Annotated in this window: 60 protein-coding genes, 1 tRNA gene and 1 pseudogene (1 of these 62 running past the window's edge); 22 read left to right on the forward strand and 40 right to left on the reverse strand. The window is 67.4% G+C overall.

Annotated elements, in window-relative coordinates:
• From ACFXN1_RS10345 to ACFXN1_RS10380, 8 genes are all read right to left on the reverse strand, one after another.
• On the reverse strand, positions 1–503 hold a 503-nt coding region (locus tag ACFXN1_RS10345; RefSeq protein ID WP_379463547.1), incomplete at its 3' end, for a hypothetical protein.
• The gene (locus ACFXN1_RS10350; protein ID WP_379463553.1) at positions 500–1,876 is read right to left on the reverse strand and encodes an ArsA family ATPase; all 1,377 of its coding nucleotides are present in this window, start codon (positions 1,874–1,876) and stop codon (positions 500–502) included. The genes ACFXN1_RS10345 and ACFXN1_RS10350, both read right to left, overlap by 4 nt.
• A complete protein-coding gene (locus tag ACFXN1_RS10355) occupies positions 1,873–2,310 on the reverse strand; it encodes an SRPBCC family protein (RefSeq protein WP_379401633.1) in 438 nt (145 codons plus the stop codon). The genes ACFXN1_RS10350 and ACFXN1_RS10355 overlap by 4 nt, the downstream gene beginning before the upstream one ends.
• A gap of 19 nt (positions 2,311–2,329) precedes the next feature.
• Positions 2,330–2,722 (reverse strand): polyketide cyclase / dehydrase and lipid transport, encoded by a 393-nt coding sequence (locus ACFXN1_RS10360; protein ID WP_364616259.1) that lies wholly within the window; start codon positions 2,720–2,722, stop codon positions 2,330–2,332.
• Between the two features lie 129 nt (positions 2,723–2,851).
• Positions 2,852–4,006: a glycosyltransferase family 4 protein gene (locus ACFXN1_RS10365; protein WP_379437036.1), complete on the reverse strand. Its 1,155-nt coding sequence runs from the start codon at positions 4,004–4,006 to the stop codon at positions 2,852–2,854.
• A gap of 74 nt (positions 4,007–4,080) precedes the next feature.
• On the reverse strand, positions 4,081–5,091 hold the full coding sequence (locus tag ACFXN1_RS10370) for a peptidase MA family metallohydrolase (RefSeq protein WP_379437034.1): 1,011 nt from the start codon (positions 5,089–5,091) through the stop codon (positions 4,081–4,083).
• A 111-nt stretch (positions 5,092–5,202) separates the two neighbouring features.
• Positions 5,203–6,237 (reverse strand): NlpC/P60 family protein, encoded by a 1,035-nt coding sequence (locus ACFXN1_RS10375; RefSeq protein ID WP_379437033.1) that lies wholly within the window; start codon positions 6,235–6,237, stop codon positions 5,203–5,205.
• A 227-nt stretch (positions 6,238–6,464) separates the two neighbouring features.
• A complete protein-coding gene (locus ACFXN1_RS10380; RefSeq protein WP_379437031.1) occupies positions 6,465–7,079 on the reverse strand; it encodes a C40 family peptidase in 615 nt (204 codons plus the stop codon).
• Between the two features lie 671 nt (positions 7,080–7,750).
• Here ACFXN1_RS10380 and ACFXN1_RS10385 point away from each other — a divergent pair.
• The gene (locus ACFXN1_RS10385) at positions 7,751–9,490 is read left to right on the forward strand and encodes a DEDD exonuclease domain-containing protein (protein WP_379437030.1); all 1,740 of its coding nucleotides are present in this window, start codon (positions 7,751–7,753) and stop codon (positions 9,488–9,490) included.
• Positions 9,491–9,598: 108 nt separating this feature from the next.
• A complete protein-coding gene (locus tag ACFXN1_RS10390) occupies positions 9,599–10,219 on the forward strand; it encodes a class I SAM-dependent methyltransferase (protein ID WP_379437028.1) in 621 nt (206 codons plus the stop codon).
• Between the two features lie 79 nt (positions 10,220–10,298).
• On the opposite strand, the gene ACFXN1_RS10395 is transcribed toward ACFXN1_RS10390, so the two are convergent.
• The 5 genes from ACFXN1_RS10395 to ACFXN1_RS10415 form a co-directional block, all read right to left on the reverse strand.
• Positions 10,299–11,258: an AraC family transcriptional regulator ligand-binding domain-containing protein gene (locus ACFXN1_RS10395; RefSeq protein WP_379437027.1), complete on the reverse strand. Its 960-nt coding sequence runs from the start codon at positions 11,256–11,258 to the stop codon at positions 10,299–10,301.
• A gap of 113 nt (positions 11,259–11,371) precedes the next feature.
• Positions 11,372–12,991, reverse strand: a complete 1,620-nt coding sequence (locus ACFXN1_RS10400) for a cytochrome bc complex cytochrome b subunit (protein ID WP_379437025.1) — start codon at positions 12,989–12,991, stop codon at positions 11,372–11,374.
• On the reverse strand, positions 12,988–14,136 hold the full coding sequence (locus ACFXN1_RS10405; protein ID WP_364616283.1) for a ubiquinol-cytochrome c reductase iron-sulfur subunit: 1,149 nt from the start codon (positions 14,134–14,136) through the stop codon (positions 12,988–12,990). The genes ACFXN1_RS10400 and ACFXN1_RS10405 overlap by 4 nt, the downstream gene beginning before the upstream one ends.
• Positions 14,133–14,993, reverse strand: coding sequence for a c-type cytochrome (locus tag ACFXN1_RS10410; RefSeq protein WP_379437023.1), 861 nt, complete (start codon positions 14,991–14,993; stop codon positions 14,133–14,135). Before ACFXN1_RS10410 ends, ACFXN1_RS10405 begins: the two co-directional genes overlap by 4 nt.
• 82 nt (positions 14,994–15,075) lie before the next feature.
• Entirely contained in the window at positions 15,076–15,687 is a 612-nt protein-coding gene (locus ACFXN1_RS10415) for a heme-copper oxidase subunit III (RefSeq protein ID WP_083868641.1), read from the reverse strand.
• Positions 15,688–15,856: 169 nt separating this feature from the next.
• Here ACFXN1_RS10415 and ACFXN1_RS10420 point away from each other — a divergent pair, with 169 nt between their 5' ends.
• A complete protein-coding gene (locus ACFXN1_RS10420; RefSeq protein ID WP_379437022.1) occupies positions 15,857–16,279 on the forward strand; it encodes a hypothetical protein in 423 nt (140 codons plus the stop codon).
• Positions 16,280–16,347: 68 nt separating this feature from the next.
• Positions 16,348–17,403: an anthranilate phosphoribosyltransferase gene (trpD, locus tag ACFXN1_RS10425; protein ID WP_379437020.1), complete on the forward strand. Its 1,056-nt coding sequence runs from the start codon at positions 16,348–16,350 to the stop codon at positions 17,401–17,403.
• Positions 17,404–17,415: 12 nt separating this feature from the next.
• On the opposite strand, the gene ACFXN1_RS10430 is transcribed toward trpD, so the two are convergent.
• The gene (locus ACFXN1_RS10430) at positions 17,416–17,970 is read right to left on the reverse strand and encodes a hypothetical protein (protein ID WP_379437019.1); all 555 of its coding nucleotides are present in this window, start codon (positions 17,968–17,970) and stop codon (positions 17,416–17,418) included.
• Between the two features lie 105 nt (positions 17,971–18,075).
• On the opposite strand from ACFXN1_RS10430, the gene ACFXN1_RS10435 reads away from it, so the two are divergent.
• A complete protein-coding gene (locus ACFXN1_RS10435; RefSeq protein WP_379437017.1) occupies positions 18,076–18,384 on the forward strand; it encodes a hypothetical protein in 309 nt (102 codons plus the stop codon).
• 9 nt (positions 18,385–18,393) lie between these two features.
• Here ACFXN1_RS10435 and ACFXN1_RS10440 read toward each other — a convergent pair whose 3' ends face one another.
• Positions 18,394–18,669 carry an Lrp/AsnC family transcriptional regulator gene (locus ACFXN1_RS10440; RefSeq protein ID WP_379437016.1) on the reverse strand — a complete coding sequence of 92 codons (276 nt, stop codon included), beginning with the start codon at positions 18,667–18,669 and terminating at the stop codon, positions 18,394–18,396.
• A 66-nt stretch (positions 18,670–18,735) separates the two neighbouring features.
• The gene (locus tag ACFXN1_RS10445) at positions 18,736–19,206 is read right to left on the reverse strand and encodes a MarR family winged helix-turn-helix transcriptional regulator (RefSeq protein ID WP_379437014.1); all 471 of its coding nucleotides are present in this window, start codon (positions 19,204–19,206) and stop codon (positions 18,736–18,738) included.
• A gap of 86 nt (positions 19,207–19,292) precedes the next feature.
• Between ACFXN1_RS10445 and ACFXN1_RS10450 the strand changes: the two genes are divergently transcribed.
• Positions 19,293–20,144: an NAD(P)H-binding protein gene (locus ACFXN1_RS10450; RefSeq protein ID WP_379437012.1), complete on the forward strand. Its 852-nt coding sequence runs from the start codon at positions 19,293–19,295 to the stop codon at positions 20,142–20,144.
• Positions 20,145–20,190: 46 nt separating this feature from the next.
• On the opposite strand, the gene ACFXN1_RS10455 is transcribed toward ACFXN1_RS10450, so the two are convergent.
• Positions 20,191–20,265, reverse strand: a tRNA-Asp gene (locus ACFXN1_RS10455).
• Between the two features lie 94 nt (positions 20,266–20,359).
• Positions 20,360–23,590 carry a BTAD domain-containing putative transcriptional regulator gene (locus ACFXN1_RS10460; RefSeq protein WP_379437011.1) on the reverse strand — a complete coding sequence of 1,077 codons (3,231 nt, stop codon included), beginning with the start codon at positions 23,588–23,590 and terminating at the stop codon, positions 20,360–20,362.
• Between the two features lie 49 nt (positions 23,591–23,639).
• Between ACFXN1_RS10460 and ACFXN1_RS10465 the strand changes: the two genes are divergently transcribed.
• Positions 23,640–24,182, forward strand: coding sequence for a carboxymuconolactone decarboxylase family protein (locus ACFXN1_RS10465; RefSeq protein ID WP_379437009.1), 543 nt, complete (start codon positions 23,640–23,642; stop codon positions 24,180–24,182).
• 336 nt (positions 24,183–24,518) lie between these two features.
• On the opposite strand, the gene ACFXN1_RS10470 is transcribed toward ACFXN1_RS10465, so the two are convergent.
• Positions 24,519–24,983, reverse strand: coding sequence for a carboxymuconolactone decarboxylase family protein (locus tag ACFXN1_RS10470; RefSeq protein ID WP_379437007.1), 465 nt, complete (start codon positions 24,981–24,983; stop codon positions 24,519–24,521).
• Between the two features lie 299 nt (positions 24,984–25,282).
• Between ACFXN1_RS10470 and ACFXN1_RS10475 the strand changes: the two genes are divergently transcribed.
• Positions 25,283–26,047 (forward strand): YdcF family protein, encoded by a 765-nt coding sequence (locus ACFXN1_RS10475; RefSeq protein WP_379437006.1) that lies wholly within the window; start codon positions 25,283–25,285, stop codon positions 26,045–26,047.
• Between the two features lie 76 nt (positions 26,048–26,123).
• Here the strand turns inward: ACFXN1_RS10475 and ACFXN1_RS10480 are convergent, their stop codons facing one another.
• From ACFXN1_RS10480 to ACFXN1_RS10500, 5 genes are read right to left on the reverse strand one after another with little or no spacing between them, the layout of a single operon-like run.
• Complete coding sequence (locus ACFXN1_RS10480) at positions 26,124–26,264, reverse strand: hypothetical protein (protein ID WP_379437004.1); 141 nt, start codon at positions 26,262–26,264, stop codon at positions 26,124–26,126.
• 15 nt (positions 26,265–26,279) lie between these two features.
• Positions 26,280–27,764, reverse strand: a complete 1,485-nt coding sequence (locus tag ACFXN1_RS10485; protein WP_379437003.1) for a long-chain fatty acid--CoA ligase — start codon at positions 27,762–27,764, stop codon at positions 26,280–26,282.
• 43 nt (positions 27,765–27,807) lie between these two features.
• Positions 27,808–28,965 (reverse strand): acyl-CoA dehydrogenase family protein, encoded by a 1,158-nt coding sequence (locus ACFXN1_RS10490; protein ID WP_379437001.1) that lies wholly within the window; start codon positions 28,963–28,965, stop codon positions 27,808–27,810.
• Positions 28,966–28,985: 20 nt separating this feature from the next.
• The gene (fabG, locus tag ACFXN1_RS10495) at positions 28,986–29,735 is read right to left on the reverse strand and encodes a 3-oxoacyl-ACP reductase FabG (protein WP_379437000.1); all 750 of its coding nucleotides are present in this window, start codon (positions 29,733–29,735) and stop codon (positions 28,986–28,988) included.
• Between the two features lie 29 nt (positions 29,736–29,764).
• Positions 29,765–30,916 (reverse strand): acyl-CoA dehydrogenase family protein, encoded by a 1,152-nt coding sequence (locus tag ACFXN1_RS10500; RefSeq protein ID WP_379436999.1) that lies wholly within the window; start codon positions 30,914–30,916, stop codon positions 29,765–29,767.
• A gap of 142 nt (positions 30,917–31,058) precedes the next feature.
• Here ACFXN1_RS10500 and ACFXN1_RS10505 point away from each other — a divergent pair, with 142 nt between their 5' ends.
• The 3 genes from ACFXN1_RS10505 (at position 31,059) to ACFXN1_RS10515 (ending at position 33,181) form a co-directional block, all read left to right on the forward strand.
• Positions 31,059–31,730 carry a TetR/AcrR family transcriptional regulator gene (locus ACFXN1_RS10505; RefSeq protein ID WP_379436997.1) on the forward strand — a complete coding sequence of 224 codons (672 nt, stop codon included), beginning with the start codon at positions 31,059–31,061 and terminating at the stop codon, positions 31,728–31,730.
• A gap of 95 nt (positions 31,731–31,825) precedes the next feature.
• The gene (locus tag ACFXN1_RS10510; RefSeq protein WP_379402540.1) at positions 31,826–32,905 is read left to right on the forward strand and encodes an alkaline phosphatase family protein; all 1,080 of its coding nucleotides are present in this window, start codon (positions 31,826–31,828) and stop codon (positions 32,903–32,905) included.
• A gap of 120 nt (positions 32,906–33,025) precedes the next feature.
• Positions 33,026–33,181: a hypothetical protein gene (locus ACFXN1_RS10515; RefSeq protein ID WP_379402541.1), complete on the forward strand. Its 156-nt coding sequence runs from the start codon at positions 33,026–33,028 to the stop codon at positions 33,179–33,181.
• Between the two features lie 16 nt (positions 33,182–33,197).
• Here ACFXN1_RS10515 and ACFXN1_RS10520 read toward each other — a convergent pair whose 3' ends face one another.
• A complete protein-coding gene (locus ACFXN1_RS10520) occupies positions 33,198–33,611 on the reverse strand; it encodes a VOC family protein (RefSeq protein ID WP_379436996.1) in 414 nt (137 codons plus the stop codon).
• Positions 33,612–33,667: 56 nt separating this feature from the next.
• On the reverse strand, positions 33,668–34,270 hold the full coding sequence (locus tag ACFXN1_RS10525) for a dihydrofolate reductase family protein (protein ID WP_379402543.1): 603 nt from the start codon (positions 34,268–34,270) through the stop codon (positions 33,668–33,670).
• A gap of 245 nt (positions 34,271–34,515) precedes the next feature.
• Between ACFXN1_RS10525 and ACFXN1_RS10530 the strand changes: the two genes are divergently transcribed.
• Positions 34,516–34,659, forward strand: a complete 144-nt coding sequence (locus tag ACFXN1_RS10530) for a hypothetical protein (protein ID WP_379436995.1) — start codon at positions 34,516–34,518, stop codon at positions 34,657–34,659.
• 11 nt (positions 34,660–34,670) lie between these two features.
• Here ACFXN1_RS10530 and ACFXN1_RS10535 read toward each other — a convergent pair whose 3' ends face one another.
• Positions 34,671–35,423 carry a helix-turn-helix transcriptional regulator gene (locus ACFXN1_RS10535; RefSeq protein ID WP_379436994.1) on the reverse strand — a complete coding sequence of 251 codons (753 nt, stop codon included), beginning with the start codon at positions 35,421–35,423 and terminating at the stop codon, positions 34,671–34,673.
• Between the two features lie 129 nt (positions 35,424–35,552).
• On the opposite strand from ACFXN1_RS10535, the gene ACFXN1_RS10540 reads away from it, so the two are divergent.
• Together ACFXN1_RS10540 and ACFXN1_RS10545 are read left to right on the forward strand one after the other, a co-directional pair.
• Entirely contained in the window at positions 35,553–36,083 is a 531-nt protein-coding gene (locus tag ACFXN1_RS10540) for a DUF2231 domain-containing protein (RefSeq protein WP_379436992.1), read from the forward strand.
• A 33-nt stretch (positions 36,084–36,116) separates the two neighbouring features.
• Positions 36,117–36,536: a hypothetical protein gene (locus ACFXN1_RS10545; protein WP_379436991.1), complete on the forward strand. Its 420-nt coding sequence runs from the start codon at positions 36,117–36,119 to the stop codon at positions 36,534–36,536.
• 75 nt (positions 36,537–36,611) lie between these two features.
• Here the strand turns inward: ACFXN1_RS10545 and ACFXN1_RS10550 are convergent, their stop codons facing one another.
• The 4 genes from ACFXN1_RS10550 to ACFXN1_RS10565 all read right to left on the reverse strand — a co-directional run bounded on the left by ACFXN1_RS10550 (position 36,612) and on the right by ACFXN1_RS10565 (position 40,251).
• Entirely contained in the window at positions 36,612–37,967 is a 1,356-nt protein-coding gene (locus ACFXN1_RS10550) for a TIGR03118 family protein (RefSeq protein WP_379436989.1), read from the reverse strand.
• An 85-nt stretch (positions 37,968–38,052) separates the two neighbouring features.
• The gene (locus tag ACFXN1_RS10555) at positions 38,053–38,553 is read right to left on the reverse strand and encodes a nuclear transport factor 2 family protein (protein ID WP_379436988.1); all 501 of its coding nucleotides are present in this window, start codon (positions 38,551–38,553) and stop codon (positions 38,053–38,055) included.
• A 13-nt stretch (positions 38,554–38,566) separates the two neighbouring features.
• Complete coding sequence (locus ACFXN1_RS10560) at positions 38,567–39,400, reverse strand: TIGR03619 family F420-dependent LLM class oxidoreductase (RefSeq protein ID WP_379437079.1); 834 nt, start codon at positions 39,398–39,400, stop codon at positions 38,567–38,569.
• 2 nt (positions 39,401–39,402) lie between these two features.
• Positions 39,403–40,251 (reverse strand): SDR family NAD(P)-dependent oxidoreductase, encoded by an 849-nt coding sequence (locus ACFXN1_RS10565; protein WP_379436986.1) that lies wholly within the window; start codon positions 40,249–40,251, stop codon positions 39,403–39,405.
• Between the two features lie 105 nt (positions 40,252–40,356).
• On the opposite strand from ACFXN1_RS10565, the gene ACFXN1_RS10570 reads away from it, so the two are divergent.
• Complete coding sequence (locus ACFXN1_RS10570; RefSeq protein ID WP_379436985.1) at positions 40,357–40,965, forward strand: TetR family transcriptional regulator; 609 nt, start codon at positions 40,357–40,359, stop codon at positions 40,963–40,965.
• 309 nt (positions 40,966–41,274) lie between these two features.
• Here ACFXN1_RS10570 and ACFXN1_RS10575 read toward each other — a convergent pair whose 3' ends face one another.
• Together ACFXN1_RS10575 and ACFXN1_RS10580 are read right to left on the reverse strand one after the other, a co-directional pair.
• Complete coding sequence (locus ACFXN1_RS10575) at positions 41,275–41,442, reverse strand: hypothetical protein (protein ID WP_379436983.1); 168 nt, start codon at positions 41,440–41,442, stop codon at positions 41,275–41,277.
• Between the two features lie 75 nt (positions 41,443–41,517).
• Positions 41,518–43,113, reverse strand: a complete 1,596-nt coding sequence (locus ACFXN1_RS10580) for a DUF222 domain-containing protein (protein WP_379436982.1) — start codon at positions 43,111–43,113, stop codon at positions 41,518–41,520.
• A 571-nt stretch (positions 43,114–43,684) separates the two neighbouring features.
• Here ACFXN1_RS10580 and ACFXN1_RS10585 point away from each other — a divergent pair.
• Positions 43,685–44,870 (forward strand): annotated as a pseudogene (locus ACFXN1_RS10585) (IS110 family transposase).
• A 21-nt stretch (positions 44,871–44,891) separates the two neighbouring features.
• Here the strand turns inward: ACFXN1_RS10585 and ACFXN1_RS10590 are convergent.
• Positions 44,892–45,215, reverse strand: a complete 324-nt coding sequence (locus ACFXN1_RS10590) for a hypothetical protein (protein ID WP_379436980.1) — start codon at positions 45,213–45,215, stop codon at positions 44,892–44,894.
• Between the two features lie 564 nt (positions 45,216–45,779).
• On the opposite strand from ACFXN1_RS10590, the gene ACFXN1_RS10595 reads away from it, so the two are divergent.
• The 4 genes from ACFXN1_RS10595 to ACFXN1_RS10610 all read left to right on the forward strand — a co-directional run bounded on the left by ACFXN1_RS10595 (position 45,780) and on the right by ACFXN1_RS10610 (position 49,694).
• Complete coding sequence (locus tag ACFXN1_RS10595; RefSeq protein ID WP_379436979.1) at positions 45,780–46,370, forward strand: nucleotide pyrophosphohydrolase; 591 nt, start codon at positions 45,780–45,782, stop codon at positions 46,368–46,370.
• A gap of 417 nt (positions 46,371–46,787) precedes the next feature.
• The gene (locus tag ACFXN1_RS10600) at positions 46,788–47,942 is read left to right on the forward strand and encodes a helix-turn-helix domain-containing protein (RefSeq protein ID WP_379436977.1); all 1,155 of its coding nucleotides are present in this window, start codon (positions 46,788–46,790) and stop codon (positions 47,940–47,942) included.
• A 41-nt stretch (positions 47,943–47,983) separates the two neighbouring features.
• A complete protein-coding gene (locus ACFXN1_RS10605; RefSeq protein WP_379436975.1) occupies positions 47,984–48,934 on the forward strand; it encodes a diiron oxygenase in 951 nt (316 codons plus the stop codon).
• 43 nt (positions 48,935–48,977) lie between these two features.
• Positions 48,978–49,694 carry a class I SAM-dependent methyltransferase gene (locus tag ACFXN1_RS10610; RefSeq protein WP_379436974.1) on the forward strand — a complete coding sequence of 239 codons (717 nt, stop codon included), beginning with the start codon at positions 48,978–48,980 and terminating at the stop codon, positions 49,692–49,694.
• Between the two features lie 441 nt (positions 49,695–50,135).
• Here ACFXN1_RS10610 and ACFXN1_RS10615 read toward each other — a convergent pair whose 3' ends face one another.
• The 3 genes from ACFXN1_RS10615 to ACFXN1_RS10625 form a co-directional block, all read right to left on the reverse strand.
• Complete coding sequence (locus ACFXN1_RS10615; protein ID WP_379436972.1) at positions 50,136–50,399, reverse strand: hypothetical protein; 264 nt, start codon at positions 50,397–50,399, stop codon at positions 50,136–50,138.
• On the reverse strand, positions 50,396–50,620 hold the full coding sequence (locus tag ACFXN1_RS10620; RefSeq protein WP_379436971.1) for a hypothetical protein: 225 nt from the start codon (positions 50,618–50,620) through the stop codon (positions 50,396–50,398). Before ACFXN1_RS10620 ends, ACFXN1_RS10615 begins: the two co-directional genes overlap by 4 nt.
• Before the next feature lie 331 nt (positions 50,621–50,951).
• Entirely contained in the window at positions 50,952–51,464 is a 513-nt protein-coding gene (locus tag ACFXN1_RS10625; RefSeq protein ID WP_379437078.1) for a DUF5753 domain-containing protein, read from the reverse strand.
• 27 nt (positions 51,465–51,491) lie between these two features.
• On the opposite strand from ACFXN1_RS10625, the gene ACFXN1_RS10630 reads away from it, so the two are divergent.
• Positions 51,492–51,647 (forward strand): hypothetical protein, encoded by a 156-nt coding sequence (locus tag ACFXN1_RS10630; RefSeq protein ID WP_379437087.1) that lies wholly within the window; start codon positions 51,492–51,494, stop codon positions 51,645–51,647.
• Here the strand turns inward: ACFXN1_RS10630 and ACFXN1_RS10635 are convergent.
• Both ACFXN1_RS10635 and ACFXN1_RS10640 read right to left on the reverse strand, forming a co-directional pair.
• Positions 51,618–51,806 carry a helix-turn-helix domain-containing protein gene (locus tag ACFXN1_RS10635; protein WP_379436970.1) on the reverse strand — a complete coding sequence of 63 codons (189 nt, stop codon included), beginning with the start codon at positions 51,804–51,806 and terminating at the stop codon, positions 51,618–51,620. The two genes, ACFXN1_RS10630 and ACFXN1_RS10635, sit on opposite strands and share 30 nt — an antisense overlap.
• Positions 51,787–52,305: a DUF6879 family protein gene (locus ACFXN1_RS10640; RefSeq protein WP_379436969.1), complete on the reverse strand. Its 519-nt coding sequence runs from the start codon at positions 52,303–52,305 to the stop codon at positions 51,787–51,789. The genes ACFXN1_RS10635 and ACFXN1_RS10640 overlap by 20 nt, the downstream gene beginning before the upstream one ends.
• A gap of 592 nt (positions 52,306–52,897) precedes the next feature.
• On the opposite strand from ACFXN1_RS10640, the gene ACFXN1_RS10645 reads away from it, so the two are divergent.
• Positions 52,898–53,224 (forward strand): hypothetical protein, encoded by a 327-nt coding sequence (locus ACFXN1_RS10645; protein WP_379436967.1) that lies wholly within the window; start codon positions 52,898–52,900, stop codon positions 53,222–53,224.
• 500 nt (positions 53,225–53,724) lie between these two features.
• On the opposite strand, the gene ACFXN1_RS10650 is transcribed toward ACFXN1_RS10645, so the two are convergent.
• Positions 53,725–54,719, reverse strand: the 3' portion of a protein-coding gene (locus ACFXN1_RS10650) for a sulfotransferase family protein (protein WP_379436966.1). 139 nt of this gene lie beyond the right edge of the window; the window shows 995 of its 1,134 coding nt (coding positions 140–1,134); the start codon falls outside the window, past its right edge; it ends in the stop codon at positions 53,725–53,727.

Raw genomic sequence — 54,719 nt, forward strand, 5'->3', positions numbered from 1 at the left:
CGTGCGAACACCGCGGCCAGGCCCGCAGCACCGTGCGGGTCGCCGGATTGCCCGCCGGCACGGGGGAATTCGCTCTCGTCGTCCGGGCCGACATCCCCGCGCGCGTCGGCGAACGGCAGATCACCTGCACCGGAGCCGGTTTCGGCGACGTGCGAAAAGTGATGCCAGGCTTGATATTCCGGCGATTCCGGATCCAGGTCCGGCGGGATCACCGGATCCACCGGCACACCGGCGAGCGCCTCGCGCAGCACGGTCACGATGGCGGTGCCGTGTTCGGCGATGGCCGCCACCACATCGTGGTGCTCGCCGCGCACGATGGCCGCGGCCGCGCACACGGGACACCAGCTGCAGCTGGACCATTCGGTGCGGCCGTCGGCGGCGGTGCGGCGCAGCACCGGTTCGACGCGCTCGAGGACGGCCTCGGCCAGCAGCCGTAGCTCCTCGGCGAATTCGCCGAGATTCTCGTCGGGGTAGCCGGGACGCGGGTGGTGCGTGGTGGTCATTTCGGCCAGACCTCAGGATCGGGCCGGAAACGGATCACCAGGTGGTCGCCGTCGAGCTCGGCGGCCTCGACCGTGCACCGTCGCAATACCGGGGCCAGCCGCAACCGCCGCCGGACCCCGTCCGCTCCCACGATCAAATCGTCCTCCACTCGTCCCAGCCGCAGGGTCGACGAATCGACCACCGGCAGATGCATGCGCATCGCGAACACCGAGTGCACGCCTGCCCCGGACTCGAGCCGCACCACCGGCTCGGCGGCAGTATTTGTCTCGGGGCCGGGCAGCACACTGTCCGCATCTGTGCCAAGCATAGGGACCGGACGCCCTCCCACCCAGTTACCACTCGCGTCCACCGCGTAGGACAGCGCGGCCAGCGAGCCGATCCCCACCGGTTCGGCTCCCGCATGCGCCACGACCTGCACCGGAACCCCGTGCAATCGCTTGCGCAGCTCCCCCGCCACATCGAGTTGCTCGCCGCGCCGGTTGAAGTACCACTGCACCGCCGGATGCGGCGGCTCGACCGGATCCGACGCGGGCATCTCCGGCAGCACCTTGTTCACCAGCACCGCGTCCAAGCGGATACCCAGCAGTGCCGCCGCCGACCGCACCCGCGCCGACTCGGCCACCGCGACCAGTTCCGCGGCGGTCACCAGGCGGGCGCCGGTGCGGGCCTGATCCGCCAGCAGGTCACGGGCTTCCGTCACCGCCTGCACGATCTGCTCGACGGTCACCGCGAGCACCGCCTTGCGGAAGTCCGCGCCGATCGCCTCCATCGTCCTGGCGTGCGCGGGCCACACCCGCTCCAGGTAACCGAGCACGGTGTCCGGCATGGTGACGATGCGCAGCATGTCCGCCGACGGCGGGCAGTCCACCACGATCACATCCCACCGCGCGTCGTTGGCGAACCGCGTGATCTCGAGCAGGGCCAGTAGTTCCTGCACCCCCGGCAGCCCGGTCAGCTCCGCGGGATCCAGTGCCCCCAGGTCGAATCCGTGCTCGTGCCCGGCCCCGGACGCCATCACCAGCACCTGCCGGAACCGATCCTCCAGCAGCGCAAGCGAATCCACCTCGATGACATCCAGCGCCGGCTCGGCGTCGGGGTCGCGGACGTCCGCGAAAGCCGGTGCCGGGCTGTGGAACATGGGGAGGGGCAGAGTGGCGACCGCGGGGGTCGCGCCGTGACGCAGGCGGTAGCCCAGGGCATCGCCGAGGGAGTGGGCCTGGTCCAGGGAGGCCAGCAGGACGCGGCGGCCGTTGCGGGCGTAGGCGAGTGCGGTGGCGCAGGCCAGGGTTGTTTTTCCGACACCGCCCTTGCCGATGAACAGCTCGACGCGGGTGGCGGGGTGCGGCGAGCGTTCGGTACCGCCGGCGGTCAGCCTTCGACCCGTTTCTTGAGTTCCTTGAGGGCGGTGTCGGTGATGACCTTCTCCGCTTTGCGTTTGAACATGCCGATCATCGGGATGTTCAGATCCACGGTCAGTTCGTAGACCACCTGGGTGGTGCCGTCGGGCAGCGCGATCAACTCGTAGGTGCCGTCCTGCGCCTTCTGCAGCTCACCCGAGACCAGGCTCCAGCTCACCGCGCGGCCGTCGGGCCGCCAGGTGTAGGAGAGGGTGTAGGTGTCCTTCACGACGCCGGCGTCCAGCACGAAGCGGGCGGTGCGGGCGCGGCCGTCCGGCAATTTGTCCAGCACCTCGACCGAGCGGGCCGCGGAGACCCATTCCGGATACGACTCCAGGTCGGCGATGACCGCCATCACTCGATCCGAGGGGGCGTCGATCACGATCGACCTCTGAGTTCGATCGGCCATGGGCGGCAACGCTTCCTTTCTAGTGAGCGGCCGCGGGAGCGACCCCGGCCTTGCGCCCCGCCTCGAGGCGGGCCTTGATCTCGAAGGACATGGCCTTGCCCGCGACGCGGCGAGTCCGGTTCAGGGCCAGCAGCTCACGCCCGGACATACCGCCGATGCCGCCGCGGGGTTCGGCGTGCATGAAGTAGTGCATGATGACGCCGTCCAGCATGGGCTCCAGCCAGACCTCCATGGTGCCGTCCGCACCACCGCTGACGGTCCAGCGAATTCCCTTGTCGCCCCGGTCTTCCCGGACCTCCAACTGCAGGTCGGGCCACCAGCGGCGCCAGCGGGCACGATCGGCCAGCACCTCGGCCACGGCCGTGCCCGGCGCGGCGACGAACGTCTGGTCGGCAACCTGGATACTGCTCACGGTGCCTATCTTGCCCTACGCTTCGCTCCGGGCGGGTTCGCGGCCCCGAAGTCTCGATTCTTCCCTCCTCCGCTCCTCCGCTTCGCTCCCCCGCTCCGTCGGTCCAGAATCGAGACGGCCGCGAACCCTTCAGTGTTGTCTCAGTGCGGTTTCTGTCGGATTCAGTAGATGTTGTAGTCGCGCGCCCATCAGGTCCCAGCGCCACTGCTGCTGCACCCAGGCGCGCCCGGCCGCGCCCATGTGGGCGGCGGCGTCCCGGTCGGAGAGGATGTCGACGATGGCGTCGGTGAGCTCTTCGGCGGAGCGGCCGTTCACCACCCGTCCGGTCTCACCCTCGCGCACGGTTTCCGGCGCGCCACCGGAATTGCCCGCCACCACCGGCACTCCCGTGGCGGAGGCCTCCAGGAACACGATGCCCAGGCCCTCGACGTCCAGGCCGAAACCACGGGTGCGGCAGGGCATGGCGAACACGTCGGCGATGGTGTGGTGGGCGGCGAGCTCGCCCGACGGGGCGCGCCCGGTGAAGACCACGTCATTGCCGAGGCCCATGACCTCGGCGAACTGCCGTAGCTTCTGCTCGTACGGCCCGCCGCCGACGATGACCAGCACCGCCCCGTCGACCCGCCTGCGAATCTCGAGCATGGCCGTGATCAGCATGTCCTGGCCCTTGCGCGGCACCAGCCGCGACAGGCACAGAATGGTCGGCCGGTCCCCCAGCCCGTAGCGGGCCCGCAGTTCGGCGCGGGCGGCCGGATCCGGCTTGAACACCTCCGAATCCACGGCGGGGGGCAGGTATTCGAGCGCGGCCTGCGCCCCGAACGCGGACGAGAACCGCCGCCGCGTGTATTTGCTGACATAGGTGACGACATCGGTGTGATCGCCGATGATCCGCAGCGCCTGCCGCGCCGCCGGCAGCATCGACCAGCCCACCTCGTGCCCGTGCGTGGACGCCAGGATCCGTTCCGCGCCCGCCTGGCGCAGTACCGGCGACAGCAGCGCCAGCGGCGCCGCCGCCCCGAACCACACCCGATCGCACTTCTCGTCGCGCATGAGCTTCTTGGCCCGCCGCGCCACCAGCGGCGTCGGCAGCATCAGCGTCGTCGGATGCCGCACCACCTGAAAGGGCTGCTGCGCATCGAACTTCCAGTGACTGTCGCCCCGCCACCGGGGCGCGTACACCACCAGCTCGTCGGCGGGCAGCTGCCGGGCGAGCGCATGCAGATACGACTGAATCCCACCCGGTCGCGGCGGGAAATCATTGGTAACCAGCAGAGTTCGCCCCATGCCCTCAAACCTACTGCACCCGGGGCCCGCACTCTCCCCACCCCGAAACCTCGCACCCCCCGGGCCTCCGAGTGCTACGCGCCTTCGGCGGTGCGGGTGATGAGCCAGGCGCGCCAATCGGTGACGAGGTCCTGGTAGCCGGTGCCGAGGGTGGCGCGCAGGGCGGTGTCGACGGCGGCGCGGTCCTTCGGGCCCGACGCCAGTTGGCGGTAGAGGGCGACGAGTTTCGGGTCGCCGTAGCGGTCGGCGATGAAAGCGCAGACGGACCAGCCCTGTTCGTAGGCCAGGGAGGCTTGTCCGCTGGTGGGCTCGAACATCGCGTCCGGCGGAAGGTCGGTGGGGAGGTCACCGGCGCGGGCGCGGGTGGTGAGGGTGGGGGCGATCTCGGTGATGGGCCGGCGCAGGTTGCGATGGGCCGAATACTCGGCGAAGCCCTCGAGCGTCCACATCGGGGAGCCGTCGACGGTGACCGCGCGCGAGGCCATGTGGGTGAGTTCGTGCCGCAGCACCGAGCGCAGGCCGTCGGGTCCCAGGCGGCGTCCGGCGTCGGGTCCGAAAACCACGCGCTGGCCGGTCAGTTGGGCGCCGGGGCGGAAGGGGTCGGCGACGGTCGAGGCCGCGACCTCGGCGGGCACGTCACCGGTGGCGTGGGTGAGGGCGGCGAATTCGGAGACGCTGGACGCCACCACCACGACGGGGGCCTGATTCCAGTCCGAACCCCACAGCGCGGTGACCGCGGCCGTGCTTGCCGCGAGTTCGCCTGCCAGCACATCGATATCGGCGCGCTGCCCGGAATGACCGAGCACGACACCGATCCGCCCCGACCCGGTCGCCGTTGTCTCGGCGACCACCTTGCCGTAGCCCTCCATGGTCCGTTTCACCAGCGGCACCTGCGGATCGGAGGCGGTCACCTGACCCGAGTCCTGCCCGGGCGCCACCGCACGCAGCTTGGGCAGCACCGAGTTCGGCAGCATGAGCAGCGCCCCACAGGCCGCGGTCAGCGCGCTGACCATGACCAGGGTGGCGACGAACTGGAACCGCCGCCGCGCCGCCAGCCAACCGCGCATCTGCCGCAGAGCGCTCATCGCCACCTCGTCGTGATCATGCTCTGCACATCGGGCATGGGTGGGGACCCTACGTGGTTACGCAAGCTGCCTCCTCCGGGTCCTGACCACTCATGCCGGGTCCGCGAGAGCTCAGAACCGGCGCGCCGAATGGAACGGTGTGGAGCTCATCGGCGCGACCTGAACCGGTACGCCGAAAGTGGAAGCGTGCAGCATCAATCCGTTGCCGGCGTAGATGCCCACATGCGAGATATCAGAGTAGAAGAAGACGACGTCGCCGGGCTGGAGGTCCTTCTCGTCGACCGGCGTGCCGTAGCTGGACTGCTGCTGGCTGGTGCGCGGCACGCTCTTGCCGACCTGGTGAAAGGCCCACTGCACCAGGCCGGAGCAGTCGAACTGGTCGGGACCGGTGGCGCCCCAGACGTAGGGATCGCCGACGCGGGTGAGTCCCGCGGCCAGCGCGCTGGTGCCGGAACCGGGCACCAGGCCCCGGAGCAGGCTGTCGCGATCGAAGCCGGGCGGGAACATGGAGCCCGCGAGCGCGGACTTGTCACCGGCGGAGAGCTGACCCCAGGCGGCGATCACCTGAGCCATGGATCCTTGCAGCGCAGCACGTTTGGATTCCAGGTCCTTGCGGACCGCGTCGGCGGCGGCACTGACGGCGCGCGCGGTGTCGGCGGCGGAGCGGGCGGCGGCCTCGGCGACCGATGCCGCGTCGGTGGCCTGCTCGTACTGGCCCAGTTGATCATTCGTGCGCGCGCCCACGAAGTCCACGATGGACATCTGGTCGAGCAGCTGCTGTGGCGAATTGCTGACCAGTAGTGAAGTGAGCCGGTTGGTACGGCTGCCGAGCAGCGCGGAGGTCGCGGCCCGATCGATGACCGGTTGGTAGCGACGGATTTCCGCCTTGGCCGCGTCCAGGGTGGCGGCCGCGTCGGCGGCCCGCTGGTCGGCGACGCCGGCGGCGGCGGCCTTGGTGTCCAGATCGGACTGCGCGTCGAGCGCCTGCTGATTGAGCTGTTCGGATTGCCGCGACAGGTCGATGAGCCGCTGCACTGCTTCCCCAGCAGATGCCGGTGCGGAGGCCGGATCGGCTGTCGCGGGTCCGAGGCCCAGGGTGCCGTAGGTGCCGACCATGAGTGCGCCTACCGTGAGGGCTTCACCCACCAGTCGCCTGGTTCGCTGACTGTGTGTCCGATGATGTCGCTGCTGCGCTGCCACCGTTGGTGTCGTCCCGTTCTCTTACCCCGAGCCGGTTCAGAAGGTCTCGATAAGATTACGAAACGGCGACCGCTTGTGTCCAGCAGGCCACGGAATCATCACGGTCACCGCCTCTTCCGCAGGTCGGCCGCCTGCGGTCGGCTACAGGGAAGACTCCCCGGTCGAGCAGTGGATCAGATGCGGCGCGCGCCCGCGAACGGCATCGAGGAGATCGGGGCGACCTTCACCGGCTGACCGGAGGTGGACGCGTGCACCACATTGCCGTCGCCGACGTAGATGCCGGAGTGGCTGCCGCCGTAGAACGACACCACGTCGCCGGGCTCCAGATCGTCGTACGACACCGGGCTGCCGGTATTGAGCTGCTCATAGCTGGTGCGCGGCAGGCTGACTCCGGCCTGTGCGTAGGACCACTGCACCAGACCGGAGCAGTCGAAGGCGTCCGGGCCGGCGGCGCCGTAGACGTAGGGGTCGCCGACGCGGCTCAGGGCGGCGTTGACCGCGGCCTGACGCGGGCCGCTCTGGGGTCCGGGGGCGGCCGGGCCCCACGGGGTGATGATGCCGGGGATGGCGGGGATGTTCACCGGGAGGCCCGGGATGCCGGCGGGGAGCTGGATCTGGTCGGGCACGTCGATGGTGCCGACCGGAGTGTTCACGGGTTGGGCCGACGCGGGGGTCGCGGGCAGCAGCAGCGCGCTCACCGCGGCGGCGCCGACGGCACCGGCCGCAGCGGCACGACGCGCAGTGCGCTGCATGCCCCGGACCTGTCGCTTGACGGTGGTGGTCGCCATGATGAGGTACTTCCAATCTCCCCCGCGACGCCGCACCGGGTGGTGCGTCGGACTCCGCGAGGTCTCAGGAAGATTACGAGTCAATAACGGTGCTTTGTAAAGCCGAGACGGTCGGCCCGTCACTCGAAATTGTTACGCGCCCCTATTTCGGTGCGATAAACGTCACAGCAATCACGAAACGATAACAGCGGCCATTTTCCCGAGAGCGCACCAATAGCTACCGACGAGTAGCCAGCGCTCGCCCGAGGCCCTCCCGACCTCGACAAATTACGCATAACACAAGGTCAGAGCCATAACCCCCGACCTGGGCGATTTCGACACGCCCACGCGACACGCCCGACCGCAGGACAGCGGGGCGGCACACCCCGGAGGCCGGTGCGAACCGACCACCCCCACATCGGTGATTGATTCACTTTCCGAATAACTGTGACCCTGGCCACAATCTCGCATATTTCCGCAATTCGGGGATTTCATCTCGAGAATCTCCACCACATATTCAGAGCTTTCCCCAGGTCGCGCGGAGCAACTCCCAGGGCCCTGCCCGAGTTCCCGGCCCGACCTGCGAAAAGTGCCGGATCACGCGTTCCCGGAGACGGTCACGACCCTCCGGAGCTGCGGTGAATGCCTTGGCGGGGAAAGGTTGTCGGACCCTGCGCCTAGGCTTCCCGTCCGTGTCCGGACAGCTGGCCTTCGACGAGCTCGAAACCCCGCTCTATGACACGACGTTCGTGGTGGTGGACCTGGAGACGACCGGCACCAGCCCCGAGGGCGACTCGATCACCGAGATCGGCGCGGTGAAGGTGCGCGGTGGTGAGGTGCTCGGCGAGTTCGCGACCCTGGTGAATCCCGGCTGCACGATTCCGCCGCAGATCGTGCAGATCACCGGGATCACGACCGCCATGGTGGTGGACGCGCCGCGCATCGAGCAGGTGCTGCCCGGGTTTCTGGACTTCGCGCGCGGTGCGGTGCTGGTCGCCCACAATGCCCGCTTCGATACCGGATTTCTGAAGGCCGCCGCGGCCCGGTGCGAATTGCCCTGGCCCGCTTTCCAAACGCTGTGCACGGTTCAGCTGGCGCGGCGGGTGCTCGGCAAGGACGAAGCGCCCTCGGCCAAGCTCTGGTACCTGGCCCAGCTGCTGGGCGCCGAGACCCGGCCCACGCACCGCGCCCTCGACGACGCCCGCGCCACGGTGGACGTGCTGCACGCGCTCATCGCCCGGGTGGGCAATCAGGGGGTGCAGAGTCTCACCGAGCTGCTCGACTATCTGCCCGAGGTGACACGCCGCCAACGCGCGAAACGTGTGATGGCGGCGGATCTTCCGGCCACGCCGGGGGTGTATCTGTTCCGCGGTCCGTCGGACGAAGTCCTCTATATAGGGACGGCGGTGAATCTGCGCCGTCGTGTCCGCACCTACTTCACCGGTTCCGACACCCGCCCGCGCATGCGCGAGATGGTGCAGCTGGCCACCCGGGTCGACCATGTCGAGTGCTCGCACGGCCTGGAGGCAGGTGTGCGGGAGCTGCGGCTGCTGCTCGCCCACACCCCGCCCTACAACCGGCGATCGAAGTTCCCGCAACGCGCCTGGTGGCTGACGCTGACCGACGAGCCGTTCCCGCGGTTCGCGGTCTCGCGCACCCCGGCCCGGGACGCGCTGGGCCCGTTCACCTCTCGCGCCGACGCTCTGGAGATCGCCGCGACCGTCGCCGAGCAGGCGGGCCTGCGCACCTGCACCACCCGCATCCCGCGCACCGGCCGCCATGATTGCCCGCCGGCGGTGGTCGGCGGTTGCCCCGCGAGCGCCCACAGCAGCCCCCTATATATAGAGGAGTACGAGCGAGCTCCGGCCATGGTCCGCGCCCTGTTCGCGGGCGCCGACGACGCCCTGCTGCACGCGATTGCCGAGCGGCTCGAAAGCCTTTCCACCGCAGAACATTTCGAGGCCGCAGCCCGGCTGCGGGATCGCACCGTGACGGTGATCCGCGCCCTGCGCCGCACCCAGCGCCTGGCCGCCCTGGCGGCCATCCCGGAACTGATAGCTGCCCGCCCCGACGGTGCGGGTGGCTGGGAGTTCGCGATCATCCGCCACGCCCGCCTCGCCGCCGCGGGTACCGCCGTGCGCGGCATCTCCCCCATGGCGGTGGTGGACCGCCTGGCGGCCGCCGCCGAAACCGTCATCCCGCCCCGACTCTCCGGACCGGACGACGAGCCCGCCTATCCCCCACTGCGCGGGGCACTTCCGGAGGAGGCGGGCCTGCTGGTCCGCTGGCTCGAACAGTCCGGCACCCGCATCGTCCGCACCACCGAGGGCTACGGCGAACCCCGCCACGGTGCGGGCGCCTGGCTCGACTGGGTCGCCCGCGCCGAAGCCGCCGCCCAGATCACCACCCCGGATCGGTCCCCGCCGGGCTGATGACCGGCGCGGTGAAAACGCGCAGCTTCGAGGCCATTCCGGGGTAGGTGCGGATGTGAGTACCGGAACGTGCGGGCGGCGGGAGCGGCGCGCTGCCAGAATGGCGGGATGTATGTGCCAGATGCGGAGCGCTGGAATCACAACATCGAGTACCACCCCCTGCTGGCGGCGGCGGTCGCGGGGGCGCGGGATGTGCTGGATGTCGGATGTGGGGAAGGCATGCTGGCCAGGCGGATTCGGCGGGGCGGGGCCGCAGTGACCGGGATCGATCCCGATGCGCGGAGTATCGGGCTGGCCCGGGACCAGTCCGGGGTGGACGACATCACCTATCTCCAGGCGGATTTCCTCGAGTACCCCTTCGAGCCGGAGTCGTTCGACGGGATCGTGTCCATCGCGGCCCTGCACCACATGGACACCGTCAAGGCGCTCACCCGGATGCGGGAGCTGCTGCGGCCCGGCGGGACCCTGGCCGTGGTGGGCATGGCGCGCAACGACTTTCCGGCGGATCTACCGTGGGAGGCCGCCGCCCTGCTCACCAGTTTCAAGGATCGGCTGTTCCGGGCGCAGTGGGCGCACCCCTCGCCGGTGGTGTGGCCGCCACCGCAAACCTATGCCGAGACGCGGCGGACGGCCGCCGAGATCTTGCCGGGTGTGCGCTACCGACGGCACGTACTGTGGCGGTTCTCACTGGTGTGGACCAGGCCGAATCCGGATGCGCCGCAGGGTTAGCCGCCGAAGTGGGAGGTCGGCGCCGACCGCGAGTGCGGCACGTCGGCAGGAACGCAACCGCGCACTGTCGGAGCGATCGCTAGCGCGGGATGTCGTGAGTGCGGCCGGGTTGGGCGCCCGGGCGCCCTCGGTAACCGGGGCCGAAGACGGGCTGGGCAGGTGCACCGACCATGCGGGCGACGGTCTCGGCGGTGAGTCCGAGGTCGAGGAGTTCGGCGGCGAGCTGCTGCCGGATCTGATCGACCAGGCCGCGAAAGCTGATGTGCTGGTCGGCGAGTCGGCGGTGCAGGCCGCGTTCGGAGAGTGAGAGTTCCCGGGCGACCTCGGCGAGCGACGGCGCGGTCGCGGGCGTCCGCAGCAGCGCTCGGCGCACCTGCGCTGCCGGACCGGTGTGTCGATGCCGGCGGTCCAGTGCCAGCTCGCACTGCTGGATGCACAGCGCACCGGTGTGCGCGTCCGGCGGCCGGGCGGGCTGATCGAGCACCTCGGGCGGCACGGTGAACCTGCCTCGGCCGGGCTCGAATTCGAGGCCGAGCAGCACATCGGTGTCCGAGACCAGCGCCGATACCAGCGTGCAGGCGGCCGTCAGATCGCGGGCCAGCAGGAACGCCCGCACTTCGCCGCGCACCTCCCCGTCCCCGGCTGCGACCGCCAGCCCCGCCCGGGTCTCGGTGAACGACGGCCCGAACCGGACGGAGGTCACCGCGAAGTACCGGGGCAGCAGCCGGATCGCCTCCCGCACGGTCGGACTCGTCATCATGGCGTAGCCCACGATCCCCGCGCCGGGGAGCGCGTACCGCCGCCCGGTCGCGGCCCCCAGCTCGGCCGGGTCTCCCCCGTGCGCGATCAGATTCCGGATGACCCGCAGTTCCTGGCCCGACCGCACCTGTGCGCCAGGTTCTTCCAGGTCACTGCCGCGCAGCCCCGTCCCGGCCAGGCAGGCCGAGGCCGGAATCCCCTGTGCCCGACCGGTCTCCACCGCATAGCGGGTCGCCACCGCGGGCCGGGCGACCGCCCGTCGATCCGGCTGGACAGCCATAGTCCGGAAGCTAACAGGTCCCGGTCACCTTGTCATCCGATCGGCCGAGTCCCGGGAACGGGGAAGGCCCCGAGTCGAATTCGACTCGGGGCCTTCCCGTGTGACGGCGACGATCAGTGCTCGTGCTTGCCGGCGGCGGCGTTCTGCGCCTCCTCCAGCACCTCGAGCATCTTGTGCTCTTCCTCGTGGGCGACGGCGACCAGGTCCGCCTGCTCCGACGCGGGGTCGGCGCGCAGGAAGGAGCCGGTGCCGGGCTTGCCCGCGGATCCCAGCTTGACCATCTTCTTGGGCACCGGGGCGCCCTGGTACTCCAGCGGGATCGGGTGGCCGTGCGAGTCGACCGGGCCCAGCGGCTGGTGCACCTCGATGTACTCACCGTGCGGAAGCCGCTTGATGACACCGGTTTCGATGCCGTGCTCGAGCACCGCACGGTCACTGCGCTGCAGGCCGATGCAGAACCGGTACGCGACGAAGTACGCGAGCGGCGGAGCCAGCAGCAGCGCGATGCGGAAGAACCAGGTCGTCGCGTTCAGCGAAATGTCGAACTTGAGCGACAGGATGTCGTTCACACACGCCAGGGTCAGCACCATGTAGAACGCGATGGCCATGGCACCGATGGCGGTGCGGACCGGCACGTCGCGCGGACGCTGCAGCAGGTTGTGGCGGGCGGTGTCGCCGGTGAGACGCTTCTCGATCCACGGGTAGGCGATCAGCACACCGAACACCGCACCCATGATCAGCGCGACCCAGAACGGCGCCGGGACCGTGTAGCGGCCCAGGTACAGCTCCCACGGCGGCATGAGACGCGCCATGCCGTCGGTCCACATCATGTAGAAGTCCGGCTGCGAACCCGCCGAGACCTGAGACGGGTTGTAGGGACCCAGGTTCCAGATCGGGTTGATCTGGAAGACGCCACCCATGATGGCGACGACGCCCAGGGTGAAGGCGAAGAACGCACCCTGGTCGGCGGCGAACACCGGGATGATGCGAGCGCCGACGACGTTCTTCTCGGTGCGGCCCGGTCCGGGGAACTGGGTGTGCTTCTGGTACCACACCAGCGCGACGTGCGCGGCGATGAGCGCCAGGATGATGCCCGGCAGCAGCAGCACGTGCGCGATGTACAGACGCGGAATGATGATGGTGCCCGGGAAGTCACCGCCGAAGATCAGCCAGTGCATCCAGGTGCCGATGACCGGGATGCCCATGGTGATACCACCGAAGGCGGCGCGCAGACCGGTGCCGGAGAGCAGGTCGTCCGGGATCGAGTAGCCGAAGAAGCCCTCGAACATGGCCAGGATGAGCAGCAGCGAGCCGATCACCCAGTTGGCCTCACGCGGCTTGCGGAAAGCGCCGGTGAAGAAGATGCGGAACAGGTGGATGATGATCGACGACGCGAACAGCAGCGCCGCCCAGTGGTGCACCTGGCGCACGAACAGACCGCCGCGCACCTCGAAGGAGATGTTCAGCGCGGTCTCGTAGGCCCGCGACATGGTGACACCGCGCAGGGGCTGGTAGGCGCCCTGGTAGACGGTCTCCGACATGGACGGGTCGAAGTACAGCGTCAGGTAGATACCCGACAGCAGCAGGATGATGAACGCGTACAGCGCGATCTCACCGAGCAGGAACGACCAGTGGGTCGGGAAGACCTTGTTGATCGATCGCTTGGCGAACGCCGCGAGGCGGTAGCGCTCGTCCATCTCGTTGGCCTGGACGGCCACTTTGCTAGGGCTCATGAACGACGCTCCCAGTAGGCCGGGCCGAGGGGCTCGATGAAGTCGTGCTGGGCGACCAGGTAGCCATCGGCGTTGACGGTGATCGGCAGCTGCGGCAGCGCACGCGCGGCGGGACCGAAGACCGGCTTACCCCATTCGGTCGCGGAGAACTGCGACTGGTGGCAGGGGCACAGGATCCGGTTGGTCTGCTGCTCGAACAGCGAGGTGGGGCAGCCGAGGTGGGTGCAGATCTTCGAGTAGGCGAAGTAGTCGCCGAAGTTGAAGCTCTCCTGACCCTTGCGCTTGATGGCGTGCTCGGCATCGTGGGTGCGCAAGCGAATCAGCATGACCGCGTTGCGGATACCGCGCAGCGATTCCAGCGTCTTGTGCTCGTCACCGCGCCAGGATTCCTTCCAGGGGAAGACGGTCTCCATGGCACCGGCGTCCAGATCCTCCGGCTTGACCAGGACGATGTCCTCGGGGCGGCCGGTGTCGCGACGCAGATAGATGGTCTCGCCCGGGTAGTCCGGGGTCCAGCCCGAGACCCACAGCGGCGACTTGTCGCGCTTGGCCCACGGGTTCTTGATCATGCCGCCGACGAAGACGAGCAGCGCGCCGACGCCCATGACGCCCACGCCCAGGCCCGCGGTGCGGGTGATGAGCTTGCGGCGGCCCAGGGTCGAGGTCTCGGCGGCGTCCTGCAGCTGCGCGACCAGGGTGCGCCGGTCGACCTCCTTGGACGCGCCGTCGTGGCGGTCCTGGATGGAGATCTCGGCGGGGATGAAGTGCTTGCGGATCAGCACCACCGCGACGCCGACGGCCAGCACGGCGATGCCGAGGGTGAGGCCGTAGAGCGGGGTGGTCAGCGTGTACATGCCGTTGCCGTCCTGGTGACGGCCCTTGTACTCCCAGGGCCAGAACAGGAAGACACCGATCAGCGCGGCACCCGCGAGCGCGGAGATGCCGAACCAGAGCGCCACCCGGCGCTCGGCGCGCTTCTCGGCCCGGGTACCCGGGACCGGCCAGCGCGGGGCACGGTAGGCGACGTCGACGCCGTCCAGCTCGGTGCCGAGCTTGACCAGCTCGTCCCGCGACATGGCGTCGAGCTGCTCATCGGTGGGTTCGGTGGGGTTGTCCCCCATGCTGTTTCGCTCCTGTTCACTCATGACCGGGAACCGATCCACATCGCGGAGCCGACCAGGACCACGATGCCGACGACCCAGATGGCCAGGCCCTCGGTCGCGGGACCGAAGCCGCCGAGGCCGTAGCCGCCCTCGGACGGGGTCTCCATGCGGTCCTTGATGTAGGCGACGATGTCCTTCTTCTCGTCCGGCGTCAGCTGCCGGTCGGAGAACCGGGGCATGTTCTGCGGGCCGGTCAGCATGGCCAGGTAGAGCTGCTGCTCGGTGGCCTCTTCCAGCGGCGGCGCGAACTTGCCGGACGACAGCGCGCCACCCTTGCCGGTGAAGTTGTGGCAGGAGGCGCAGTTCATGCGGAACAGCTCGCCACCGCGGCCGAGGTCGCGGTCCTCGACGATGGACTCCTGCGCGATCTCGCCGTTGCTGTCGCGCAGCACGGTCGGACCGCCGCCCTGGGACTGGACGTACGCGCCGAGCGCGTCGGTCTGGTGCGCGTCGAACTTCGGGGGCTTGCGCTGGATCTGCGCCTCGTTGCGGGCAGCGGGCATACGACCGGTGGAAACCTGGAAGTAGACCGCGGCCTCACCGACGCCGATCAGGCTGGGGCCGCGATCCTGGACACCCTGCAGGTTGGCACCGTGGCAGGTGACGCAGGAGGTGTCGTAGATCTGCTTGCCCTCGCGGATCAGCGCGGACTGGTCCTCTTTCGCGGTGGCGACCTGAGCCTGCGGGGTCAGGGCCGACGCCGCGAAGCCGGCTCCGACGAGGCCCATCAGGAGGACCAGACCGCCGGCCAGCTTCCGGCGCATCCGGCGCTGCTTGCGGATCTTGGTGGCCTGGCCGATCCCCTCGGGATCTGGCGCTGACGGGGGAGATGAACTCATCTGTGTCCCTTTGGAGTAGACGGAACCGACTTGTACAAGTTTTTGGGTTGCCGACGCGGGCTGGGCCTCGGCACGTCCGGCACTAGCGGACGAAGTAGATCGTGGCGAAGAGGCCGATCCAGACGATGTCGACGAAGTGCCAGTAGTAGGAGACGACGATCGCCGCCGTGGCCTGCGCCGGGGTGAACTTGCTGAGCTTGGTGCGGATCAGCAGGAACACGAACGCGATGAGACCGCCAATGACGTGCAGACCGTGGAAGCCCGTGGTGATGAAGAACACCGAGCCGTACACGCTGCTGGAGATCGAGGTGCCCTCCGAGTACAGGGCGTGGTACTCGGTGGCCTGGCCACCGACGAAGAACGCACCCATCAGGAAGGTCAGCAGGTACCAGCGGCGCAGGCCGAAGACGTCACCCTTCTCCGCCGCGAACACGCCCATCTGGCATGTGAAGGAGGAGGCGATCAGCACCGCGGTCACCGGCACGGCGAGCTTCATGTTCAGCTCGGTCGGCTCCGGCGGCCAGTTTCCGTGCGCCTGCGCGCGAGCAACGAAGTACATGGCGAACAAGCCGGCGAAGAACATCAGCTCGCTCGACAGCCAGATGATGGTACCGACGCTGACCATGTTGGGCCGGTTCAGCGAATGCACACGCTGGGTAATGGCCGATCCTGGGGTCCCTACTGCGGTCGTCACGCCGGTAAGTATGACTTGTCGTAGTACGACAGGCGTAGGCGGGTACGAAACTTTGTCGTACGTGTCGGAAAGCCCAGGGCGAGCGCTCGTCTGGCAGGGCTCTCGGCGTGTCCCGGATGAGCCTAGATTGCGCAGGTAAGAGGAAGCTGAGCCCTGTGGAGAGGGATGTATGAGCGTGAAATCGTGGTGGCGGCGGATAGCCGGACGCGGCGGGGCAACGGAACTGGACCCGACGCGACCGGATCTGGTGGTGGTGGCATCGAGTTTCGATGACGCCGAAGCCTGTTCGGCGGCCCTGGGCAAGGCTCTGCAGTGGACATCGGACGATCCAGTAGTCCTCCGGCACCACCTCCGGGTTCCTGCCGACCGCGTCGGTGAGGTGCAAGTCATCGCCGCGCAGATCGGCTATGACACGGCCTCGGTGGACGCGTCCGACCCCGCGAGCCTGGTGCTGCAGCGCGTGCAGGTGCTCGACGCCCTGCACTGCTCCCAGGAGCGTTCCCGCATGGCGGGAATCGCCCATCGCTACGACGGCCATGTCCTCGGCTGGGATGCCCTCCAGCCCGCCGCCGGTCCTGGCGGAAAGAACTAGCCCCGCACACTAGGCTTGCCCCAACAACACTGGTGTCCGGCGTGGACCGGCAACGGGAAGAGAAGGCAATGAGCGCGCGCAGCTGGAGAGAAATTCTCGGCATCCTCACCGACGGCAACGATCTGTCCTCGGATGAGGCCGCGTGGGCGATGAACGAGATCTTCTCCGACAACGCCACCTCCGCGCAGATCGCGGCCTTCGGCGTGGCCCTGAAGATGAAGGGCCCGACCCCGACCGAGCTGAGCGGCCTGGCCACCGGCATGCTCTCGCACGCGAGGCGGGTGCCATTCGAGGGCGCGGCGGTGGATATCGTCGGTACCGGCGGCGACCGCTCGGGCAGCGTGAACATCTCCACCATGTCCTCGATCGTGGTGGCGGCCAGCGGGATTCCGGTGATCAAGCACGGCAACCGGGCGGCCTCGTCCAAGAGCGGCGGCGCGGACGTGCTGGAGGCGCTGGGCGTGAAGATCGCGCTCGGGCCGGAATCGGTGGCCGAGTGCGTGCGGCAGACCGGCATCGGGTTCTGCTTCGCGCCGGTGTTCCATCCCTCGCTGCGGTTCGCGAGTCAGGCGCGCGGTGAGATCGGGATTCCGACGGTCTTCAATATCCTGGGCCCGCTGACCAATCCGGCCCAGCCCAGCACGGGCCTGATCGGCTGCGCTTTCCCGGATCTGGTGGCGGTCATCGCGGGTGTGTTCGCCGAACGCGGCGCCTCGGCGCTGGTGGTCCGCGGCAACGACGGCCTGGACGAGATCACCACCGCCGACACCACCGATGTGTGGGTGGTATCGGGCGGCCGGTTGCACGAAACCACCATCGACCCAACGAAACTGGGCATCGAGCGGGTGGATCCGTCGGCGCTGCGCGGCGGCGACGCGACGATGAACGCGGAGATCGCGCGCGCTATATTCGCCGGCGACCCGGGCCCGGTGCGGGACGCGGTGCTGCTGAATTCGGCGGCGGCGCTGGTGGCATTCGAGCTGTCCGCCGCGGAGGTGGACGACGATCTGCACACCAAGCTGGCCGCGGCATTGAAGCGGGTGGCCGAGACCGTGGATTCGGGTGCGGCCTCGGCCCTGCTGGATCGCTGGGTCACCGTCTCCAACGGGCTCGGCGCGAACTGATCCCGTGCGGCTTCAGGCCCCCGGTTCGGCCACGGAGTCCACGGCCTGTTTGAAACGGCTCATGGCATCGAAACTCTTGATGCCAGGGGCGGTTTCGACCGAGCTGGAGACGTCGACGCCGAACGGCCGATGGGTCGTGACCACCTCGGCGACATTGTCGGGGCTGAGACCACCGGCCAGCACCACCTGTCCGGGCACCTTCTCCAGCCAGTCCGGGAATTCGGCGAAGACGCCCGATCCGGTGCTGGCGTCGTAGAAGAAGTATTCGCAGACCTGTTCCGGGGTAGGTGCGGCGGCCGAGCAGTAGGCCAGATTCGGCAGGTCGGTCCAGTTGTAGAGCTGGATGACGTCGAAGTCGCCGATCACCTCGGCGACCTCGGTCCGGTTGAACGCCACCACGAACGAGCGGATCCGGCCGCGCGCGTACGCCGCCAGCTCACGCGCCCGGGCGGGCTCGACATACCGCTTGCTCTTGGCCGTGCCGACCACGCCGATGGCCGAGTAGCCGAGCTCGACGGCCCAGTCGATCTGTTCCTCGGTGGTGAGCCCGCACACCTTCACGAACATGGTTCCTGCCCTCTCATGGAAGAATTCCTCCGAGTGTCCTGAGAGTTCGGGTCACCCAGCTGTGTGTTTGCCGTTCGGTCCCCGAGGCGGCGTTACAGTTTCGACATGCGATACGGAGTGGTGCTACCCGGCCTGGTGGCCGTGTTCCTGGGCATCGGCATTCCGGTGAGCGCCGCTCACTGGACTCACGACGAGACCGCCGATCCCGGCACCCTCAGTGTGGACGGCCGTAGCTACGGCATTCCGGGCGACTGCGTGACCATCCGCAGTGTGCCGCGCCGGCTCAGTGTCGACAATGAAACCGCCCTGCGCGCCCAGGTGTATCTGTTCCCCGGCTGCAAGGGCGGCGTCACCCACACCATCGAGCCCGGTCACACCGGCACCGCGCTGGGCGCGTCCGTGCAGACCCGCTGACCCGGCCGGCTATTCGCCGATCGAGAAGCCGGCCTCCACGTCCGCGCGCGAGTAGGACTTGAACGCGATGTGGGTGGCCGTGCGCAGCACGCCCGGCGTCTTGTTGATCCGGCCGGTGACCACGTCGGCGATCTGCTCGTGGTCGCGCACCCGGACCACGGCGATCAGGTCCACATCCCCCGCGCACGAATAGACCTCGGCCACCCCCTTGATGTCGGCCAGTTCCTGCGCGGTCTCCGGAATCCGATCCGGTTCGGCAGAGATCAACACGATCGCGGTAATCATGTGCCCAACTCTAGGTGATGGCCGGGACGGCAGCGCCGGTCCGGGATCGAACGGCACAGGTCCGGGTCAGTCCGGGATCGAGTCGGTGTGGTCGAGCGGTTCGGCGAGGAGGTCGGCGGCGGCGCGGTGGATCTTCTCCAGCGCCGACATCAGGTGGCGGCGCTCGGCGTCGGTGAGGTCGGCGGTCACCTTGTCGGACAGGGTCTTCCGGTCGGCTTCGACGGGGTCGCGGAGGTCGCGGCCGCGGTCGGTGAGCCAGAGCCGGACCAGGCGATTGTCCTTGTCGTCGCGGCGGCGGGTGAGCAGGCCGGCGGCGGCCATGCGGGTGGCCATCTTGACGACGGTCGGCGTGGTGACGTTCAGCACGGCCGCCATCTCCCCCGGTGTGCGGCCGTCCTGTTCCCACAGCACGGCCAGCACGTGATTCTGGCCGAGGTGCAGGCCGAGGCGGCGCATATCGCGATCGGCCAAGGCGCGCAGGGCTTTCGAGGTGCGGCCGTGCAGGTCCAGGAAGTCGGCTGAGCCTGGGGAAGACATGAGGCCTCCGGTCGGGTGCGAGTATTGACCGTCGATCGTTAGCCGTCTAACGTTTTTCGATAGACGGCTAACGATCTGGAGATGTCATGCTACTGCTGACCGGAGCGACCGGGAACATCGGCCGCGAACTCACCCGCATCCTCGACGCCAACGACCTCGATTTCCGTGCCCTGGTGCGTGATCCGGCACGGGCCACGACCCTGCCCACGCGTGCGGAGACCTGCCCGGGCGACCTCGACGATCCGGCGAGCCTGGACCGGGCCATGACCGGAGTCACCGGCCTGTTCGTGCTGGTCCCGGGCATCGGGCTGGACCACACCCGCAACCTGCTGCAGGCCGCCGCCAGGGCGGGAGTGAGTCGGATCGTCATGATTTCCTCCGCCCACGTGCTGGTCGAACCACTGCCCGCAATGGGCAGCTGGCACCACGAGCGCGAGAATCTGGTGCGCGCCAGCGGAATTCCGTGCACGATCCTGCGTCCGGGCGGGTACATGTCCAATGCCCTGGAGTGGATTCCGGCGTTGCGGGCGGGCGACCCGATCCTCGACCCCTCCGGTCCGGGCCGCTTCGCCCCGATCGATCCCGCCGATATCGCCGAGGTGGCGGCCCGCTGCCTCACCGAGCCCGGCCACGCCGGGGCGGCCTATCACCTCACCGGGCCGGAGAGCCTGACCGTCGGCGAGCAGGTCGCGATCCTCGCCCGAATCCTGGCCCGCGACATCAAGATTCGTGAGGCCGCGACGCCGGAGGAGGCGGTGGCGGCCCGCTTCCCGAACGGCGCTCCCCCGCCGCTGGCCGCGGCGATCGTGGCGGGCTTCGCCCTCATGCGCGCCGACACTGTGGGCGCGCGCACCGGCACCGTGACCGAACTGCTCGGCCGCCCGCCGCGCACCTTCGCCGAATGGTGTGCGGCCCACCGCGCCGCCTTCGAGGGCTGATCGAGCCTTCGAGGGCTGACGGACTGCACCCGGCTGACATCACCTGCACCAGTGGCGGGATTCGAACCCGCGGTTTCTTCCTTGACGGGGAAGCGAGGACTCCGGACTCCTCCACACCGGCTGGACCACCCCACGACCTGCGCGCCAGGGCGTCGGTGGCGACGATGACAGTAATGACACGTCGTGGAGAGCGGTACCGAATTTCCGCGGCGGGGTCAGCCGAGCTCGGCGAGGAGGGCGCGGGCGTCGTCGGCCTCGGGAACCTCGAGTTCCTCGAAAAGGGCCAGCGCCCTGACGGAATGGTCGCGAGCGGCGGGAGTCTGCCCGAGCGCGCGGTGGGACTGGGCCAGGCCGAGCAGAGCGCGGGCCTCCTCGGCGCGGTCGCCGAGATCGCGGCAGACCGTGACCGCGGCGGTGAAGTCGGCCACGGCGGCGGCGGGATCGTCCAGCGCGAGGGCGATCTCGCCGAGACCGTTGAGGGCCTCGGCCTCCTCGCTGCGGAAGCGGAGTTCCCGGCACAGGTCGAGGGCGCGGCGGTGCCGGCGGCGCGCCTCGTCGGGGCGGTCCTCGCCGAGATGCACCGGGCCGAGGTTGTTGAGCACGACTATTTCCCCTGTACGGGAACCCAATTCGCGGTAGAGGCGTAGGGCTTCACTGAGCCGCTCACGAGCTTCGGGGTAGCGCTCCAAGCGCTCGCTGACGGTGCCGAGGCTGGTGAGGCAGGCCGCCTCACCAGCACGGTCGCCGAACTCGCGGAACAGGGCCAACCCCTGCCGATAGTGCTCCCCGGCCCGCTCGATGTCGCGCTGCCAGAAGACATACCCGAACACGTAATGGGCCCGGGCCTCCGCCCGCCCATCCCCGACTGCGCGGGCCGCGTCGAGGGCCTGCTCACCGTAGTCGTGCGCCTCGTCCAGCCGCCCGAATCGCCAGGCGATCCAAGCCAGGTCGCTGCACGCCCGGGACTGCGCGGCCAGGTCCCCATCGCGGCGGCTACTCCGCAACGCCCGCGTGTGCATGGTGCGCGCCGCACCGTAGTGGCCGTTCCCATCGAGGTAGGCGTGCAGACTGCGTGCCAGCCGCGCCGTGTAACCGGGCCGCGCGGCCTCCTCCGGCGCAATGCAGATGGCCACCAGGTTGATGCGTTCCGCATCGAGCCACTCGATGGCCTCCGCCGACTCCTCGAAGGTCAGCGCCGATCTATCGAACGACTGCGCCCCAGCCGAATCCAGCGCCCCGACGGACTCCCGCGCCGGTGCGAACTCGGATGCACCGGTGAAGTCCGCTGCTCCAGTGAACTCCGATGCTCCGGTCGATTGCGATGCTGCAGTGGATTCCGAAGCTCTGGCGAACTCCGGTGCGGCGTGGGAGCCGTCGGGGAAGAGTAGTCGGACGGCCTGAGCGGCGGTGTCCTGGTAGTAGCGGTAGAGGGATTCGACTGCGGCGGAGCGGGTTTCAGCGGATTCCTCGTTCGCCGCGGTGGTACGTGCGTGCTGACGGACCAGGTCGTGCATGGTGTAGCGGCCGGGGCGCAGCTGGGTCAGGACGTGCGCGTCGAGCAGGCGCTCGAGGTGGTGCTCGGCCTCGGCGACGGTGAGGCCGGTGAGGGCCGCGGCGGCGTGCGGTTCGATATCGCGCGCGGGGTTGAGCCCGAGCAGCCGGAACATGCGCTGCTCAGCGGGTTCCAGCTGCTGATAGGACAGCGCGAAGGCCGAGGCCACCCCGCGTTCCGGTGTGGCCAGCTCGGTGAGCCGCCGTCGTTGATCCCGCAGCCGCCCGGCCAGGTATTCGACGGTCCACTGAGGCCGGTGCGCGAGCCGCGCGGCCGCGATGCGAATGGCCAGCGGCAGGAATCCGCACAGCTGCAGTACATCCAGCGCCGCCAGCGGTTCCGCGTCCGCCCGCTCCCCCACGATGGCCCGGAACAGCTCGACGGCATCGGCCGCCGCCAGCAGCTCCATCGACAGCGATTGCGCGCCATCCAGATCCAGCAGCCGTCGCCGGCTGGTCACGATCACCCGGTGTGCCCCGCCTCCGGCCAGCAGCGGCCGCACCTGAGCGGTGTCGACCGCATTGTCGAGCACCACGATCACCCGCCGGTCCCGCACTCTGGCCCGCCACAGCGCCGCCCGTTCCGCCTCCCCCGATGGAATGGCGTCGTCGGACACGCCCAGCTGACGCAGCAAGGCCCCCAGCGCGATTCCGATATCCAGCGGCTCCCGCCCCGGCGTATGACCCTGCAGGTCGATGAACAATTGCCCGTCCGGAAACTGCCCCGCCACCGCGTGCGCCAAATGCACTGCGAGCGCGGTCTTCCCGACCCCCGCCATGCCGTCGAGGACCGCCACCCCGGCGGCCTCCCCGGTCAGCCAGCCCTGCAGCCGCTCGATATCCCCGGCCCGTCCCGTGAAATCAGGAACGTCGTACGGCAGGAAGTTGACCACCTGCCCCGCGGCGGGCAACGTGCTCGCTGCGGGATCGGCAGCCGGATCGATCCTGTCCACTAGTGGGCGCGACGTCGCTTCGAATCGGGCGGCGTCCACGCCGATGCGGCCCGCGCCGAGATCCAGAGCCTCCGAATGCTGCTGCGCGGGAGCATCATTCGCACGGTGGCCGACGACCGGGTGCGCACCGAACGACCCCGGCTGGTCCGGGCGGTAGTCGAGGGCGGGGTCGCGACAGAGGATGGCCTGTTCGAGGTCGGCGAAAGCGGGGCTGGGGTCGAGGCCCTGATCGTCGGCGAGGCGGCTGCGGAAGGCGCGGGCGGCGGTGAGGGCGTCGGGCTGGCGACCGGCGCGATGCAGGGCGAGCACGAGGTGGGCGGTGAGCTTCTCGCGCAAGGGGTTCGCGGCGAGGTGGGCGGGGAGTTCGTCGATGAGATCGTCGTGGCGGCCCAGGGCGAGGTCGAGTTCGGCGAGCTGTTCGACGGCGCGCAGGCGGCGGTCCTCGAGGCGGGCGCGGGCGTCGGGGGCGAAGTCGGCCTTGACGTCGGCGAGGGGCTGACCGCGCCAGAGCCGCAGGGCGGCGCGCAGGCGGGTGGCAGCGGCGGCCGGATGGGTGGCGGATTCGCGGGTGGCCGTGGCGGTTTCGGCGCCGAAGACGTCGAGGTCGAGCTGACCGGGCGCGGGCTGGATGAGGTAGCCGTTGGCGCGGGTGTGCAGGAGGTCGGCGATGCCCGCGGTGCGCAGCACCTTGCGGACGGCGGTGATGGCGTGGTGGATCTGGGAGCGCGCGGTGTCGGGCGGGGTGGGTCCCCACAGCGCGTCGGTGAGCTGGTCGACCGTGACCACGGTGCGGGCGTTCAGCAACAGGTGCGCCAGCACCGCGCGGTGGCGGGGCGCGAGTCCGGGTACGACCCGCTCGTCCACCGTCACACCGACCGGTCCGAGCACCGTCAGTCCTACTGTCACCCGCACATCCACCATGAGCCGCTGTTCGTTCGGCACATCGCCGATGTACAGCGAATCTATCAACGCCGCGGCCGATTCTCGAACGATGTCAGGATTGCCGCTACTGGAGCCGGAGGATGCGTCCGCCGCCACCGCCGCCCTCTTCACCGAGGCGCAGCAAGCCTTCGGCATCACCGCGAACCTGACCAAGGCCATGGCCAACAGTCCCTCGGCCCTGCGCGGCTATCTGGATCTGTCGGATGCCCTGCGGCACGGCCGGATTCCGCCCGCCACCCGCGAGCGCCTCGCGCTGCTGGTGGCCCAGCACAATCGCAGTGACTACGAGCTGTCGGCCCATACCTATCGCGGCGCCAAGGTCACCGGCCTGCCCGCGGAGGAGACGATCCGCGCCCGGCAGGCCGCGTCCACGGACCCGGAAGCCGAAGCGGCCCTGGCCTTCGCGCAGGCCCTGCTGGTCCACAACGGCACCGTCACCGACGCCGATCTGCGCACCGCCCAGGACGCCGGCCTGGCCCCGGACCTCCTGGTGGAGATCATCGCCCACGTGGCGCTGAACGTCTTCACCACCTACGTGACGACGGCGGGCCGAGTCGCGATCGACTGGCCGCTGGTCCGCCACAACGACTAGCCGCCCGGTCTCGACGATCGAGGGGCGGGACCGGAATCCACCCGACCGCGGCGCTTCCGAGCCGAGACTCCACCGGGGAACGCGGACCGGAATGAGAGCGGGCAGTTGCACCGTATCGAGAACCCGAGCCGGGCAAGCTCGATCGGCCGGACGGGCAGGCGGGTTGGCCGCCTGTCCTGGAAGCTCGGGCCCGGCAGCCGAATCGCGGGATCGGTTGCGCGGCCCGAACGCCGAGTGGCACACCGCCGCGGGGATTCGACCGATTCCCCTCGGTGGTGTGCCACTCGAGGAATGTCTACCCTTGCGCCCCAATGCGATTGGGGCGCGGGCAGGTGGTCACCACTGGCCGGGGACGTACTGGCCGCCCAGCTGGCCGGAGATGACGTTCAGGCGGTTCCAGGCGTTGATGGTGGCGATGAGGGAGATCAGCGCGCCGATCTGGTCGTCGTCGTAGTTCTTGCGAACCAGGGCCCAGGTGTCCTCGGAGATGCCGCCGCCGTCCGCGAGGCGGGTGCCCTCGTCGGTGAGGGCGAGGGCCGCGCGCTCCGGCTCGGTGAAGACGGTGGATTCCCTCCAGGCGGCGACCATGGCCAGGCGGACCGCGGTCTCGCCGGCGTGGGCGGCGTCCTTGGTGTGCATGTCCAGGCACATGCCGCAGCCGTTGATCTGCGAGGCGCGGATCTTCACCAGTTCCTGGGTGGCCTTGGGCAGGCTGGACTCGTCGACGACGCGGGCGGCGGTGACGAGGCGCTTGTTGAACTTGGCGGCGACTTCGTTCTCGTACAGGGCGAAGCGGGTCATTGTTCTCTCTTTTCTCTGTGTCGTTCGTTGCCTTCGTCAGGTTGACGACGCGGCCCACGCGGGTGTGACATCGGGTTCGATGTGATGCCGGTCACACCATCCGGAGCGGTCCGACCGGTCGCGCCGACCTCACGACAATGCCGGTCCGGCTTGATATTTCCGCTGTTCGGACACTGTCTCGCGACGATGTGAATCTTGATTTCGCGAAATCGCCTCCATGGAAGTGGATCCGGCGCGATCATGATTCGGACGATTGTGAACCGACCGGTAGTCACATCCCGGCTACCTAGGGGGTTGCGATGCTCGACGCAGGCAGACATCGGAGAATCTCACCCAGCGGTCAATGGCAAGGAGTCCGCCCCCAACTGGGGCGCGTTCGGCCCGGCCGCCATCACCGGAGGACATCGAATCAGTTCCGCACCAAGGCCATCCAGGCCCTGCTGCCCGGCGCGACCGTCATCGCACTGGCGACGGCCGCCGCCCCGGCCCACGCCGACGCTCCGCCGCAGCCGGTACAGATCGATTCCATCGCCGGGCTCTCCCAGAACATGCTGGCGGCCATCAACGCGTTGCAGACCTTCAATATCCCCGGCATGGACCTGCCGGGCGTGAACCTGCCCGCGCTGTTCACCCCGGACACCGCGATCGTGGTGCTCGGTTACGGTCTGCAGCCCGACGGCTCGATGCGCCCGGAGCTCATGGCCCGGCTCTACGCCGGCTACGTCTCGGCCCTGCTCTCGCCGCAGGCCCCGGTCATCGTGACCGGCGGCAATCCGCAGAACGGGGTGACCGAGGCGGACGCCATGGCGGACTGGCTGGTCGAGCGCGGTATCGACCGCACCCGCATTCATACCGAGACCAAGGCGAATTCGACGGTCCAGAACGCGGCGTTCTCGGCGCAGCTGATGGACGCCATCGGCGCGCACGCGGCGATCCTGATCACCTCGGCGAACCATATCGCCCGGGCGCTGATGAATTTCCAAGCGGCCGGGATCTCGGTGGTGGCGACCATGACGCCGGACGCCGCCCCGCTGTCGGCGGTGCCGTTCGGACCACGCGGCTAGCCCGCGGCACACCGCCGGTCCGCGAAAAGCCGGGGCCCGTCGATCGATTCGATCGGCGGGCCCTGGTCTGCGCGTCTCAGGCGAGGTAGCGGGCGATGCTCTCCGCGACGCAGGCAGGCTTGTCGATGCGCTGCTGGTCGACGGTGATCCAGTCGCTGACACCGATTTCGGTGCCGGCGGCGGCGCGCAGGTGGTCGAAGTCGCTGAAGTCGATCATGCGGTGTTCCTCCCGCTAGGCGTAGCGCTGCTTCAGTTCGCGCTTGAGGATCTTGTGGGTGGGCCCCATGGGCAGTTCGGTGACGAACTCGACGCGGCGCGGGTACTTGTACCGCGCCACATGCTCTTTCGCATAGTCGATGACGTCCTCGGCGGTGAGCGGTCCGGACGGCACGACGACCGCGAGGATCTCCTCGCCGTAGTTCTCGTCCGGCACACCGATGATCGCCACCTGCGCGATGTTCGGGTGCCGCAGCAGCGCGGCCTCCACCTCGGTCGGGTACACGTTGAACCCGCCGCGGATGATCATCTCCTTGATCCGGTCCACGATGCGCAGGTAGCCCTGCTCGTCCTTGACGCCCAGGTCGCCGGTGCGGAACCAGCCGTCCACCATGACCTCCGCGGTGGCCTCGGGCTTGCCGGTGTAGCCGCTGAACACATTGTGGCCGCGCACCACGACCTCGCCGATGGTGCCGGTCGGCAGGAGTTCGATGCGGTCGCGCACCTCGGCGGCGGCGATCTCGACGTCGACGCCCCACACCGGGTGGCCGACGGTGCCGATCTGCGGGCCGAGCAGCGGCTGGTTCACCGTTGCGGTGGGCGAGGTTTCGGACAGGCCGTAGCCCTCGAGGATGTGCGAGCCGAAGACCTTCTCGAACTCCTCGATGATGACCGGCGGCATGGCCGCGCCGCCGCTGATGCACAGCCGCAACTTCGGCAGTTCCGCCGCGCCCCCGGCCGCCTCGAGCAGCCCGTGGTACATGGTCGGCACCCCGTGGAAGGTGTTGATGTTCTCCTTCACCATGAGCTCGAGCGCCTGTGCCGCATCGAATCTCGGCATGAGCACCAGGGTCGCGCCGAGCCGCCAGTGCGAGTTCATGGAGACGGTCTGCCCGAACACATGGAACAGCGGCAGCGCGCCCAGCGCGATGTCCTCGCGCTCGACCTCGTTGGCGTCGAAGGCGTTCACCGTCGCGCACATGACCATATTGAGGTGGCTGAGCTCCGCGCCCTTGGGGCGGCCGGTGGTGCCGCTGGTGTAGAACACCACCGCGGTGTCGAGCGGGCTGCGCGCCACATACGCCGGAATCGCCTCGCCGGAAAGCTCTTTCGGGCTCAGGCAGTCGATGCCGACCCGACCGGCCGCCTCCTTGCCGACGGCCTCCACCATCGGATGGCAGATCATGACCTTGGCCCCGCTGTCGCGCAGCACGTATTCCGCCTCGTCCGCGGTGAGCAGCAGGTGCACCGGCACCACGGTCGCACCCGCCGCCAGGATGGCGAAGTACGCGCGCGGGAAATCAGCGGTATTGGGTCCCATGAGCGCGACCCGGTCACCCGGCCGCACCCCGAGTTCGATGAGCGCACCGGCCTGTTCGCGGGCCTGCCGCCACAGGTCGCGGAAGGTGATGCGCTGGTCGCCCTCGATCAGGGCGATGTGGTCGGGTCGCCGCCACGCCGGTTCGGCGAGGATGCCGGCCAGGGAGAGAGTCGCGTTCATTGAGACCTCGGTTCGATCGGATCAGCGTTCGGGGCGGCTCGGCCTACAGCCCCATGTCCTTGGCGATGATCATTTTCATGACCTCGCTGGTGCCGCCGTAGATGCGATTGACGCGGTTGTCTGCGTACAGGCGGGCGACCGGGTATTCGTTGATGAAGCCGTAGCCACCGTGCAGCTGCAGGCAGCGGTCGATGACGCGGTGCGCGACCTCGGTGCAGAACAGCTTGGCGGAGGCGGCGTCGGCGGGGGTCAGGGTGCCTTCGTCGAGGGCCTCGAGGCCACGGTCGACCACGGCCTCGGCGGCGTCCACCTCGGCCTGGCAGGCGGCGAGTTCGAACTTGGTGTTCTGGAAGCTGGCGACCGGCTGTCCGAAGACGTTGCGCTGCTGGGTGTATTCCTTGGCGAAGCGGATCGCGGCCTTGGCCTGCGCGTACGCGCCGACCGCGATGGACAACCGCTCCTGCGGGAGGTTCTGGCCCAGGTAGGAGAAGCCCCTGTGCTCCTCGCCGAGCAGGTCCTCCACCGGCACCTCGACGTCGGTGAAGTTGAGCTCGGCGGTGTCGGAGACCTTGAGGCCCAGCTTGTCCAGCTTGCGGCCGACGCTGTAGCCCGGGGACTTGGTGTCCACCACGAACAGCGAGATGCCGTGGCGGCGATCGGTGTCGCTGGGCGCGGCGGTGCGGGCGCAGACGATGACGCGGTCGGCGAGCACGCCACCGGTGATGAAGGTCTTGGACCCGTTCAGCACGTAGTGCGTGCCGTCCGCGGAAAGCTTTGCGGTGGTGCGCATTCCGGCCAGGTCGGAGCCGGTGCCGGGCTCGGTCATGGCGATGGCGAACATGATCTCGCCGGTGACGAAGCCGGGCAGCCAGCGCTGCTTCTGCTCCTCGCTCGCGAGATTCTTGATGTAGGGCAGGCACAGTCCGACATGCACGCCCGAGCCGCCGAAGGACACCGCGGCGCGGGCGCACTCCTCCATGAGGATGGCCTGGAACTTGAACGACTCGATGCCCGCGCCGCCGAACTCCTCGGGCACCTCGATGCCGAAGACGCCGAGTTCGCCCAGCTTGTAATAGAAGTCGCGGGGTGCGATACCGGCGGCGTACCACTGCTCGTAGACGGGCACGACCTCGGCTTCGATGAACGCGCGCACGGTCTCGCGGAAGGCGTCGTGGTCCTTGTCGAAAACTGTTCTCTGCATGGAAGAAATCTCTCTAGCGGTCAGAGACGGCGTCCGCCGTCGACGTAGATGGTCTGGCCCGTGACGAACGACGCGTCGTCGGAGACCAGGAAGGACACCACGTTCGCGATGTCGGCGGGCTCGCCGACCCGGCGCAGCGGGGTGATCTTGGCAGCCTCGGCGCGGAACTCCTCCGGCGAGACGCCCACGCGGGCGGCGGTGGCATCGGTCATCTCGGTGACGATGAAGCCCGGCGCGACGGCATTCACATTGATGCCGAACGGGCCCAATTCCATGGCCAGCGTGCGGGTCAGGCCCTGGATGCCCATCTTGGCGGCCGAGTAGTTGGCCTGGCCGCGGCTGCCCAGTGCGGACACGCTGGAGGTGTTCACGATCTTGCCGGACTTCTGCTTCACCATGTACTTCTGCGCCTCCCGCGAGCACAGGAACGCGCCCTTCAGGTGCACGGACATGACGATGTCCCAGTCGTCCACGGACATCTTGAACAGCAGGTTGTCGCGCAGCACGCCCGCGTTGTTGACCAGCACGTCGACCGAACCCAGTTCCGCGGCAATGTGTTCGAACGCGGCGGCGACCTGCGCTTCGTCGGTGACATTGCAGCCCACCGCGATGGCCGTGCCGCCCTGGGCGGCAATGGCGTCCACGGCGTCCTTGCAGGCGGCCTCGTCGAGATCGACGATGGCGACGGCGAAGCCGTCGGCGGCCAGGCGGGCCGCGGTGCCCGCGCCGATTCCGCGGGCCGCACCGGTCACGACTGCGACTTTCGACATGACTGAATCTCCCTGTCTGTGAATGACGTTCAGAGGAAGGCGTTCACGCCGGTGAGGGCGCGTCCGATGAGCAGTTTCTGGATCTGGCTGGTGCCCTCGTAGAGGGTGAGCACGCGGGCGTCGCGCAGGTACTTCGACACCGGGTACTCGTCGATGTAGCCGTATCCGCCGAACACCTGGATGGCATTGTTGGCGGCCTTCACCGCGGCCTCGCTGGCGAACAGCTTGGCGACCGAGGCCTCGGTGCCGAACGGCTTGCCCTTCCCGACCAGGTCGGCGACCCGCCAGGTGAGCAGCCGTGCCGCCTCGACATCGACGGCGATATCGGAGATGAGTTCCTGGACCAGCTGATAGGAGGCGATCGGCTTGCCGAACTGCTCGCGCTCCCGAGCGTATTTCACGGCGGCCTCCAGGCAGCCGCGCGCGACGCCGACACACCCGGCGGCCACACCCATGCGGCCCTTGTCCAGCGCGGCCATGGCGATCTTGAAGCCCTGGCCGAGCTCGCCGAGCCGGTTGGCGTCGGACACCCGGACCTGGTCGAGGACGAGTTCGGCGGTGGCCTGGCCGCGCAGGCCGAGCTTGCCCTTGATCTCGGTGCGCGCGAAGCCGGGGGCGTCGGTGGGCACCAGGAACGCGGTCACGCCCTTGGGGCCGGGGCCGCCGGTGCGGGCGAAGATGATGGCGACATCGGCCCAGGTGCCGTTGGTGATGAACATCTTGGTGCCCGACAGCAGCCAATCGTCGCCGTCAGCAACGGCTTTGGTGGTGAGGCTGCCCGCGTCGGAGCCGGTGCCGGGTTCGGTGAGCCCGAAGCAGCCCAGCGACTGCCCGGCGCACAGGCGCGGCAGCCACTCCCGCTTCTGGGTCTCGGTGCCGTAGGTCTTGATCGACTTGGCCACCAGGCCGAGCGAGACGGACACGATGCCGCGCACCGAGCTGTCGCCGCGGCCGAGTTCCTCGAGCAGGACGCAGTAGTCCAGGGCCGTGCCGCCGGAGCCGCCGTACTCCTCCGGGATCTCGATACCGAGGAAGCCCATCGCACCGAGCTTGCCGACGATCGCGGTATCGACCTCCTCGGCCCGATCCCAGGCGGCCGCGTGCGGAACGACCTCTTTGTCCACCCAGGCCCGGGCCAGCTCGCGCAGTTCGCGCTGCGACTCGCCGAGTTCGAAGTCCATGGTTGTGATAGCTCCTAACCAAACGTTGTTAGGTTTATGGCCCGAAGTTATCCTAACAGTGTTCGGTCAATCAAGGACCGAGTGATAAATTCGACGTCCGCCGGGGGATCGCTGGGGTCTTCCATCGAAGGAGGTGAGCCGGATGGCCAGGCCGAAGGTGCCGCTGCTGAGCCGCGAACGGATTCGCGACGCGGCCCTGACCCTGATCGATCGCGACGGGCTCGCCGAGCTGTCCATGCGCAAGCTCGCCGCCGAACTCGGTGTGCAGGCCGCCTCCCTCTACACCCACTACCCCACCAAGGACGCCGTCCTAGACGACATCGCGGGCGGTCTCATGGCGCGGGTCGAGGCGTCGGCCTTCGACCAGGGCTGGCGCGCCGGCCTCACCTCGTGGGCCCACTCCTACCGCGACGCCCTGGTCCGGCACCCCAACTTCGTCGCGTACCTGGCCGCCGGACCCGGCACCCGCGACGAGAACCTGCGCGCCGCCGACGCCGTCCACGGCGGCCTGGTCTCCGCCGGCTGGCCACCGCGCGACGCCACCATGATCGGCGCGGCCACCCGCTACCTGGTCATGGGCGCCACCATGGGCTCGTTCTCCCGCGGTTTCGTCGACGACGTCCAGGTCTATCGCGACCGCTACCCGCATCTGGAGCAAGCGCATCTGCTGCGCGCCAAGGCGGACGAGATCGATTCGGAGAGTTTCGAATTGGCGCTGTCGGCCTTCACCGACGGCCTGCAACTCCGCTTCGACGCCATCGAGAAGGAGCGGGCCCGCCGGCGGCAGACCCGCTCGAACCGCCGCTCCGGCTAGGGGATGCGTCCCGCGGACGTTCACTCAGCGGGACAGTTCTGGTCAATTGTCCGAATTTGCTGCGGAAGTGCCGGACCCCGGCTAGGTTGCCGCGCATGTCTCGTACTCGTGCAATGGTGGCCGCCGCCGCGCTGGCCGCACTCCCGCTGGCCACGGCCGCCCCGGCAACGGCCGCACCAGTGGTGAACAAGGTCGTGGTGATCGGCATCGACGGCACGCTGTGGAGCGAGGTGCAGGCGGCCAATGCCCCGAACCTGGGCCTGCTCGCGGCCCAGGGCACCCTGGCGCGGACCTCCATCGCCCCGCACACCACCATGTCGTGCGTCTCCTGGGCGACGGCCCTGACCGGGGTGTGGGATACCAAGCACGGCATCAAGGACAATGACTCCACCTGCACCCCTGCGCCTTTCGCACAGTATCCGACGGTGTTCACGCAGCTGGAGCGCGCGAAGCCGAGCCTGGCCACCGCGTCGCTGGGTACCTGGGACAAGATCGGCATGATCGCCCGGACCGGAAATCCCGCGGCGGACAGGGTGTCCGTGACGCAGGTCGATCCGACCGGCGCGGGAGTCTGTGAGACGACCGCGGATTCGAATGCCGCGGCGCAGGTGGTGTCCGCGATCACCGACGACGGCACGGATTTCGTGTTCACCCACCTCGATCAGGTCGATATCGTCGGCCACACCCTGCGCGGCATCTGGCCGCAGGCGTACCGGGATGCCATCGGCCGGGTGGACGCGCTGGTCGGCAAGATCACCAAGGCGGTCGACGACCGCGCCCGTACGCACGCCGGCGAGCGCTGGACGATCCTGGTGACCACGGACCACGGGCACAAGCCCGAGGGTGGCCACGGCGGCCAGAGCGCCTACGAGACAGCGAGTTTCATGATCGCGCGGGGGCCGGACTTCGCCGCGGGTGCGCAGAACAACGGCTACACCCTGGCCGACATCACCCCGACGGTGCTGGACCTGCTGGGTGCACCGGCGGATCCGAACTCCGACGGCCGCTCGGTGCGACTCGGCGGTTCCGGTGATCCCGCTGCTACACCGCCGAACACACCCGCCATCGACTCCGGCATCACCGGTTCGTCCTCGGGCTCGGCGCAAATGCTCATGGTCAACAATCCGCTCTGCCTGGTCGCCAGCGGCTCGGCCGGTGGATCCTTCGGTAAGTAACCGGTCCGAGCGCCGCTGCCCGACAAGGAGCGGGCCCGCCGTCGGCGGACCCGTTCCCGCCCTCGACCCGCCGCCGTGGCACCCAGGAATCCGCCCCCTCCTACGGTTGAATTCCAGCCTGTGGAGCCCAAAGCGAAGCGCCTGCTATTCCTCACCGCCGCAATCATCCTCGCCGCATCCACCTACACCTACGCCCACTCCCCCGGCCACTACGGCGCGGCAATAGCCCTCGGCGCAGTCCTGACCATGTTCTTCGTCGGCAAGGCCATGAACTAGCCCCGGCCCCCCGCACCTACTTCGGCGCAACCAGCTCCAGTGCGATGTTGTCCGGGTCCCGGAACTCCAGGATGTAGCTGAAGCCGATGTCCTTGATGTCCTCGTGCGCGACACCGCAGGCATCGAGATGCGCCGCGGCGGCCTCCAATTCGGCCAGTGAACCAACCGGGAAGGCGAGATGGTCGAGACCGACACGGTCCTCGTCGAACCGATCGGTTCCGACCGGCCGCAGACCGATCAGCCCATGCGCCATCCGGTAGATCACCCCACCGTGCAGGAAGCTCAGCCGCTGCCGTGTTTCGTCGTCCGCATCGGCCGCGATCTCCAGCGCCACCGGCCACCCGAAGACCGCATCGTAGAAGGCTCTCGACCGCCCGATGTCACCCACGGTGAGCCGGATATGCGCAACAGACTCCACAGAGATCGCCATGCGGCCGATGTTGGCATACCTCGGCTCTACTCGCTGGTTCGACACCGCGCGGCTGCTCAGGCGAGGTGCGCTCGCGCGTCCTCGTAACCGGCCTCCTCGGGAGCGTCGGCGGGGCCGTAGATCAGGTGGAGCACACCGGTTTTGAACGGCGTAGCCGACAGCAGCCGCAGCGGGATGGGAGTGCCCTCGTCGAAGAGCCGCAGGCCGTCGCTGCGCAGGGCGATCGGGTGCACGAACAGGTGCAGTTCGTCGACGAGCGCGGCCGCCAGCAGCTGACGCACGATCGAGGTCGAGCCGCTGAGCGAGATGTCGCCGCCGGGTTCGGCTTTGAGGGCGGCCGCGGTCGCCACCAGATCACCGCGGGGCTGTTCGGAATTGCGCCAGGTGAAGTCGAGTTCGCGACGGGAGAACACGATCTTGCGCAGATCGCCGAGCGCCTTCGCGAAGCCCGCGTCCTCGGCTCCGGCGGCCTCGCGTTCGGGCCACGCACCGGCGAACGAGTCGTAGGTGACGCGGCCGAACAGCAGGGTGTCGGCGGTGGCGACCAGGGCCGAGACCGCCTCGCCCATCTCGTCGTTGTAGTAGGGGAAGTGCCAGTCCTGCGGGTCGGCGACGATGCCGTCGAGCGAGATGAACAGTCCAGCGGTGATCTTGCGCATCGGTGCACTCCTTGCGAATGGGTCGAGGTGGGCCGCGCGGTTACCCATAGGACGGGGCGACCGTCGTGGATTCACCGGTCGCGCACCCGGATTCCGCGGTGACCGCTGCCCCGTTTCCACCCCGACGCGCCCCGTTCGGACGGTTCGGGCGGGCCGCCGCCACTGCGCTGCCCTTCACCCATTACGCTGTGGCACAACCGAATCCACCGCTCGTACGGTTGGGAACGAGCCTGTGGGAGTCTGCGGTGAAGCGCTTTCTTTTCCTGATCATGACGATCGTCGTCGCCGCCTCCACCTATGACTACGGCCGGATGGCCGGCCACTACGGACTGGTCGTGGTGATGGGCATCGTCCTCACACTGTTCCTGATCGGCAAGACCATGGAATAGCCATATCTCCCTCAGGCGGAAGCTGCCGATGAGCCCGGGGCGGGCGAAGGGTGGTCCGGGCGGGCGCGGCCGTCGGCTGCCGGGCGCAGTTCGACGCAGCATTCGCCGGGGGCCGGAGCCAGGACGGCTTCGACGGTGTTCGCACCCAGGCCGTCGAGGATGCCGGAGAGGTAGGCGTGGTTGAGGGTGCAGACGAGTTCGGGGGCGGAGGCGGCGAGGGGGTGGAAGGGGCAGTTGTGCAGGCGGATGCAGGACGGGGTCGGGCGGCCGGGTTCGAAGCCCTGGTCGGACAGTAGGGCCTGGAGGAGGGTGAGGGCGCGTTCGGGGCCGAGGCGGCCGGGTTTGCGGAGGTCGCGTTCGGCGGCGCCGAGGGCGGTGCCGCGCTCGGTGGCGACGCGGACGGCGATGTCCCGGGCGGTCTCGTCCGCACCCTCGGCGAGGACCGCGCCCATCAGGATTTCGGCCAGCACCTCGTAGCGGCGTTCCGGAATGCTCACGCGCACATCGGTTTCGGCGGGTTCGTAGACCTTGGGGGTGCGGCCGACGCGACGGGGGGCGCCGACGGCCTCGTAGCGGGCGCGCAGCAGGCCCGCGTCGACGAGCTTGTCCAGGTGGAAGGCGGCGAGTTTGCGGGAGATGCCGACCTCGGCGGCGGCCTCGTCGCGGGTGACGGGGCGGCGGGCGCGGCGGATGTACCAGTACATGCCGCGCCGCAGGTCGTCATCGAGGACGGCGACGGCACCGATCGCGGAAGCACTGGTCACGTGACCACAATAGCGCCCATCGTGATGGCCGAAAAGTATTTGGCACCGCTCCAGCGTGTGGTCCTTGACCCGGCAGGGTAATTACGCCAAGAATTATTTCCTGAATTCAAGGCTGGTTGGGAGGTTGTCGTGACGGCTGATCCGCAGCAGGCCGAGCCTGATCCGTACCAGGCCAAGCGCCCGGTGAGCGCGGCGCTGGCCGGGCCGTACGGCCATCCGTTCCATCCGATCCTGGTCACCGTGCCCATCGGGACCTGGGTGGCCAGCCTGATCTTCGACCTCGCCTCGCACATGGTCGATGATCCGGAGTTCCTGGCGCGCGGCGCACTGTGGCTGATCGCCATCGGCGTGCTCGGCGCACTCGCGGCGGCCACCGTCGGATTCCTGGATTTCCTGGCCATTCCGGCCGGCACCGCCGCCTTCCGCACCGGCCTGGTCCACCTGAGCCTCAACCTCGCGGTGACCGTCGCCTTCGCACTGGATTTCGTCTGGCGGCGAGCCGAGGGCACGCACGATCCGGTGCCGTGGGGTCCGCTGCTGCTGTCGGTGGCAGCCCTCGCGGCGCTGACCGTATCCGGTTATCTCGGCGGCAAACTCGCCTATCGCTACGGCGTCCGGGTCGCCGACGAGACCACCCAGGCCACGGGTTTCCAGCGCTGAATCCCCCGCCCCCTCTCTCGACAGGAGTTGATCATGGCCATCGCGGCACTCATCACCTGGCTGCTCACCGCGGCCGGCGGTTTCGTTCTGCTCGGCACCTGGATCGCCAAAGGCGGTGTCCGGCAACCGAGTTCCAGCCATCTGCCCCCGCCCGTCATCTTCGGCCACTTCCTGCTGGCCGTGGCCGGGCTGGTGCTGTGGATCATCTACCTGGTGGTCGACACCAAGGCTGTCGCCTGGGTCGCCTTCGCGGTGCTGATTCCGGTGGCACTGCTCGGCTTCTTCATGCTGCTGCGCTGGCTGCCGGTCTATCGGGGCCGGGCAGCCGATGCCCCGCAGTCCGAACCGGCCGAACGCCACTTCCCCGTCGTGGTCGTGGGCGGGCACGGCGTCTTCGCCGTCGTCACCGTGGTGCTGGTCCTGCTCACCGCACTGGGCGTCGGCGCGAGCTGACCCCGGCGACGAGCCTGCCCCGGAAAAGCGTGAGCCCCGAGCCGGAATCGACTCGGGGCCCGGGGCTTTCGCGGGTTACTTCAGGCGGAGGCTGCCGAAGAGGCCGTCCTTCTCGTCGTTGGGGCCCGCGGTGAAGTAGAGGGCGTCGGCGTCGCCGAGGCTCTCACCGTTGCCGAACATGAGGCCCCAGAGGCCCTCGATCTCGGCGGGCTTGCCGTCGGCGTCACGCAGGTAGTCGACGAACTTGCCGGACTGGTCGTCGAGGGCCAGGATGTGGCCCGCGCCGCCGAAGTTGCCGACCAGCAGCTTGCCCGACAGCGGGCCGAAGCCCTGCGGGGCGATGGTGACGGCCCATGGCGCGTTGAGGCGGCCGTCGGCGTCGAGGGTGCGAACCAGCTTGCCGTTCTTGTCGAATTCGGCGACCTGGCCCTTCTTGGCCTTGTTGCCGGCGTTCTTCTCCTGGTCCTTGTCGAGCTTGTCCTCTTCGCCGGCCTTCAGCTTGTTCGGGTCGCCGCCCTCGGACTGGGTGACGGCGTAGGTGACGAAGACGCGGTCGCCGATGGTGGCGACATTGAAGGGGGCCGGGTCGCCGACCTTCACCTTCTTGCCCTTGGACGCGTCGGCCGGGTCGATGGCGTCACCGGTGGCGAAGGGGTTGGCGAAACCGGTGGTGGGCACCAGCTTCCAGTCCTTGTCGAAGGTGCGGACCTGCGGGTCCTTGCCGAAGTCGGCGGCCAGCAGCTTGGCGCCGGACGGGTCCAGGGCGATGCCCTTGAACTTCATGCCCGCCGCGGTGCCGTCGTACTCGAGCACGGCCGGGCCGTCGTGGCGCACGATGGCGCCGCCCGCACCCTGCTCGGTCCAGCCGGAGATCTTGCCGGAGTCGGTGGCGAAGATGAATCGCGCGGAGCCGGTGAGCTTCTCGTCCTTGCCGTCGTAGCTGACCGGCTGGTCCTTCACCGCGAAGATGTCGGAGGTGATGGGGGCCGGGTTGAAGACGACGCCGGTGGTCTTGCCTTCGCTGTCGTCGCCGTCGTCGTCCGCGATGGAGTCCGCGCCCGGGATGGTGACCAGCTTCAGCGGATCCTGGAACATCTTCTGGTACTTGGCATCCGCCGCCTTGGTGGCGTCACCGACGAACTGGAAGGAGTAGCCGCCCGCGCCGACCCAGAAGTGCCCGCCGGCGCCCTTGGGACGGTCCGCGATGCCCCAGGCGTTGATGAAGTTCGGGAAGGTGAACTGCGCCTTGTCGTCCGCCTTGTTGGAGGCGATATTGACCTGGGCGTAATGGTTTCCGTCGAGCGCCTTCACGTCGTCGTTGTTCGACTTCGTATTGCTGCATGCCGCCGCGACCACCAGCGCTGCACCCAGTGCCGACACGCGCATCAGGGTCTTGCGCACCGGCGGCATGCCGCTCGAGCGTCCGTTCATGTCAGGTCCTTCCAGCAAACGCCCAGGTGCGGCGTTAGGTGATGCTAACCATAGCTGGAAGAATCGGCTGCGCGTTAGGGGACCCTCATTTCCATTCGGAAACGCCATCTCCGCTGGTCCAGGGCGCAATGAGCAGTTTTCGGGCGGTCTCGGAGCCATCCAGCGCCCGGGTGATCCGCTGCGCGATCCGCCAGCCGCCGGAAGTGCGGACCAGGCGGAAGTGATTCGCCCCGGCCCGCCACACGAAGAATCCGCCGTCCCGCCGCCGGACCAGCAGCGACTCGCCCACCGCGTCCGCGGTGTCCCCGTCCACGGTGACCGACACCGGGCCCAGGAAGTGCGCCGATCCGGCGGCGATGAGCGATTGGTGCGCCTGCGATTCGACCATGTCGCGGACCTGCCCGCGATCGCGCATGTGCCAGCCCTCGACGTCGTATTCGCCGTCCTCGGTCCACAATTCGGCGACCGCCTCGGCGGCCCCGGCATCGACCAGCGGGCCGTAGGAGGCGATCAGACGGGTGATGGCCAGCTCGTCCTCGACCCGGCGCAACCGGTCCTCGAGCACGGCGAGACGCTCTTCGATCATGGAAATCCTTCTGCTACAGGAGATGACGGTCGACCAGCTCGCGCAGCGCGGCGAGCTGATCGCAGTAGTGGACGGCATCGGTGGCCCGGACCGTGCAGGTGAGGTGGGTCGCCCCGGCCGCCCGCAGCGCTGCCAGCCGGCGCAGAGAATCCTCGGCGTTCCCTTGCGGATCCAGCGGCACGCCCGGCGAGAGCACCACATCGAAACCGTCGGGTACGGTCACCGTGGCGAGCAGGTCCGCGATCTGGTCGGCGTGCAGCCCGAACGGCACCCAGCCGGTGCCCAGCGACACCGCGCGGCGCAGCGACCGGCGAGTGCGCCCGCCGACCCAGATCGGCACGGTGGTGGCGGTGGCGTGCGGTTCCAGCACGAAGCCTTCGACATCGCGGCGCCCCCAGGCCCGGCGCAATCGGGTCAGCGCCGCATCGGCCCGCGCGCCCCGGTCCTCCCAGGCCGCGCCGAGCAGGGCGAATTCCTCTGCGAGAGAGCCCACTCCGACCCCGAGCACCACCCGGCCGCCGCTGAGCCGGTCGAGGGTGCCGTAGCTCTTGGCCAGCGCCAGCGGATGGTGGTAGCCCAGCACGAGCACCGAGGTGGCGAGCCGGATCCGGGTGGTGTGCGCCGCCAGGTACGACAGGGTGGCCAGCGGGTCCCAATAGGTCGCGCCGCGCACCGAGGCGGCCGCCGCTGGCACGCCGACGTGGTCGGAGCAGGTGAGGTGGTCGAAGCCGAGTTCATCGGCGGCCGTGGCGATCCGGGTCAGATCCTCGGGGCCCGCGGTGGCCTCCCAGGGCGAGGCGACGCCGGGCACCTGCACCACGATCGGCGTGGACAGACCGAGCCGGATACTCATCGCACCACCCGTTCCGGCAGACCCATGAGCCGCCGCATGCCCTTGTCGGCGCGCAGCACGGCGGCCGCCCGATCCGGTTCATTGCGCTGGGCGGCTCCCGCCTCGTTGCCGGACATGATGTGCACCGGCCCGTGCCCGAGCCGCGAAAGTCCTTCGCGCGCCACGTCGTCGGGCTCGGACACCGTCATCCCCGGCACGGTGAAGTCGAGTCCGACGCGTTCCATGGCCGGTGTCCGGGTCACGCCGAGCACCAGTTCGAGCACATCCACCCCGTACTCCCCGAGCTCCAGCCACAAGCTCTCGGCGAAGATTCGCCCGAACGCCTTGACCCCGCCGTACACGGTGTGATGCTGCGAGCCCAGATACCCGGCCAGCGACCCGACCATCAGAATCCCGCCTCGTCCACGGGTTTTCATGGCACGCCCGAAGTGGTGGATCAGCCCGAGCGGCGCGGTGATGTTCAGATCTACGACCCGTTGGAAGGCGTCCAGATCCCCGTCCACGAACGGCGCGCTGTGCGTATTCGCGCCCGCATTGAGCACCAGCAGCCCGACCTCGACATCGTCCACCGCCGCCGCGATCTCCACCACCGCGCCGGGTGCGGTCAAATCCAGTGCCAGCGTGCGTACCTGGACGCCCAGCGCCCGGCACTCGGCGGCCGTCGCGGCGAGCGGTTCGGCCCGCCGCGCCACCAGCAGCAGCGCGATCCCCGCCCGCGCCAGCTCCAGCGCGAACGACCGCCCGACCCCCTCCGATCCCCCGGTGATGACCGCCCACGGCCCATACCGCGCGGGATCGACCGGGCGCTCCGGATCGACCGGATGCTGCGGATCTTCACCGTTCATCGCGACTTCCTCACCTGTGAGAATGAACTCGGCACCCTCCAGTTCTACAAACTTCCGGCCGAAAAAACTAGAGTGAATTCTAGTTTTCCGACAGAAGATGAGGCCATGCCGCGAATTCCGGAGTCCCGCACCCCCGGCCGGGTATCGACCGCCCGCCAGCTCGAGCGCCAGCGCGCGATCCTACGCGCCGCCGCCCGCCTGGGTGCCGAGCACGGCTTGGACGGCGTGCAGATGAGCGAGGTCGCCCAGACCGCCGGGGTGGCCCTGGGCACCCTGTACCGCTACTACCCGTCCAAGCACCACCTGTTCGCGGGCGTCCTGGATCGCGCCATCCGCGAAATGCCCAGTCCCGCCGACATTCCCGCCGACCCGGTCGCCGGCGCGACCGAATTCCTGGGTACCGCCATCGGCGAACTGCTCCGCCACCCCCGCCTGGCCCGCGCAATGCTGGTGTCCATGAACGCAGTCCGAGCCGAAGACCCCGCCCCGGCCAGCCCCCTCGCCCAGGACTACGCCATGCCCGACCGCATCCTGACCGCCGCCGCCATCCCCCACCCCACCCCCGAGGACCACCGCCTGGCCCGCCTCCTCGAACAATGCGTCTTCGGCATCCTCACCTGGACCACCGCCGGCCGCCTCACCACCGACCAAGCCCTCGCCGACATCCACCGAGCCTGCGAACTCCTCCTCGCCCCCTGGCGCCACCCCCGATGATTCATCAACCCACACCCGAGCATTGGCACGCCAGCGCAAACCGCAGAACCCTTGGAAGGCATTCCGATTCAACTTGCCCAGCAACCCAGTCCGAGGAAGCCGCGGCCACCGGCAGCCATCGCCCAGGCCACGCGAGGAGGCCAGGACCGTCTGATCGCGAGGCTGTGTTTCGCAAGGCGAGCCAACACTCCCGACGAGCCAGAACTGTCATGACAAGGAACTTCTCGCGCTGACCAACCGGTCGACGAACCGCTCCCTGAAGATCAACACGCCGAGATCATCTCGGGCTGTCTCCGAAGATCAAAAGGCTCAGGCCGTCCGGCCGCGGCAGTGCGCGCTCATGCCGGTTATAGAGTGATCGGTTACCCGACTCGGTAGCAACGCAGAATCGCTCGAGGTCCTGAGGATCTCGGCGTCGATCTGCGCGAGCGGGATGAATTCGAGGGCGATCGCGTCGGCCTCGGTGTTGATCGACACCACCGCCGCCCCGGCAGCGACCCGACAGCTCCCCCGAAGATCAATCGGCCGAGATCATCTCGGACGGTCATCTGGTCAGAAGGGCGGATCGTCATCGAGCGCGGTAGCCGAGAGGGTGAGCGAGGAGATGACGGCGGCTGTGCGGCGGGCGCGGATGCGAGTTCGCGCTTTCCGTCGCTGGGTAGGTGTGCAATAGACATGCACCAGTTCGGTCATCGCGTTGGCCACCGAGCCCGGATCGATCAACGGCTGTACGGGTTCGGCGTCGGGGACGCCGGTGGCGCTGAGCGGTGGCACCGGCAGGCGCGGGAAGAGGAACTTCGCACCCTCGGGCGTGGTGGTCACCGATCCGCCTGTGGGCGTGCGCCATTCGACAGTCCGGTCGGGGTGATGGACGACCTGCCAGCCATTGACCCCGTTGTCGGCCAGCGTCTTGAGCCGGTGATGTCGACGACACCGGCAACCCAGATTGGCTTCGACTGTGCGGCCGCCGTTTTCGGGGTTCGCGTGGTCGAATCGGTCTTGGTGGTCGAGATCGGCGGCGGCGGCGGGCACGGCACAACCGGGCGCGCGGCAGCCACCGTCCAGGGCCCGCACTCGGGCGGCGACACGCGCACCGGGGCGGTACCGCAGTTCGCTATCGGCGCTGGGGTTTTCGACGATTGTGGCCGGGCCGACGGGAGCGTCAGCACCTCTGACGGCGCTGGTGTCCGCACCGGAGCCTGTGCCGGTGGCGGTGCTTGCGCCGGCGGCGGCGTTATCCGTGTCGGTGATGATGGTGAAGCGGGCGTGGCGGGCGATCTGGCGTGCCAGGTCTGCGTCGATGGCCCCGAACCCGGCCAGCAGTGCCGGATTGTCGCGGAGCCCGGCCAGGGTTTCAGCCGAAACACCCACCTGCACCAACGCTTTACGCGCCAAACGCAGTGGGTCGGCGGTTGCGGCGCGGGGGCAGTCGGGGTGCCCGCAGCGGCAGGTGAGTTGGCTGCTGCCGTCGGCCAAGGCCACCAAGGCATCGGCTCGGCGCTGGCTGGTGGTGCGCGGATCACGGCCGCAGCACTGGGTGACCGCCATCTCCCGCAACCGCTCATAGAGGGCTTGTCCTCCGGCGGCGGGCAGCACCGCCTCCACCTGCGCGGTCCCGTCGTCGGCGGCGGTGACCTTCACGTATCGGTCGGCTTCTGCGGCCTTGCGGCGCGCGGCTTGCCCGGCCGGGTCGGCCTCGAGCAGCCAGCGACGCAGAGTGCGCCGCACCCGCTGCGGCTCAGCGGTTTCTGCGTACGCGGCGATGCGTGGCTCCAGCGCCGCGACCAAGTCGTCGGGGGCGTTGGTGAGAACGTCGCTGATCGCGCGCACCCGCGCCAGATCCAGGCGCCCCGCCGAAAAGTCGGCCCGGGTCACTGGATACCGGTGTGCCAACCCCAGCCCCACTCCGATCAACCCGTCGGCCGAGCGCTGTGACATCCGCAGGGCGATCCCGATCTCGGTGGCCGCATCTTCCCCCGCGTACCGGGCTCCAACCCCGAGCGCGAGCTGCTGCGCGCGGCGCAACTGATACAGCCGTGTCATCAGACCGATCTCCTCGGCTTGGGCTGTGGCAATCATCGAGTGCACGACCTGAAGCCGCTCCACCACCTCGGCGGCAGCAAGCATGTCATCAGCAGACTCGACCATGCATTCGATCATAGTTTCGAATCACCCGACACAACAGCAGGATCACCTCAACACGCATGGTAAATCATTGGCTAACAGCAGCTTTGGTCGCCAGTAGAGCATTCATCGAGTGCCTCGACATGCCGCGACCCCCCACGGTTGGAAACGGCCACAACCAGCCCAACGGTCCCCAGTCTCACGCCATCTCGAGACGCAGCCGGGGCGGGCGTTGGCAACGAACCATGATGCCGATTCCGGTACGTCTGTGGGGAAGGTAATCCCTCGCAGCCCCCAATCCGGCGTTCAGCGAGCATGCCTAACACCAGCGAGGAGGGCATCGCTACTTCGGGCTGCGGCAGACCCCGTTACCTTCTTCATGGCTCCTGAACGGGGCTACGGTCGCCAGGCCCGGTATGACTTCTTGCCCCTGTCTCACGCATGATCCGGGGGGGGCGTCGCCGCGGCCTGGTGGCGTCGACGGACCGCTGATGGGGACAGGGCCGCTGGTAGGTCTCTTCGTAACGTGGGTGCCGGGCGTTGACGCTGGATCGGCGGCCGTCCGGAGTGTGCCGACGCGACGAGGAAATGGCAAGTGACACAGGCGTACGCCGTGTTCTGCGGCATTGATGTGGGAAAAGGCGAGCACCACGTGGTCGGTCTCGACCCGAGCGGCAAACGGTTGTTCGACAAGGCGCTACCCAACGACGAGGCCCGGCTGCGGGCGGTGTCCGACCAACTCGCGGCCCGAGGGCCGTTGCTGATCGTGGTCGATCAACCCAACACCATCGGCGCGCTACCGGTCACCGTCGCTCGCGCCTACGGCCATGATGTGGCCTATCTGCCCGGCCTGTCGATGCGCCGCATCGCCGACCTCTATCCCGGCCAAGCCAAAACCGACGCTCGCGACACCCACATCATCACCGACGCGGCCCACACCATGCCGCACACACTGCGCCGGGTCGACGTCGGCGACGAAACCCTCACCGAGCTCGGCGTTCTCGTCGGATTCGATGACGACCTCGCCGGAGAAGCGACCCGCACCAGCAACCGCATCCACGGCCTGCTGACCAGCGTCCATCCCGCTCTCGAACGCGTTCTGGGGCCGCGCGCCGCGCACCCGGCGGTCCTGGAAATCCTTTCGCGTTGCGGCGGACCCGAGGGAATCCGCGCCGCGGGCAGGCGCAAACTCACCGCCATCGCGACCAAGCACGCGAACCGCATGGGCGCCCGCCTGGTCGAGGAGATCCTGGCCGCGTTGCCCGCGCAAACGGTCACCGTTCCCGGGACGAAAGCCGCCGAGACCGTGCTGCCGAAACTCGCCGACTCGCTGAAAGCAGTTCTGCTACAACGAAAACAGATCGCTGAGGATATCGAGAGGATGTTCGATGATCACCCTCTTGCCAAGGTCCTGACCTCGATGCCCGGCGTCGGCGTCAGGACCGGAGCCCGCATCCTGCTCGAAGTCGGCGAGGGCACCGCCTTCGCCACCGCCGGCCACCTCGCCTCCTACGGGCATCGCCCCGATCACCCACCGCTGCGGCAGCTCGATCCGTGGCGAACACCCGGCCCGATCAGGCAACCACAAACTCGAACGCGCCCTGTTCTTCTCGGCCTTCGCCGCGCTGCACGACCCGGCCAGTCGCCGCTACTACGACAGGAAGAGAGCCGAAGGCAAGAAACACAACGCCGCCCTCATCTGTCTGGCCAGACGCCGCTGCGACGTCCTCTGCGCCATGCTGAAAACCAAACAGCCCTACAACGGCCCTGCAGCCGCCTGAGCTACCACACCACCGTCCGGATCAGCCGTCCGAATCCTCAACCCTCGAGGCTCTGGCTGACGCGCCGCGCTGCCACCAGTCGATGGCATCGCCTTCAGCGGCCATGCGCTCAATCAAGTGCGCGGTGTATTCCACCTGCGCGCCGGACTGGGCGCAGAACGACCACAGCTGCCGGGCTGCCCGATGGAACTGGTGGATCACGGCGTCAACCTCGAATGCATCCCGTTCGCTTGCACGGAACCGGTCCACCGCCCGACCGACCTGCTCAATCAGCACACCGAGCTGCGCCTCGTGATACGCGGACACCACGCCACGGGCAGCCTGCCGTTCAGCCTTCGTCGCCACCCAAATCACGCTACCGACAACCGACTTCATCCAACACAGCCATCAACCACAACACCGAGCCCGCGACTTGACAATGAACATAGGGACACCCCCCTTTTCAGCCACTCCCCGCATGGCGCCTGGCGAGAGGCATGCCATGTGAGAGCCACGCCGATCACGATCAAACGGTTGATGTCGGTGCCCGCGTCGATGTTCGGCGCGGGAGGACAACATGAACATGACCGAGCTCGCGTACAAGACCGGAGACGCAACCTCACCCAGCACCAATGGGCCCCTTACGCCCGACCGTCATCCACCTGCGATGACTCCAGGCCGACCAGCCGATTTGGGAATAGGTATGAAATGGTCGGCCCGGCTGCCGATGGGGCGACGCCGCTGAAGCCGGGCCGTCTGTTCGGGACGACGATCACCTCGACGTTGGACCGGTAGTCGTGCGGGTCAGCGCCGCAACTACCTGCGAGTCGTCCAATGAGCCGAGATGCGTTCCGCTGCTACTGGTGAAGTCAGAAATCCAACACGCCTGACTCGCGTTCTCCGCGGAGTCACCTGGTACCGTCGTTCGGCATGAACGCCGTGGACACCGTGGTGGCCGCTCAGCGCGCATTCGTGCGTGACCGGGACTGGGAACAGTTTCACACGCCCAAGAACTTGGCGATGGCATTGGGTGGGGAGCTCGGTGAACTGGCCGAGGCCGTCGGATGCCTCCTGGACCCGCTCCAGCCCCGAGTTGGTGGCTCGACTTCGCATATCGCCGAGGAACTCGGCGACGTCACCCTCTACCTATTGCGCCTCCATGACGTTACGGGGATCGAGCCCACCTTGTCCTCGCCGACCCCAGCGCAGCCCGAACACCGTATCGACCTCACCGGCGTAATATGCGCGATCTGCAAACTCGCCGCGTCCGTGGGGCGGGTTCTTGAGCATTTTCAATGGGAGTCAGAGGATTCGAGCACACTCAAGGAACCGGGGCGCGCTGGTCTCAACCGGCGTCTCAATACGGTCACCGCCGACCTGTCACGGCTCAGCGATCTACTCGGCATCGACCCGATCGACGCAGCCGCCGCGAAGATCAGCCACAACGCTCAGAAGTACCCTGTGGCAACAAGTCTCGGCTCAGCGCGGAAGTACACCACGTTCGAGGGGGAACACTCATGACACCCGCCACCCTGATCCAACCGTCCATCGGCAAGAAACCAGCACGCGACGCCTTCGTCAAATCCCTTAAATGACAGCGTATTTCACCACTGGACCGCTGCGCAACGCGCTCGTTGCGGCTAGCCAGGCGCTCACTTCCGGGCAACAACCAGACGAGTACTCACAGGCCAGGGCTGGCCGCGGTAGTTGACGGGCAGCGATATTGCTGCCGTGCGCGTGTCGGCACGGTATGTCGTACGGGTGCGTGCGCGATTGGCGCATGCTTATCGGTTCCCAGCTTGCGTGAAGGTATCAATCCAGTGAGGGAGAAGATTCTCCCGGTGTCTGAGTTCTCCGGACGTCCGTACTCTCGAAATCGACCATCCGTCAAGCGTCGGTACTTTTCGGGCGCCAGTGCGAACGAGGCGGCACAATACAATGGCCGGATCAATCCTGAAGGTTCCTACACCTAACGAATGGCTTGCTGAGCTTCTGGCGCAATTGGAGATCTCCAATACGCAGTTGGCTCGGATGATTGGTCGTGATCGGACACAGGTCAAGCGTTGGGTGAACGGTCGGGAGCAGATTCCTCGTCATCATCTGGCAGAGATCGCCGCGCATCTGGGGACACCCAGTGATCTGGATTTCGCGGTGAAATTGAAAGATTGCGAGGACTTCTCGGATTCGTTGCGACGTCGACTTGAGGGATTGGCTCGGGTGGCACGGTGTGAGGCTGACCCATTGATCGAATCGATCCAGGCCCGACTAATCCAGCAAACAATGGACGCCGAGGACACTGATCCGAGAGACTACCTTTCGCGGCTTCTCTACAACATCACCCACGTGTCGTTCGTTCTACGGTTGTGGTTGGAGTCGGCGGAGAATCGAAGCTTCGGTGCGATCTTGTCGCCGCACAACATCAATGTTCATCTACGCTATCCTGCGAATCATTTCGTGGGTCTGCTGCTAAACCCTAAGCATATCGAGGGGCGACTGCTGGATTTTCGCGACGATGCGCTGCGAAGCATGCGGTCACTGGCCTTGAGCAGGGACATCACCTCGCCACTGGAGTTGCCGGCGCAGCATGCTATTCACATGTTGGCGCGTTTCGGCGACCGCGATCATCACGATACAGTGCTGGATCTGATCTCCGATTCGGCATCGTCGTCAGATCCGCTACGTTTACGGTTGGCTTTTACGGGCCTTATGCAAGTTCCCGGAAATCAACATTTGGTCGACCATTACATGGCGTTGTTGCACCACAACACCGATGTCGCCAAGGTTGACACCCTGTTCGACGCTCTGCATTACGGTGATCTCAAACTCGGTCGCGATCTGCAGTTGCCCGATCGATCGTCGTCCTACACGTATCTTACGGGGAATATTTTGCGCCGATTGCGGGATCCTGACACCTACGGCGTATTGCAGCGATTGGATCTGTATCGACTGTCGGTATTGGTTAATGATTTTCCCGAAATTGTGCTACCCCGTATGAGGACGACGATTTCGGAAACATTGGACACACTTGATCCGGATCGACAATCCGATCGCTCCGCATCGGAGCGGATCCGAGTTATTTCCTCACGTCTCTAACGTTATTCCTACTCATCGCCTTACCAGGAAGGAATTCTGTCATGGATATCTCTGTCTCTGCCACCCGAGACTATCGGTCGGCCCTTCGGGAATGGGACCACAAGAGTTCAGTACGATCCAAGTCGCGTCGGCTCATCACCGATCTCGATGGTGGGCAGCATTACTTTTCGCTTCTGTTGGCGCCGTGTGCGTCACACGATCTGGTAAGGAGACGGGGAGGTGATGACGTCGAGCATTTCTTGATCGATAGCCTGTATTCGTACCTGGATTTTACGGCAACCCTTGAGCAAGACATCGTCAATCCGGTGGTGTTGGAATTGGCCCGCGACTCCTACGGGTTCGGCCTGGGCGCGGAGATGCGGTTCGATGCGTACCGTATCTATTGCGACGAGGCCTACCATGCGCTGACGTCGGTGGATGTCAAACATCAGGTACAGGCACGTACCCAACTGTTCGCGGTGCCAACGCCCGAGCCGGGGTTTCATTGGACTTTGAAAACCTTGAAGGCATCGTTGCCCGAAGAGTTGCACAGGATGGTCGAGTTGTGTGCCGCGATGGTGTCGGAAACGCTGATTTCGGGCACTTTGACCACGTTGCCGAAGGATCCGACTGTCGATGATGCGATTCGCGCGTCGATTGCCGATCATGCTGCCGATGAGCGAACGCATCACGCATTCTTCGCAAAGGTCATCGAAACGGTGTGGCCGCAGTGGGATTCGGCAACGCAGCGGGTACTGGGTCCGTGTTTCGCTGACCTGATAGTGGCGTTTCTGGCGCCTGATGCGGGTACTGTCGCCCAGCATCTACAGCGCCTAGGATTCAGCTGTGATTCGAGGGAGCAGATCATCTACGAGTCCTACACCAGCGACGAAGTATTCGACACGGTGCGCCATGGTGCGGGAGCAACGATCCGTTTGATGCAGCGTTTCGGTGTGCTCGACGAGCCGCGAACCCATGAGCGGTTCGTCGAGCTCGGGTTGGTGCAGGACTAGCTCGACTCCAATTGGTAGCTATGGCACCGCGAAAGGGATGAGTGTGACAACAGAGTATCGACTCAACAACGTGGAGGACCGTGCGGCATGGAACGCCGAGTACCAACAGCAGGGGATTCCCTCAAGTCATCGTGACGATCCGTCCGGCGTGCTGGTGTGGGCGCTTGCCAATCTGGGGTTCGTGACGTCGTTGCCGATCAGCGCGGCGGTCGATCTGGGCTGCGGGACGGGACGCAATTCTCGTGCGCTGGCCGCTCACGGTGTGGATCTTGTTCGCGGGATCGACTTCTCGGCGGAGGCCTTGACGATCGCTCGCGCCCGCAATACCAGTGCAGGGGTGGAGTTCTACGAAGGGGACTTGTCCAACCCCCTCCCATTTGAGACTGACCAGTTCGATTTAGCGACGGATATCTTCGTCTACTTCCATCAGTTGTCCGACAGCACTCGCGCGGTCTACCGACGTGAGATCCATCGGGTGCTGAAGCCGGGGGGAGTCTTGTTGGTCTCGATGGCCACCAACGGTGACGGCTACTATGCGGCGTGTCCGGTCGAGCAGGTGGCCAACATCGAGTCTTCGCTGCCGTTGAGGTGGGATCCGATCGCGGGGGTAGGCAACATACTGCCGACCTATGAGCAGTTGCTGAGCGAGTTCGCCGACTTGTTCGATCATCAGATGTCGTGGGTCAAGAGCAAGCCCGGCGATATGCACGGATCAGTATACACGCGTGAGACGGTCGCCACGCTGTGGTTGGCGAAATGATGCGGTAACCAAGAGCATTCGGGCCTCGAATTGACGGATGGTCCTCCGGGAGAAGGGCATCCCGGAGGATCATCTTCCCGATTTTCGAGGTCCGGTTGTGTTTCTAAGCTTTCCCTATCGCATCGGCCAAAAGATATGGGAGAGACGATGATGCACCTGGAATCGATCGGGTTTGTGGCAGTGGCGATGGCAAGTGTGCGGGTAACCGCACCTGCGCTTGCCTACAGTCTCGTGTTCTTGCGGGCCGGGATGCTTTCGATGGCTTCGAAGGCAGACCGACGTGAGGTCGGCCAGGCGGTGTTGCATCAGTTGGTACGGATTCCGACGCGGAGTTCGTTTCTTACTGCACGGCCGCTGGGACGACGGAAGACCAAGAGTCAACCGGCCGCCGCGAACACCTAGACGGGATCTAGCAACGATCTACCGAGTGGTGCGCCTCGGTCACGGCCCGGCGGAATTGGGTCGGCTGCGGCGTACCACTCGCAGGACGAGTTCGTCTGGTTCGAAGGCTAATTCGTCCACGGTGCCATTGGTTCGGTGTGATCGAAGAATCCACAAGGCGCCCTTGCAGGTATCGAAAACCTCGATCTCGGTAACGTCAAACAGATCTCTAGTATCGCTGGCGTATCCGTCGATCATGCAGTCGCCGACCATGACTTGTTGCACGGGAACCGCTTCGAGCGGAAGTCCCTCGCGGGCGGTCATGCGGCAATTATAGTGGGATCGAACAATATTCGATATGCCCTGGCGTCCAGGTGGGTGGATCGGGATCGGCTGGCCCGGTTGCGGCGCGCCCCGTCGCGTAGGTCGCGCAGCTGCTGGACACGGCGGGTGGTCATGCCCAGCGGCTCGGCCTGGCAGACGTATTCAGCGAGCGCGCCAGCGGCATAGACAGACAGATTGGCGTGGCGTGTGGACTCCGACATCGCAGTCTCCTCGAACGGTTAGCTGATCGACCTGGCGGTGAGGACCGGGTCAGCGATTCCAGACGCTCCGCCCGTTTCCGGCGCAACGGAGATCGTTGCGCCGGAGCCGATCTCATAGCAAACAGTGGAACTGCATCGGTTCAGCAAACAGATTGGAGTCAGAGAGTTGCTCGACGTCGACGACGAGCGCCGAGTCGTCTTGTACATGGCCGGTCAAATCGCCGAGCGTGGAACCGAGCGCCCGTGCCAGATCGGGCAAGCCTGAGGCACGAATCGATTGGGCCCTCGTCGTTCTCGTTAGGTTCAGAACCACTCCGGAACGGGCGACCAACTACTGATCGAGCTCAGTCAATGCATTCCGGACCAGCCGGCAGGCATCGCGACCGTAATCTGCCGAGCGCTTCAGTTCCTCGAACATCCGCGCATACAGTCGGCACTCCGCGGGCTGGGTTATCTGGATGCTCGCCGTGGGTGTCTCTAGGGCCACCAGGTCATCGTCTAATATCCAAAACCCTGTCGAGGCAGCACAACTGCGCTCGATCATCAGCGGGATGATGCCGAGCGAGATGTTCGGCAGTGCCATCAGCTCGAGCAACCGGCCAAGTTGACCGGCCTGCACCTCGGCGTCTCCGAACCAGGTTCGCAACGCCTGCTCCTCGAGCAGGGCCACGAATGTCATTCCGCCGCGTTGAAGAACCCGTTGCCGCCGCATCCGCACCGCGACAGCCTCGTCGAGGTCGTTCGGCGCACCAAGAAAACGAATCCAGAACGACAACATCGCCGCGGAATACTCGGCCGTCTGGAACAGGCCCGGGATCACGTTGTGCTCGTAGATCCGGAACACGCTCGTCTGCTCGTATCGCTGCTGAGTATGCGCGCCAAGAAGACGCCTCAATCCCGCACGGCTCTGCCGCCGGAACTCCAGATTGGCCGAATCTACCACGCGCAGAGTGGCAACGAGGTCGATGACGTGTTCGTCGGCACGACAAACGCGACATCAGCCTCGGACGCCCTGATCAGTGAGTGACCGGACGCCGTTCTCGATCTTCGACACACGTGTGTAGTGCTGCCCGGTTTCCTGCGCCAGTTCACGCACGCTGAGGCCCGCGACTTTGCGAAGATCGCGTAACCGGGCCCCGAGCGCTCGCCGAGCCTCCTGCGCTGTACTAGAGGGGCTGGTAGTCACGGTGGGGTATCGCCAGCGTCCACACTGCCTCGAAGGCTGTGCCGCACAACCGGATATCGTCCGGATCCGTCGAGGTGGTCTTGCCGGTCGACAGACCGTTCCCCGCGTAGTGAAGGAATACGACCAACCGATCATCGAACAGATAGAAGTCGTTGCCGGGCATGGCGATTGATGAGACGAGGCGTCGCGGGATCCATCGGATGTCCTCACCGGCATTGATCATGGGCAAAGCGATGCTGTACGACCAGCGTTGGTAGTCGCTGAGGGGTTCGGACACGATGCGAGCGCGCCGAATGGACCGCCGGGCCTCGGCCCGGTCGCGCAGGGTCGCGCACCAGTCTTGCAGCCATTCCGCGTCATCGGGTTCGCCGGCAGCCCACTTCGCCATGTGCGGCAACTCGACAACGGTGCCGTAGGCGTCGCGGGTCTCCAGATGGATCGACTCCTGCTCGAAATCAGTCAGAAGTCGATCGAACTCGTCATCGCTTATCGAGGTCACCAGCTCCCTGCCCAAAGAACGGAACCAACCGGTCCGGGATCTCGACGCACGTCTCGCCTGCTGGAATATCCATCTGGGCAAGGGCTTCCGGATCTGTGATCACCCAGCCTTGCACCATTCATGAACCCCTGTCGGTGCGATACAGCGTCGGCGAACCGGTCGGATTCGAGCCTGGATCCTTAGCAATGAACGTCAGATGCATGGCGACCCACCTGCCTGTGAGGTTGCGATTAGTTGCGCCAACGCCCCTCATGGTCGTGCCCTGCACACGTCCAGTCAAAAGGCTCCTTCAGCGGAGCCTGACGCCGTAGGCGATGAATTCATGTCCGCCGAGTGTGAAGAGGTGGCCCTGACTGCCCCAGAGGCGAAAGTGATGGGTGCTCTGCCGATTTCGAGTACGACGGCTGGGCTGACCGTTGGTCAGCTCAGCCGCGCTACGAGGCTCCCTCAATCGTCGATTCGGCGGGCACTGATGCGGCTGGTGCGAACCGGACTCGCGGTGGCCACGCTCCAGAGTCCTGCGCGGTGGCGTTCGACCGGCCGAGTTGTTATTCGCCGACGGCGAGTATCGCGAGTACGCGGGAGTTTCACAATGAGGCGTGCGATCGGGTTCGTCCTGCGTGCAGCATCCGGCGACGATGTGGGGAGGCACGAAGACGAGATGATGCGCGAGGCGGCACGTCTCGGATTCACATGGACGGCTAGCTTTTTCGAGGATGCCCACTGCGAAAGCAATTACGTTCGGATGGTCAACCGGATCATTCGCGAAGACGCCGATGCGGTGCTCCTGCCAGGTGCTGGTCATTTGAGTAGCCAGGATATCGAGGTGCTGGCCACTCACTGCGACGTCTTTCGCCTCGAGGAGGGGACGCGCCACACGATGACGCACGGGATACCGATGATTGTGGACTACCGCTAGGCGGCAGCCCCCTGGCGGTCGCCCTGATCAGCCAACTGAAGGCCAAAGCCGGATCCAAGCGCAGGTATTCACTCTGACGCGTTCATGGCAAGCCCACCCCGGCTTCGCAGCCGGAGCCTCGGCAGGAGCGGACTCAGCGGGAGCCGCAGCGGCGGAGGCGGATTCGGCGGTCGGACCCTTCACACCCGGTACCTTCAGGCCACCCTTCATCTGCAGACCGTTGCCACCGGGCGCCTCGAGGCCGCCCTTCATGGCGAGCCCACCCGGCCTGGGGGCCGGAGCCGCCACAGCCTCGACGGCAGCCGCAGACCCGGCGGCGGTCGCGAACTCGGCCGCTGATTCGGCGGGAGCATCAGCAACCGAGGCGGAAGTCTGGCTACGGTGTGCCCACCGCAGCGCGCCACGCTCAGTTCTGTTGCGGCGGTGGATGCTTGAACGCCACCGAAAACCGCCGACGGCCGGGCGCGCGGGTGCGCGTCCGGCTGTCGGATATCGGTTGGTCAGAGCTCGAATTCGGCTCGGACCTGGTCTTCGGTGAGGCCGTAGTCGGCCAGGGAGTACTTGTGGACCGGTTTGCGGTCGCCGGACTTGCTCTCCTCGTCGAGGGTGGTCATGGCGGTGCGGGCCGAATCCGTGTAGTCCAGGCCGAACTTCGAGTAGATCTTCTCGACCGTGGCGAAGGGGTCGGCGCGGAGTTCGTCGAATTCGATGTCCATGAACTGGTCCGGGTTGTACCGGGCTCGCGCGGTATTGAATTCGCGCAGGCCGCGGGACCACAGTTCGAGCTGTGATTCACCGATCTTCTCGCCGACGAAGGTGGTGGACCAGCCCGCGGTGGCCTGCTCGGACAGGCTGCACGAGGAGCCGACGATGGTGACCGGGTCGCGGTGGGTCTGGATGATCAGCGCGTCGGGATACACCTTCATCAGGGCGTCGAGGGCGAACAGGTGGCTGGGGTTCTTCAGCACCCAGCGCCGGTTGTCACCCAGGCCGATGAGCTGCAGGTTCGCCTTGTGCCGCGCATAGGCATCCGTCCAGTCCTGCTTGCGCAGCCACTGCGAGTAGCTCGGCAGGTAGGCCAGCGACTCGTAGGAGATGGATTTCACCGTCTGGCGCAGCAGCTGCCAGCACTCCTCGACCTCGGCGGCGGTCATGTAGTGCACGCCCATGAATTCCGGGTTCTCGATCCGGTGCTGGGCGAACCCCTTGTCGACCGCCTGGTAGACCGGATTGTCGGCCCAGGTCTCGCGCGGCGGCCGCGGCTGCGGGAAGTCGGCGAGCCACATCTCCAGGGCCTGGTGCTGCGGGTCGGCGGCGAGCAGCCGGTGCAGGGCAGTGGTGCCGGTGCGGGGCAGCCCGGTCACGAAAATCGGCCTGGTGACCTGGGTTTCGGTGTAGGCCGGGTTGGCCTGCCAGGAGGCTTCGCTCAGGGCACGCGCGACGAGCGCCCCGCGCAGGAAGTACCGGCTCATCTTGGAGCCGAGCTCGGTGAGCC

The sequence above is a fragment of the Nocardia sp. NPDC059154 genome, assembly GCF_042755705.1.
GTDB lineage: Bacteria > Actinomycetota > Actinomycetes > Mycobacteriales > Mycobacteriaceae > Nocardia.

Bases quoted from the DNA above. Each gene is read 5' to 3' on its own strand.
- ACFXN1_RS10600 (WP_379436977.1), top strand. From the start codon at position 46,788: ATGGCCGGATCAATCCTGAAGGTTCCTACACCTAACGAATGGCTTGCT.
- ACFXN1_RS10465 (WP_379437009.1), top strand. From the start codon at position 23,640: ATGTCAGGATTGCCGCTACTGGAGCCGGAGGATGCGTCCGCCGCCACC.
- ACFXN1_RS10470 (WP_379437007.1), bottom strand. From the start codon at position 24,983: ATGACCCGCTTCGCCCTGTACGAGAACGAAGTCGCCGCCAAGTTCAAC.
- ACFXN1_RS10605 (WP_379436975.1), top strand. From the start codon at position 47,984: ATGGATATCTCTGTCTCTGCCACCCGAGACTATCGGTCGGCCCTTCGG.
- ACFXN1_RS10355 (WP_379401633.1), bottom strand. From the start codon at position 2,310: ATGGCCGATCGAACTCAGAGGTCGATCGTGATCGACGCCCCCTCGGAT.
- ACFXN1_RS10500 (WP_379436999.1), bottom strand. From the start codon at position 30,916: ATGGACTTCGAACTCGGCGAGTCGCAGCGCGAACTGCGCGAGCTGGCC.
- ACFXN1_RS10595 (WP_379436979.1), top strand. From the start codon at position 45,780: ATGAACGCCGTGGACACCGTGGTGGCCGCTCAGCGCGCATTCGTGCGT.
- ACFXN1_RS10445 (WP_379437014.1), bottom strand. From the start codon at position 19,206: ATGTCTTCCCCAGGCTCAGCCGACTTCCTGGACCTGCACGGCCGCACC.
- ACFXN1_RS10480 (WP_379437004.1), bottom strand. From the start codon at position 26,264: ATGATCGACTTCAGCGACTTCGACCACCTGCGCGCCGCCGCCGGCACC.
- ACFXN1_RS10565 (WP_379436986.1), bottom strand. From the start codon at position 40,251: ATGAACGGTGAAGATCCGCAGCATCCGGTCGATCCGGAGCGCCCGGTC.
- ACFXN1_RS10440 (WP_379437016.1), bottom strand. From the start codon at position 18,669: ATGATTACCGCGATCGTGTTGATCTCTGCCGAACCGGATCGGATTCCG.
- ACFXN1_RS10390 (WP_379437028.1), top strand. From the start codon at position 9,599: ATGTATGTGCCAGATGCGGAGCGCTGGAATCACAACATCGAGTACCAC.
- ACFXN1_RS10550 (WP_379436989.1), bottom strand. From the start codon at position 37,967: ATGAACGGACGCTCGAGCGGCATGCCGCCGGTGCGCAAGACCCTGATG.
- ACFXN1_RS10395 (WP_379437027.1), bottom strand. From the start codon at position 11,258: ATGGCTGTCCAGCCGGATCGACGGGCGGTCGCCCGGCCCGCGGTGGCG.
- ACFXN1_RS10520 (WP_379436996.1), bottom strand. From the start codon at position 33,611: ATGGCGATCTCTGTGGAGTCTGTTGCGCATATCCGGCTCACCGTGGGT.
- fabG (WP_379437000.1), bottom strand. From the start codon at position 29,735: ATGTCGAAAGTCGCAGTCGTGACCGGTGCGGCCCGCGGAATCGGCGCG.
- ACFXN1_RS10490 (WP_379437001.1), bottom strand. From the start codon at position 28,965: ATGCAGAGAACAGTTTTCGACAAGGACCACGACGCCTTCCGCGAGACC.
- ACFXN1_RS10450 (WP_379437012.1), top strand. From the start codon at position 19,293: ATGCTACTGCTGACCGGAGCGACCGGGAACATCGGCCGCGAACTCACC.
- ACFXN1_RS10365 (WP_379437036.1), bottom strand. From the start codon at position 4,006: ATGGGGCGAACTCTGCTGGTTACCAATGATTTCCCGCCGCGACCGGGT.
- ACFXN1_RS10505 (WP_379436997.1), top strand. From the start codon at position 31,059: ATGGCCAGGCCGAAGGTGCCGCTGCTGAGCCGCGAACGGATTCGCGAC.
- trpD (WP_379437020.1), top strand. From the start codon at position 16,348: ATGAGCGCGCGCAGCTGGAGAGAAATTCTCGGCATCCTCACCGACGGC.
- ACFXN1_RS10400 (WP_379437025.1), bottom strand. From the start codon at position 12,991: ATGAGCCCTAGCAAAGTGGCCGTCCAGGCCAACGAGATGGACGAGCGC.
- ACFXN1_RS10485 (WP_379437003.1), bottom strand. From the start codon at position 27,764: ATGAACGCGACTCTCTCCCTGGCCGGCATCCTCGCCGAACCGGCGTGG.
- ACFXN1_RS10370 (WP_379437034.1), bottom strand. From the start codon at position 5,091: ATGAGCGCTCTGCGGCAGATGCGCGGTTGGCTGGCGGCGCGGCGGCGG.
- ACFXN1_RS10630 (WP_379437087.1), top strand. From the start codon at position 51,492: ATGCGCGCCAAGAAGACGCCTCAATCCCGCACGGCTCTGCCGCCGGAA.
- ACFXN1_RS10405 (WP_364616283.1), bottom strand. From the start codon at position 14,136: ATGAGTGAACAGGAGCGAAACAGCATGGGGGACAACCCCACCGAACCC.
- ACFXN1_RS10435 (WP_379437017.1), top strand. From the start codon at position 18,076: ATGCGATACGGAGTGGTGCTACCCGGCCTGGTGGCCGTGTTCCTGGGC.
- ACFXN1_RS10475 (WP_379437006.1), top strand. From the start codon at position 25,283: ATGCTCGACGCAGGCAGACATCGGAGAATCTCACCCAGCGGTCAATGG.
- ACFXN1_RS10555 (WP_379436988.1), bottom strand. From the start codon at position 38,553: ATGATCGAAGAGCGTCTCGCCGTGCTCGAGGACCGGTTGCGCCGGGTC.
- ACFXN1_RS10410 (WP_379437023.1), bottom strand. From the start codon at position 14,993: ATGAGTTCATCTCCCCCGTCAGCGCCAGATCCCGAGGGGATCGGCCAG.
- ACFXN1_RS10615 (WP_379436972.1), bottom strand. From the start codon at position 50,399: ATGACCGCCCGCGAGGGACTTCCGCTCGAAGCGGTTCCCGTGCAACAA.
- ACFXN1_RS10510 (WP_379402540.1), top strand. From the start codon at position 31,826: ATGTCTCGTACTCGTGCAATGGTGGCCGCCGCCGCGCTGGCCGCACTC.
- ACFXN1_RS10380 (WP_379437031.1), bottom strand. From the start codon at position 7,079: ATGGCGACCACCACCGTCAAGCGACAGGTCCGGGGCATGCAGCGCACT.
- ACFXN1_RS10570 (WP_379436985.1), top strand. From the start codon at position 40,357: ATGCCGCGAATTCCGGAGTCCCGCACCCCCGGCCGGGTATCGACCGCC.
- ACFXN1_RS10525 (WP_379402543.1), bottom strand. From the start codon at position 34,270: ATGCGCAAGATCACCGCTGGACTGTTCATCTCGCTCGACGGCATCGTC.
- ACFXN1_RS10580 (WP_379436982.1), bottom strand. From the start codon at position 43,113: ATGGTCGAGTCTGCTGATGACATGCTTGCTGCCGCCGAGGTGGTGGAG.
- ACFXN1_RS10545 (WP_379436991.1), top strand. From the start codon at position 36,117: ATGGCCATCGCGGCACTCATCACCTGGCTGCTCACCGCGGCCGGCGGT.
- ACFXN1_RS10420 (WP_379437022.1), top strand. From the start codon at position 15,857: ATGAGCGTGAAATCGTGGTGGCGGCGGATAGCCGGACGCGGCGGGGCA.
- ACFXN1_RS10620 (WP_379436971.1), bottom strand. From the start codon at position 50,620: ATGTCGGAGTCCACACGCCACGCCAATCTGTCTGTCTATGCCGCTGGC.
- ACFXN1_RS10430 (WP_379437019.1), bottom strand. From the start codon at position 17,970: ATGTTCGTGAAGGTGTGCGGGCTCACCACCGAGGAACAGATCGACTGG.
- ACFXN1_RS10645 (WP_379436967.1), top strand. From the start codon at position 52,898: ATGAGGCGTGCGATCGGGTTCGTCCTGCGTGCAGCATCCGGCGACGAT.